Raw genomic sequence first — 56,794 nt, forward strand, 5'->3', positions numbered from 1 at the left:
AGGAGATGTGGGATGCGTGTCGACGCTCAAAGAAACTATGAGCACCTGCTCGATACTGGCCGCGTTGTTGTCGTCGAGCAGGGAGCTGAGGCATCACTGCGCGACGTCGCCCGCCGGGCTGGCGTTGGATTGGGAACGCTTTACAGGCACTTCCCGTCACGCGAGGCCCTGCTTGAAGCCTTGCTGCGTGAAAGCTTTGACAAGCTGGCAGCGCAGGCAGCCGAGCTTGAGGCGGCAAGCGCACCCGCGGACGCGCTCATTGTCTGGCTGCGCGACTTCGTCGCGTTCTCCCACATCTACCGGGGCGTCACGGAGATGATGATGGCCGCCATCGAAAACACGGAGTCCGCGCTCCATGCCTCATGCGTCAGGCTGCGCGGCGCCGGTTCGCAGCTGCTCACCCGCGCCCAGGCCGCCGGCGCCGCCCGTCCCGACATGGATGGCACCGACCTGTTCGCGCTCGTCACCGCACTCGCCTGGCTCGCCGACCAACCCTCAAGCGCCGCACGCGCCGATCATCTCTTTGACATCATCGCAAGCGCAATCCTGGCACCGGGAGCAAGCAGCGATCCGCGATCCGAGTCCGCCTGACCGGGGCACTTGCGCCCTCCGGGAGAAATGGGCCTTCACCACTGAACGTCGGAGAGCGCGCCCGGCCAAAGCCGGACGCGCCCTCCGCGTGCACCGAACCCCATGAAGTGGCTCGCAGAGCCAAATTCAGTCGATGAGCACCGGCTGCTTGGCACCGTCCGGAGATTCGACGACCGGCGCAACTTTGCCGTTCCGGTGATGCAGCCAGTTAGCCATGGCCAGCAGTGCCACCAGTCCGAAGGTGCTCAGGAGCTGGGGCCGGGAGTCCTCGCCGATGAATCCCACCGTGAAGATCGCGACGAGGATGACCAGACCAAACACCGTGAGCCACGGGAAGCCGGGCATCCGCAGGGGAAGCTCTGTTCCTTCACGATCGGCGCGGAGACGCAGCGCGAGCTGGGCGAGGAGCGCGTACGTCCACACCAGCAGGCATGTCGAGCCAACAATGTTGAGCAGGACGGGAAGGACCTTTTCGGGGAAGGCCAGTTCCAGCACCACCGTGACAACGCCGAAGGCGACGCTGGCCAGAACCGCAACAACAGGTACCCGGGCCTTGGACACCGAAGCGAGCAGACGCGGCGCTTCACCCCGCTCGGCCAGGGAGAACGCCATCCGGGAGGCACCGTAGAGGTTGGCGTTGAGGGCGGACAGCAGCGCTGCGACGGCTACCAGGGTGATGGCGGTGGCCGCGCCGGGCATGCCGGCGGCATCCAGCACGGCGGCGAACGGGCTCTTCAGCCCCGCCGAACCCACGGGAACCACTGCAGCGATCACGAAGATCGCACCGATGTAGAACACCAGGATGCGCCACAGCACCGTCCGGACTGCCTTCTTTACGCTGCGGGCCGGCTCGGCCGTCTCAGCTGCGGCCACGGAGACGATCTCGGTGCCGCCGAACGCGAACGCCACCACGAACAGTGCCGTGGCAATCCCGGCAAAACCGCTGGGTGCGAACCCGGCACCGGTGAAGTGGGCCAGGCCCGGCGACTGGACGCCCGGCAGCCAGCCGAAGAGCAGGGCGGCGCCCACCAGCAGGAACCCGACGATGGCCGCCACCTTGAGCAGGGCGAACCAGAACTCGAACTCGCCGAAGTTCTTCACACTGGTCAGGTTCACGGCGGTGAGCACCACGATGAACACGAAAGCCATCAGCCACACCGGCAAGGCCGGGAAGATGGTGGCCAGCAGGCCCGCCGCACCCAGCGCCTCGGCCGCGATGACCACCACCAGCTGCAGCCACCACAGCCAGCCCACCGTGGCACCGGCCACCGGCCCGTACGCCTTGGCGGTGTAGACGGAGAAGGCACCGCTGTCCGGGTTGGCAGCGGCCATCTCGCCGAGGGCCCACATCACCAGGATGATGAGCGTGCCGGCCACGAGGTAGGAGATCAGCACCGCCGGGCCGGCAGCCTGGATGCCCGCGCCGGAGCCGATGAAGAGGCCCGCGCCGATGGCGCTTCCGAGCCCCATCATCGTGAGCTGGCGGGGTTTGAGGGCGGCGCCGAGGGCGCGGGCAGACGTCCTTGTCTGTTGTTCCATGGGGATTCCTCTGGTTGTGGGACGGATTGGTGCGAAAGGTCAGTCGGTGTTCAGGCCGCGTGGGCTGCCAGGAGCCGGAGCACGCGGTCGTTGGAGGCGGGATCGGCAACGGTGATCCGCACGCCGTCCCCCTGGTACGCCCGGACAAGGATACCTGCGTGGTCGAACGCGTCCAGCAGCCTCGCCCGGAGGTGGTCATCGGCGCGGATCCACAGGAAGTTGCCCTGGCTCGGCTGCAGTTTCCAGCCCTGGGCTTTCAGCTGCGCGGCCATCCGTGCGCGCTCCTGCTTCACGGCGGCCACCCGCGCCTCCATCTCCTCCCCGGCGTCCAGCGAAGCGACGGCCGCCTTCAGCGCCATCGCGCTCACGGCGAAGGGAAGGGCTGTCCGGCGCAGTCCCTCAGCGACGGCCGGCGCCGCCACGGCGTATCCGACGCGCAGCCCGGCGAGGCCGTAGGCCTTGGAGAAGGTGCGCAGGATGCAGACGTTCGGGTACCGCCGGTACAGCGCCAGGGAATCGGGGCCGCTACCAGCTTCGGCGTATTCCACGTAGGCCTCGTCGATCACCACGAGGATGTCCGGGCGGACGGATTGGAGGAAGGCCTCGATGCGTTCGTGGCTGATCGGCACTCCGGTGGGATTGTTGGGGGTGCAGAGCAGGATCACCTTGGTGCGGTCGGTAACGGCAGCGGCCATGGCATCGAGGTCGTGGCCCTCAGCGTGATCCAGCGGGATGCGGACAGGCCGGGCGCCCGCCAGCTCAACCAGGATGGGGTACGCCTCGAAGGAGCGCCACGCGAAGACCACCTCATCCCCGGCGTCGCACAGTCCCGTGATGATCTGCTGGAGGACGCCCACGCTGCCGGGCCCCGCCGCGACCTCCGCGGCGCTGACACCCAGGTGCCGGGCAATCCGTTCGCGGAGTTCGACGGCGGCACTGTCCGGGTAACGGTTCATGGTGCCGGCCGCTTCGGCCACCGCAGCGGCGGCAGCGGGCAGCGGCTCGTAGTGGCTTTCATTGCTGGCCAGGGCTGCGATGTCCATGCCGGCGCTGCGCCGGCCCGGCACGTAGGGCGGAAGTCCGGCCACCGCATCACGAAGGGTGGGAAGCGCGGTGTCCGGCAATGCAGTTGCAGAGGCGGTCAGGAGTTGATCACGGGTCATGAGGACCGATCATGGTTGTGACCCGGCCCACAATGCAAGATACCCTCAAGCCATTGGGACTTCTGCTCAACTTCTAGTGACTGTGGTGAAAATATGACCATCCCCAGCCCCCGCACCCTCGATTCCCTCGACGGCAGGATCATCCTGGCCCTGGACAAGGATCCCGAAGCCAGCGCCCTGGCACTCTCCCGGACACTCGGCGTCGCACGCAACACGGTCCATGCCCGGCTGGCACGGCTCGAGCGCAGCGGCGCCCTCCGCTCCTTCAGCCGCAGGCTGGACCCCGCGGCCCTTGGCTACGACCTGATGGCCTTCCTGTCACTGGCCATCAGCCAGACGAGGACAGGTTCCGTGGAAAACGGGCTTGCCGCGATCCCGGAAGTCGTCGAGGTGCACGCCACTACCGGCGACGCGGACCTCATGGCCAAGGTGGTGGCCCGGGGTACGGCCGATCTCTACCGCATCACCAACCAGATCCTGGAAATCGAGGGGATCCAACGGACCAGCACGGCCATTTCCGTGCTGGAACTCATGCCGCCCCGCTATGACGGCCTCCTGAACCGGCTGTCAAAGCAGGAATCACGCCCTTCGGACTAGGAGCGGGTGACCCGCGCCACAGATGGGCAAATTTTCACTCCGTGCCTCTTCATCTGCCAAATATCCCAGCCTGTTTCCGCTCTCTTGCCTATCCGGGAGCCACGCCACAAGATTCCTGCATGACTTCACTTACCGTCTCCGGCCGCGTAGCGCAGGTTCTCAGTAGCTACCTCAGCGACGTCTTCGGCGTCATGGGCAACGGAAACGTCCACTTCCTCGACGCCGCGGAAAAGCTGGGCCTCCGCTTCTCCCCCGTGCGCCATGAAGGCGCCGCCCTCGCCGCGGCCGACGCCTACTACCGTGCGTCAGGACGTCTCGCAGCGGGCACCACAACCTACGGCCCCGGCTACACGAATGCACTGACCGCCCTCGCGGAGGCGGTCCAGGCCCAGATCCCCGTCGTGCTCGTCGCTGGGGACGCTCCGAGCACCGGCGCACGGCCTCAGGACGTGGACCAGGCAGCGATTGCTGCGGGCCTCGGCGCGGCCACCTTCACCGTCACCCGCGATGCCGCGGGCTCCATCACCCGGCAGGCGGTGGAGTACGCGCTCACCAAGCGGACCGCCGTCGTGATTGCCATTCCGTACGACCTCGCGGCGCTCGAGGCTGCGGACGAGGAACTTCCGGCGCCGTTGGCACCTCAGGTGACGGACGACGTCGACGGCGGCCTTGGGCAGGTAGCCCGCCTGCTCGCCGCGGCGAAGCGGCCGCTGATCCTGGCCGGCCGCGGTGCGCATCTCGCCGGAGCCGGCCCGGAGCTCCGGGAGCTCGCCGACGGCCTGGGCGCGCTGACCGCCGGAACGGCCCTGGCGCTCAACCTCCTCCAGGGGGACGGGTACCTGGGCGTCGCGGGCGGCTTCGGCACGGATACTGCGGCAGGGCTCATGGCGGAGGCTGATGTGGTTCTCGTGGCCGGGGCGAGCCTGAGCCCCTTCACCATGCGGTTCGGGCACCTGCTCGGCCCGGACAGCACGGTAATTCAGATCGACATCGCCCTGGAGCCGACGCATCCCAGGGTGGACACGTTCGTCAGCGCGGATGTGAAGGCTGCCGCGGGACGCCTCCTCCAACTGCTGAACGACGGACCTTCCACGGGAGGAGCCTGGCGCGCGGAAGCCCGCAAGCGCCTGGCCGAAGGACCGGGCCACCAGGCAGGCTCCGCGGAGACCCCGGACGGCCGGTTGGACCCGCGTTCCCTTGCCACGTCACTGGATGCCATGCTGCCGGAGCGCCGCACAGTGGTCCAGGATGGAGGGCACTTTATGGGTTGGGCACCCATGTATTGGCGCATCCCGCGGCCCCAGGACCTGGTGATGGTGGGTACGGCCTACCAGACCATCGGGCTGGGCCTTGCCAGCGCAGTCGGGGCGGCCCGTGCCGTGGAGGACGGCCGCACCCTGGTGCTGGCCTCCGGCGACGGCGGTTTCCTCATGGGCCTGTCCGACCTCGAATCGCTCGTCGGCGCGGCAAGGAGCGCCGTCGTCGTGATCTACAACGATGCCGCCTACGGAGCCGAAATCCATCAGTACGGCTCGCAGGGGCTGACCGAAAAGCCCATGCTGATCCCCGAGGTGGACTTCAGCGGCATCGCCCGCGCGCTCGGCGCCGAGTCTGCGATCATCCGCTCGCTGGCGGACCTTGATGAGCTCACGGACTGGATCGACGACGGCGCCAACGGAACTTTCGTGGCCGACTGCCGGATCACGTCGAGTGTCCGGGCCCCGTGGATGAGTGAGTGGATGAAGGCCAAGCAGGAGGGGAAGGCGGCGGTGGCGGGGTAACCAAATTGGCCAATTCGTAGAGCTTGGCAACCGCTTCTTGGGACTGGGCTTCCAGTGCGCGCTACCGGGAGTCAAGTCCCAAGGCATCGGATCCGGAATGGCTATCTAATCCAGTTTGGCCTCTTGCCCTTCAGTTCAAATCAAAGTGACGAGTCCATTGTTCGTGATGAACTCATCCTCGATCGGGCTGCGGCGAATTCCACAAAATTGCATCAAGATCTTTGCAAGATTTCCCTAGTAAAGACCACTTATCGCCACAGCATTAAGACAAGATTCATTGGGTTGGGGAGCTGGCCTGCAGAAACAAGGCCAAAGCTCGCACCGGGTTAGCGATTTTCAACATAAAGGTCATGAGTGCGGAAAGCCAACGATTCTGTCATCATCATCACATGACTACACCAGAGCTTCCGGGGGCAAGCTCTCAGCAGACTGTGCCCCACCAGCAACCGCAATTTCCGCCTATGCCGCCTATGCCGCCGAACTACGGTCCACCCGGCGCTTCCGGCCCGCAAGAGTATGCGAAGGCAAAAAAACAGCGAAATACTATCGGGCTCGTCGCACTTATCTCTGCAATTGTTGGTTTCATCTTCGCGTGCATGCCCGGCGCTCTCATTATCGGTTGGGTCTTGCTGCCCATTGCGTTTATCCTGGCAATTGTTTCCCTATTCTTGAAAGACAAAGCCAAGGGAATGGGCATCACAGCCCTGATCTTGTCGATCGTGGGAACCATCGTCGGCTTTGCTGTTTTCTTCTCCGTTGTCACCTCGTCCGCCAAGGACGCTTTCGGCAGCGGCGACACTAAAGTTTCGGCACCTACTGCTGAAGCAGCTGGTGATGCTCCAGCAGCAGCAAAGCCGGCCGCCAAGGCCGGAACGCGTGAAAATCCTTCCCCAATCGGCTCGGTCGTGGAGTCTAAGGACTGGAAGGTAGTGGTTAACTCGGTCACCCTTGCGGCTTCCGATGCAGTCGTAGCGGCCAACCGGTTCAATGACGCTCCTGCTGCGGGCTCGGAGTACATCCTGGTGAACTACTCGGCAACGTACGTCGGCGACGACGCCAATGGAGAGACACCTTCCTTCGTCTCTGTGGCTTACGTCACCGCCGACGGTAAAACCATAAATGCGTACGACCACAACGTCGTTGCACCTGAAGAGATAGACAGCAACACCCTCTACAAGGGCGGCACTGCAACGGGCAATATCGCCATTCAAGTGCCAACCGCAACAGCTGGCCAAGGTGTCCTCGCCGTCCGGCCGGGCATGATGGCCGACAAGGTCTTCGTCGCCGTCAAATAGTTTCGTCCACAACAAAAGCAAGGCCTCCGGCAGTCGCTGGAGGCCTTGCTTGGTTGTGGTGCATGACTCGTCTTCAGACCATGTTCGACTGGCCTACAGGCCAAAATAGTGGCGCAAACAGCAAGCAGTGACACTCAGCCCGTCGCCGGCGAAATTGTTAGACCCGCTCCCTGAGCAACTCCTCGTTCGCCAGGTCCCGCTCCTCCAAGTCCCCGACGACGGCATCGACGCGCGCAGGAGCATCTCCCCGCGACGGACAAGTTGCCGGCCACACGCTCATTCCCAGTGGCGGCGTTGTGGCGAACGGGCGGCACTCGGTCTAAGGCGTGTAACTCTTTTTGCTACTGCGGAAGCCTCCCGCCGCGGGGCTGTCTGTGTCGAATCACGAACCAGGCCGCAGCAGACGCGGCTAAGAAGCCTACGCCGGTCATTAGTGGCAACGGGGAAGAGCTGTCGGCGCTGGATGCTTGATCCGTAGCCACCTTGGGTGCCATGGATGCTGATGACGAAGTCGCAGCCGATGACGTTGGGCCCACTGAAGCGGTAGCTGCCATAGCCTGGGCGTCCTCCACTGGGGATGCCGGCTCCGGAGGCGACGGCGCAAGGCTGGGTGCCGCTTCCCCCCGTGCATCCGCAGAGGCAACGGGTGGCTCGGCTGCCGGTGCGTGGTACCCACTGCGTTGCGGCGGAGCATAGACAGGTACAGGCACCGGTCTGACGGGAGCCGGAATGGGAGCAGGGCCTTCGTTGACCGGCGCAGTTATGGGATGAACGGGAGCTGGCTCCACTGGAACAGCCGGGGCGGGCGCAGACGCCGCCCCTGGCTGCTCCCCTGGCGGGCCGGGCTCAGGCGGCGTGTACGGAGGTTCCACTATCGGCGCCGGAGTCGGCTCGTCCGGGACCTGCCGGTCGCCGGGGTCGTAGCAATACTTGATCCCGTCGGACATCCAGCAGACATATTCGGCATGCGCCGGGCCTGGCGCCAGCACCAAGGCGGCTGCGGCAAGCACAGGGACCCCGACGGCGCGCCACAACCGATTAATCCCCACGTCAGTTTCCCCCAAAACTCCGGCCGCACGCGGCATTGGTTCGAGCGTACCTGCCGGAAGGGCGAAATGCTCGGGAGTCCGCGGGCCGGGCTCCGGCCGTGTGAAACAAAATGAGGCAGTTGCCCCATGCCCTTGCTGCAGCCCGGTCCTAGGCTCGGGCCATAGAGAAAAGGAGGCGGCAATGACCATCTACCAGCCGCAGTCATCAGCAGAGGCAACACCGAAACTTGCCGACCTTCCCGAAGACGCTGCCGAGCATTTCGCCGGCTACGCCGTCCTGGGGCTACCTTTGACCAGCGGCCACTACCTGGCCTTCCGGGATTTTCCCACGAGCTCCGTTGGCCCCGGCTACCGCGCCGTCTGGCACCGCACGCCCGCCGGCGAATGGACCATCTACGCCAACGCCGCGCCCGAGCTCAGCTGCGCCCGTTACTTCGGGGCGGCCATCCACCATACAGTGGAGACCGACGTCGACATCCGGTGGAGCGGGCCTTTCACCGCCGTGATCACGGTTCCAGGCGTTGTTGACTGGCGCCTGCAGCTGGGGACATCGGCGGCCACCACGATGCTGACTGCCATGGCCGTGCGGATGCCGGAAAGTCTGTGGCGAAACGAGCTGGTACTCCGGGCCATGGGAGCATTCGCCGGCCCGCTGCTGAACGCCGGCAGGATGAAAGTCTCCGGTGTGGTGCCCAACGGCCAGACGTTCCAGGCCCAGCCGCGGCAGTTGTGGCTCGTGACGGATTCCCAGGCCATCATCCGGAATGAGGACGCGGGAGTTCCGGGTGCGTTGGCTGTACAGGATCACCTGGCGGACGTCTGGCTTCCGCAACGTGGACTGTTCGGAGCGCAGCTGAGGATGAGGTACCCGTCCACGGCCCGTTCCGCCGGACCACGTCTTGCCCAGGCACGGACCGGGAAGGACCAGGCCGCATAATGGCCGCCGCGTGATCCCTACTGCCTTGGCTGACGGCTTCCTAGAATGGCAGGTGTGAAGCAGTCATCGGCTGAGCCCCGCCGCAGCGAAGTCCTGGCCGCGCTGTCGCTCGCCATTGACCTGGGTCTTGGCCAGCCGATGGAGCATATGCTGCGTGCGTCCCTGCTGGCGTTGCGGATCGCCGGGGCAGCGGGCGTTGACGTCGCCGGCCAAGGCAGGATCTACTACGCCAACCAGCTGGCCTGGGTCGGCTGCCACGCGGATTCCTTTGAACTCGCCGCGCTGTTCACGGACGATATCGCCTTCCGCGCCGACTACTACAACCGCGACCAGCACGGCCTGCCCATGTATGCCGGCATGTTCAGCCACGCCGGCGCCGGCCTCCCGCCGCTCGCCCGTGTTGCCTACTGGACGCGTTTCGCGGCGACGGGGCAGCGGGGCGGTGCGGACCATGATTGCCTCGCATTGCGTCTCCGCCGGGGTATTGGCCAGCAGTGTAGGGCTCGACGACGGCGTGGCAGGACTGCTCACCCACACCTTCGAGCGGTGGGACGGCAAGGGCCTGCCGGAGGGCACGTCAGGGCCGGACATCCCGCTGGAGATGCGGATCATGCATCTCGCGGACACGGCCGAGGTCTTCCTGCGGAGGGAAGGCGTGGCCGGTGCCGTGGCCATGGTGCGGGCGCGCCGCGGCAGCCAGTTCGATCCAGCACTGGCCGGGCTGTTCATCGACCAGGCCGAGGCACTCACCGAAGGGCTTCTCGACATCGACTGCTGGCAGGCGGCCTTGGATCTGGCTCCCAACGACGCTCCCCTGTCCGGCCCCGAACTGGATGCAGTGCTGCGAGCGATCGGCGACTTCGCGGACCTCAAGTCCCCCTACACGGCAGGACACTCCCGTGCAGTGGCGGCCCTTGCCGCTGCCGCGGGCGAGGAGCACGGGCTACCTGCCGACGACGTCGCGGAGCTCCGTCGCGCAGGCTGGGTTCACGACCTGGGCCGGCTGGGGGTGTCCAACCAGGTGTGGGACAAGAAGGACCCGCTCTCCGGGCTGGAGCTGGAACGTATCCGAATGCATCCGTTCCTGGGAGAGCGGATCCTCAGCCGCGTGCCCGGGCTAAAGGGCGAGGCCGCCCTCACCGGCTCACACCACGAGCGGCTCGATGGGTCCGGCTATCCACGCGGGATCAGCGGAACGGAGCTGGGGATAAAGCAGCGGATCCTGGCGGCTGCGGACTCCTACCACGCCTCCCTTGAGCCGCGCCCGCACCGGCCAGCGCTCACCCAGGCCGATGCGGCTGCCAGGCTCCGGCAGGAGGTTTCAGTCGGCAGGCTCGCCGCGGAAGCTGTGGAGGCCGTGCTCGTGGCCGCCGGCCAGCAGCCCCGCCGTCCGCATGCCCCGGTGGGTGGACTCACACCGCGGGAAATGGAGATCCTCGGCATGCTGTGCCGGGGAATGACACCGGCCGAGATCGCCGGCGCACTGTTTCTTGCCCGGAAGACCGTCCGCAACCATGTGGAGCACATCTACACCAAGATCGGTGCAACCAACCGGGTGGGTGCCACCTTGTTCGCGATCAGGAACGGCCTGACCGAGTACGGGATCGCGGCCAGGTAGCTGCCAGCTGTGGGCGAGGACTATCGGGGAACAAGCCGCCACAGGGACGTGACCTCGGCCGTGCGCGCCTCGAACAGAGGATCGTCACGGTCCGATGCCTTCGGATGCGTTGGCTTGGTGTCCAGCCGTTCAACCACCTTCAGCCCGGCCGCCTCGATGGCGGCCAGCAGATCCTCACGCGTCCGCAGTCCAAGGTGCTCGGCCAGGTCGGAGAGGACAAGCCAGCCCTCACCGCCCGGCTCCAGATGGTCGGAGAGTCCATTCAGGAAGCGGAACAGCATCCTGCTCCCGGGATCGTAGACGGCGTTGTCCAGGCTGGAATGCGGCGTGGCCGGAATCCAGGGCGGGTTGCACACGATAAGCGGCGCCTGTCCGGGCGGGAACATGTCGGTCAGGACGGCCTCAGCGCTGTCCTGGACGCCGAGGTTCCGGAAATTCTCAGCGGCGCAGGCGATGGCACGCGGTTCATTGTCCGTCGCCACCACGCGGTGGACGCCGCGGCGCGCGAGGACGGCAGCGAGCACCCCCGTGCCGGTTCCGACGTCGAACGCCAGCGTGTCAGAGGGCAGCGGAGCGACGGCCACGAGATCCACATACTCACTCCGGGTGGGGAAGAACGTGCCATAGTGCGGATGGATGCGGCCCTGCAGGGCATCCACGTAGACGCCATTCCGCCGCCACTCGTGGGCGCCAATGGCCCCGACAAGCTCATGCAGGGACACAACGGAAGGTTCGCCGATGTCACCGTACGCTTCAGAGGCGGCCTCCCGGATGTCCGGTGCGCGGCGCAGCGGCACCACCGGGCCCGGATCAAGAGGAATCAGCAGCAGGCCGAGAATGCGTGCACGATGCGAGGCGGACTGGCGGTGCCGGTAGAACTTCTCGGCCGGAGTTGCTGCGGTCTCTTTCTTTCCGGTGCCTATCCGCCGGTCCATGGCGTTGAGGATCTGCCGTGCGTTGTGGAAGTCACCGTGCCAGAGCATCGCGATCCCCTGTGACGCCATGCGATTCGCATCGTCGGCCGTGAGGGAGTCGGAGACCACTTCGACGCGCGTCGGCGCCGGTCTGTCGTTCGCCGAACGCCATCGCGCGGTCATGGTCTCACCAGCCTCGACCCAGCTGACGACGGCGGGATCATCCACCGCGGCTGTGCGCGGGGGCTTGTGGGCCGACGTCGGGATTCCGACGGGAGCTGGCGTGTCGCTAGTGATAAAAGTCCATTCCAAGAGTCCGGGGCCGATCGGAGACTGATTATTGCGGCGGTGATCCACGACGTGGAAGGCGACTGCCCAGGATTCCGGACCGTCATCCGGCCACGAACCGAGCTTGGTGGATGGCCGCTGGAACCATTCACCCTTCATTGTCAGGATACAGGTGTGTCGTGGTCGCCACCTGCCGGCCGACCACGATGGGCATCCAGCAGGCGGATCTGTTCGCGCAGCTGGCCCTCCACGGCGTCAACGTTCCTCAGCCGGACCGCTGAGAATGCAAACACAGCAACCCCCAATATTGCGGTGGCCACGGCGCACAATAGGAAAAAGTGGCATCCGGCGGGATCACGGAAGATACCGTAGCCATCGAAGAGGATGACCACCGCTGTGCCGGCCGGCAGAGCCCGGAGGGCCAGCGAGTACGCCCTCCTCTGTTGTGCGAGTTCATCTCGCCAGTCACTGAACAGACTGGCCAGTGGCAGGACTCCGAAGCGGAGCGCATAGTTCAGCTGGTCCTGGTGTTCCTCCGGCAGGGCGGGCAGCACGCGTGCCGGTACTGGTTTCAATACCAGAAGGATTCCCGCAACGAGCAGTCCCACCGCGGAGGACAAGTGATCTAGGTAGGTGGTGCCTGGATAAAGATCCAGGCACAAGACCGTGCTGCTCGGCAGAAGAGTGACGAAACATGCTGCGGGAAGCCACGGCAACCCGCTTGCGGCTCCCCTTGACATGTCACTGGCCTTAGCTGATGACGGGGTTCGCCGGGCTGACGGCGGCCCGGACCCTTGGGTGGTTGCGGGCGAAGCCCCAGCGCAGGCTGATCACAGCCATCCACAGCACGACCAGCAGGAACGGCCAGAGGAAGAAATCCTCGTTGGCGGGAAGTCCGGTTGTGGCGAGCACAACAATGCTCGTGGCGCCGATAGCCATGCCGGCCCAACTCAGCAGCCGTCCGAGCGCGCGGGTAACCAGCGCCGCGGCAGAAGCGAATAGCGCAAACACTCCCAAGGGCAGAAGTTGCACCAGGTGACCGGCTCCATCAAGGTCAATCAGGGCTCGGGCGAGCTCCGGTGAGATGTCGTTCCGAAGGACGAACACAGTCATGACAATCGAGATGGAGACGAGACACACCATGATCGCCGCGATCCCTCCAACGAGCGCAGTGGCCGCAAGCCAGCCGGCGTTCCGCAGCCGCGAGTACAGGTAACCAACGAACATTATGAAGGCCAACTGAGCGAGGACCACCACAGCAAACGCCACGTGAGACCACGGGTTCTCGGCGATTCTCTGCTGCTCATCCAGAATCAGCTGTCCGGGCGATTCCGCACGGTTAGAAGCCTCACCCACCAACGCGCTGCCAACGTTGGCCAGCAGCACGAAGGCTGCTCCGCTGAAGGCTCCGACTCTATCCATGGCGGTTATGGCTCCTCTTGGCGTCGGCTGCCCTGCGCCCCTATCGCCCCCGGATTTTGTTTCGTTTGCTGGTTCTGGACGGGTTTTCATGATGATTCCTTTCCCTTTGGTGGCGGCGCCACTTTGCTGGCTCATCTGTAGGTGAGGCGGCGGAACTTCCAGAGTTCCGGTGAGCCTTGCAACGGCCTGGCAGCATAATTCTGTTGACTTGGGACTTCCCGCCAGTCCGTTGATGTTGGAGGTACTGTGCTTTCCCGTGCGCTCTCGGAGGGCACTGTCCCCATGAGGCCGAGGCTGAGGCTGATGGTCACCCATGCTGTTCGTTGTCTGGATTTCCACGCCATCGGGGGCTCCTTGGGTCTTTCTCGTCCATGGCCTTCTTTTTCATGGAGTTGATAGCCATCAGTGTTGATCACGGAACGTATGCGGCGCGTCGACCCCCGGTAGCCTTTCCGATGTACATCAGGCGGGATGCTGCGCTGCCATCAGCTACATCCCACGGCGTAGCGACGCCCGGTCCCCCGGGTTCATTTTGGCCGTGGCTTTTCAGCGCGGGGATGGATAATGTCCACTCATGGATGGCACACGAAGCGGTGCGCCCGCGTCGGCCGGTGAAGCCGACCGCCGCCTCCGTGTGGTCCTTGTCGATGACGAAGCCCTGATCAGGGCAGGACTGGCGCTGCTGCTGGAGTCCGAGCCCGACATGGTGGTGGTCGGGGAGGCCGGCGACGGCCGCGCCGGCGTTGAAGCGGTCGCGGGGCTGCAGCCCGACGTCGTGGTGATGGATATTCGCATGCCAGTCATGGACGGCGTCGCCGCCACCCGTATCCTCACCTCCGAGGAGTTCAATTCCGGCCGCACTGAAGCCATACCGGTGCTCATCCTGACTACCTTCAACGAAGATGAAGCTGTCCATGCCGCCCTGCGTGCGGGGGCCTCAGGCTTCATCCTCAAGAACTCGGCACCACGCATCCTGGCATCCGCCATCCGCGCCCTTGCCGAGGGAGCGGGCTGGCTTGACCCGAATGTCACCCGCAAACTCCTCGACGAATTCTCCAACAGGCCGGAGCCCTTTCTGCCCACCCCTGCGGAGTTGGATGAGCTGACCCGCCGTGAACGGGAAGTGCTTGCCGCGATAGCCATGGGCATGAACAACACCCAGATAGCAGCGAAGCTCTTCCTGAGCGAGGCCACGGTGAAAACGCACGTGCACCGCATCCTCATGAAACTTGGCGTGGCGGACCGGGCGCAGGCCGTGGCGGTGGCGTACCGGTCAGGCCTCGTCAAGCCGGATGGCCGTTCCTAAGCCTTGGGTCTGGGAAACCCCAGCGACATAGGCGCGGTTGAACCCGCAGATGTACGTCATTGCCATACCGGGGATGGATGAAGTCAACTATGCGCGGGCGCAGACTAGGGATAGAGACGGAGCCGCCTGTCTCTATCCCTCGGTGATGAGGTGGGTAATGGTCCAAGGACATTCACTGGCAAAGACTACAAACCACAGCCCGGCGCGGGCCAATAGGGCATTCGGCTTTACAAGGGCGGATCTCGCAGTCGTTCTGGTGGCATTCGTCATCGAGCTGTCGGCCTTTATTCCGGCCGCTTCCGGTTCACTGTCAGGAGCCATGGCCGTGACAGCTGTTGTTTACGTAGCGTCCGGCTTCATCGCACTCCGCTGGAGGCATCGCGCCCCGATACTGGTTTTCGCCGTTCTTTTGCTGCATCAATCACTCTTCGTGCTCTTTTTCACTCCGAACTATTTCAACTTCTCGGACTTTTTCCATGTTCCGTATATGCCGGTCATGGCGGTGCTGCTGGCGTTGGCAGCAGTGGCATCCGATCGGCCTTTGCGGCATTCCCTGGCAGCCTGCGTTACCGCAATTGCCCTTCCCGTCCTTATTTCGTCACGCGGGACGCCCTTTGAGGACCTATGGTTCATCGGGACAGGGGCCGCGTATATGGGAGGGGCCTGGGCTTTCGGCCGTTTTGTGGCGCGAAACCGTCTCCGCATCAGTGCATTGGAAGAAGAGCGGCGCAAGGCTGAAGCGGCCGTAGCGCAGGAACGCGCCCATATCGCCGCCGAACTGCACGATATCGTCTCGCACGCCGTTACGGTGATGATGCTGCACGCAGCTGGCGGGCGGCGGGTCATAGATACCGATCCCGAACGTGCGGCCCAGGCCCTGGACGTGATCGAGTCCGTCGGCACTGAGGCGACGCAGGAACTTGCCCGCCTTCTGAGACTGCTGAAGCCACACGGTGGGACGGTGGACGAAGAACAGCAAAGCCCGCTGCCGACGCTGAACGACATTCATGGGCTGATAGAGCCTGTCCGTTCAGCGGGAGTGCAAGTGGATGTGAGGGCATCCGGGGAGTCAGGAAAACTTGACCCCAGCGTAGGCCACGCTGCATACCGCGTGGTGCAGGAGTCGCTGACGAACATCTCCAAGCACGCCGGATCAGGAACGAATGCGCTCATCGACCTTCGGTGGGAACCCCGTACGCTGACCCTCAACATTTCCGACGACGGAGGCGGCAGGCCCGAGAACCGTGTTGACGGCACGTCAGGCTATGGGCTCTTGGGGCTCAGGGAGAGAGTGGAAGTCGCCGGGGGAAGCATCGAATGGGGGCCCAGGAACCAGGGGTTCTTCCTGAGTGCCCGCCTCCCATCGTCACCGTAGCGCGCGGTTCCCGGCGCGCCTAGGTGCCGGTTCCGACGTCGAACGCCAGCCTGTCAGAGGGAAGCGCAGCTTCTGTCACAAGCTTGAGGGCTATCCGGTCTTAGTTGGTGACGAGACCGGAGGACAAGCTGCGCCAATGGAATCCAAGATTACATACCAGCGCGCGCCTCAAGGAATCTTCACTTCAGGTACCTCGAGTGAATGGAATGTAGTGATGAAGTCCCAGGAACTGCGCGTGTCAACGTCCGTGCTCGTCATTGGCACCGGAGGCGCCGGACTCCGCGCCGCCATCGAGTTGGCCGAGCTGGGTGTAGATGTGCTCGCTGTCGGCAAGAGGCCCAGGAATGATGCTCACACCTCGCTCGCCGCGGGAGGCATCAACGCTGCTCTGGGCACAATGGATGCCGATGACAGCTGGCAGCAGCACGCCGCAGACACAATCCTCGAAAGCTACCATCTTGCGAACCCTGAGATCGTGGAGATTGTCACCAAAGGGGCCGCACAGGGCATCAGCGACCTGGAACGCTACGGCATGCCGTTCGCCCGCGAGGAAGACGGCCGGATCAGCCAGCGTTTCTTCGGTGCCCATACATTCCGCCGGACCGCTTTCAGCGGCGACTACACCGGGCTTGAAATTCAGCGCACGCTAGTTAATCGCGCCGCCCAGCTCGACATTCCGATATTGGACGATGTTTACATCACGCGCATTCTCGTCACCGACGGCCGGGTCTTCGGTGCCTACGGCTTCCGGCTCTCGGACGGGACGCGCTATCTGATCCATGCGGACGCCGTGGTGCTCGCCGCCGGAGGGCACACCCGCATCTGGCGGCGCACGTCCAGCCGGCGGGACGAGAACACCGGTGATTCCTTCCGCCTGGCAGTGCTCGCAGGCGGCCGCATCCGCGACCCGGAGCTGGTCCAGTTCCATCCCTCAGGCATTCTTGAGCCAGAGAATGCCGCAGGAACGCTCATCTCGGAAGCCGCCCGCGGCGAGGGCGGTATCCTCACCAACGCCCTCGGCGAGCGATTCATGGCCAAATACGATCCCGAGCGGATGGAACTCTCCACCCGCGACCGGGTCGCTTTGGCTTGTTATACAGAGATCCAAGAAGGCCGGGGGACGCCCAATGGTGGCGTGTGGCTGGACGTTTCGCACCTGCCGCGGGAGACGATCATGCGCCGCCTGCCGCGTGTTTACCAGACCATGCTCGAATTGCAGATGCTCGATATCACGACGACGCCGATAGAAATCGCACCGACCGCGCATTACTCCATGGGCGGCGTCTGGGTCCGTCCCGACGATCACAGCACCGACGTCGCCGGTCTCTACGCCATCGGGGAGGCGTCAAGCGGCCTGCATGGCGCCAACCGTTTGGGAGGCAACTCGCTGATCGAGCTCCTGGTCTTCGGCAGGATCGTCGGCAATGCCGCCGCTGAATACTCGGCGTCCCTGACTGCACATGTGCGTTCAGCGGAAGCGGTGGATGAAGCTCGAAACGAGATAGATGACCTGCTCCACGCCAATGGCCGCGAGAACGTCCGCGTACTTCAGCGTGCCATCCGAGACACCATGACCGAGCATGCAGGTGTGGTGCGCAACGAAGAAGGTCTTAAGCAGGGCCTGGCGGAACTCGACGGGATTGAAGCCCGCATCACCGAGGTGGGCGTGCATCCGGACATCGCCGGATATCAGGATCTTGCACACGCTTTCGACTTGAAGGCGGCCGCCCTTGCCGCGCGTGCGACGCTCGAAGCTGCCCGTGAACGCCGTGAAACACGCGGCTGTCATAACCGCAGCGACTATCCGGAACTTGATTCACGCTTGCAGGTGAATCTGGTCTGGTCTCCCACTCGTGGCATCGAGCACGAAGGCATCGCGCCTGTACCGCACGAGATCGCGCAGCATATGCGCCAACCGGTCACAACCGCGGACAAACTCGTCGAGTGAATGAAGTGGCATACCAACTTACCGCCAGATTTGCCCGCCGTCGTATGGCACCCAGGCCCGGAATTCCGTCGTCAGGGTCAAATCCTTGCAGCAGTAATATTGGGGGCATGGATGCCGACACCGGGTCAACGGACGAATTGGAATCGGCATGGACAATTTTCGCTGAGGTCCGTTCTCGGTTGTTCGGGATTGCCTACCGGATGCTCGGCAGTGTCATCGAGGCGGAGGACATTGTCCAGGAGACGTGGGTTCGATGGCAGACATGCGATCGCAGCCTGGTTCGGAATGCGCCGGCGTTCCTGGCGACCACCGCCACCCGTCTTGCCATCAATGTCGGGCAGTCGGCACGTGTCCGTCGTGAGACGTATGTCGGTCCCTGGCTGCCCGAGCCTGTGGACACAAGCGCCGACCCTGAACTGGGCGCCTTGCATGGTGAAGCGCTCGAGTTCGCGGTGTTGCTGATACTGGAAAAGTTGTCGCCGACCGAGCGGGCCGCGTACGTGCTGCGGCAAGCGTTCGACTACCCGTATGAGCAGATCGCGGAGATCATCCAACAGACAGAAGCGAATGCCCGCCAGTTGGTCAGCCGGGCGCGCAAACGCCTTGCTGAGGAGAAACGCGCTGAGGTGAGCGTGAGCGAGCAGCGGCAACTGCTGGAGGCATTCCTGGCTGCCGCGCGAACCGGGAACCTGGCCGCGCTGGAGGCACTGTTCGCCGCCGACGTCGTCAGTTACTCCGACGGCGGCGGTAAGGTTCGGGCTTCCAAGTTCCCTGTTGTCGGACGGGAACGGGTCGCGAAGTATTATCGGGCGTTCGCTTCGCGTTTCTGGGTTGGTGTCGATACCCAGCTTTTCATGGCTAACGGCCGGCCTTCCGCGCGGCTGGCACAGGACGGGGTGGTGTTTGCGGTGGTGACTCTCACGGCGTCTGCCGATGGTATTGATCGGCTGTTGTGGACGATGAATCCGGACAAACTCTCCGGCGTGACGAGGGTTGGCGGCTGACCTGCCAGCCTTACAGCGCAATTTTCCAAAGCCTGTCACAGATTGATCTGATACCCGGTCATAGCTGGTGGACGGAATGTCACTGCATTCCGCCGAGCCACTATCGGAGGAAAGATCATCATGAAGATCGTAGTAATTGGCGGCACTGGCCTGATCGGCAAGCAGGTGGTGCAGATCCTCAGCAGTCAGGGCCATGAGGCGAAAGCGGCGTCCCCTTCCACCGGGGTGAATTCCGTGACCGGCCAGGGATTGGATGAGGCGCTGGCGGGGGCGGACGTCGTTGTCGACTTGACGAACACCGCCGATTTCGATGAGAAGGTAGTCGTTCCCTTCTTCTCCACGTCATCCCGCAATCTTCTCGCTGCCGAGAAAAGGGCCGGCGTGCGGCATCATGTGGCTCTGTCGGTCGTTGGAACCGACCGTATCGTTGACGGCTACTTTGCCGGAAAAAAGGCCCAGGAGAAGGCAGTTAAAGAAGGCGGAGTGCCGTACACCATTCTGCGGGCCACTCAATTCTTCGAGTTCATCCCGATGATCGCCGATGCAGGAACACGCGACGGGTCGGTTTATGTGACAAGTCACCTGATGCAACCGATGGCTGCTGCCGACGTTGCCCGCATTGTGGCGGAGACGGCCGTCTCGCCCTCGATTGACGGCGTCCTTGAAATGGCCGGCCCTGAACGCGCAGGACTGAATGAATTCGTGGGCCGGGTTCTCGCGGCCCGCAATGATTCCCGCCCAGTGGTCATTGATACCCAAGCCGGCTACTTCGGCATACCGATCGAAGAGACCAGCATCGTTCCCGTGGGTGAATCCCGCATCGGGGACATCACCCTCAAGGAGTGGCTGAACTCGACGTCCCAGCACGCCCTGTAGCTCGTTATAAGCGGCTAACTACCGCACCCCTCAACACCAAATATCGGAAGGAAGATCATGAAGATCGTAGTTATCGGCGGTACTGGCCTGATCGGCTCGAAACTGGTCAGCAAGCTCGGCGAACACGGACACGAAGCAGTGGCCGCTTCCCCTGACTCGGGTGTGAACACCCTCACCGGCGAAGGCCTCGCGGACGTGCTGCAGGGAGCCCACACTGTAGTCGATGTGTCGAACTCGCCCTCGTTTGAAGATGCAGCTGTGCTGAACTTCTTCACCACCTCCACCCGCAACCAGCTCGCCGCGGAGAAGGAAGCCGGTGTCGGGCACCACGTCGCCCTGTCCGTCGTGGGCACCGAGCGCCTGGCCGAGAGCGGCTACTTCCGGGCGAAAATCGCCCAGGAGAAGCTCATCAAGGAATCAGGCGTCCCGTATTCGATCGTTCATGCGACGCAGTTTTTCGAGTTCGTCAAGAGCATCGCCCAGGCCGCGACCGAGGGAAACACTGTTCGTCTGTCACCCGCCCGTATCCAGCCCATGGCCGCTGAGGACGTGGCCACCGCTGTTGCACGCACCGCCGTCGGAAGTCCACAAAACGCCACCGTTGAGGTCGCCGGTCCCGAGCAGTTCGGTCTCGACGAGCTGATCCGCAAGGGCCTCAGCTTCCGCGGCGACCCCCGCGAGGTTGTCACCGACCCTACCGCGCGCTACTTCAACGCCATGCTCCAGGATGGCGAACTGCTCCCGGGAAGCGAAGCGACTATTTATAAGACCCGCTTCGAAGACTGGCTGAACCAGCAGTAGCCGGACGGCGCGGGGTGTCCTTCACAGAGGACGTTTAAAGGCACCCCGCGCCCAGCTGTGATCAGCGACCCGGCCAAAACCCCAGGCTGAGCATGTTGTGAATCCGTTTTCGGGGCGAAAATGAGGAGATGTTCGTTCTGATCCCAGGAGCAGGCGGCGCGGCCTGGTACTGGAGCCGGGTCGTCCCCTTGCTTCAAGGGGCTGGCCACGAAGCAGTCGCCGTCGACCTACCAGGTGACGACGAACGCGCCGGTCTGCCCGAATATACGCATCTGGTTCTCGAGGCCATCGGTGAGCGCCATGACGCGGTGCTCGTCGCTCAGTCGTTGGGCGCCTTCACAGCGCCGCTGGTCTGCAACCGAGCGGCCATTCGAGAGCTTATCCTCGTCAATGCAATGATCCCCATGCCGGGCGAGACTCCCGGTGCATGGTGGGACAACACAGGCTGGGCTGAAGCGCAGCAGAGCGCGGCGAAAGCCCACGGGTACAGTACCGAGTTCGACGTCGGCACCTACTTCCTGCACGACCTTCCACCGGAAGTTGCCGCCGAAGGAGAAATGCATCAACGGCCAGAGGCAAATGCAGTTTTCGAGTCAGTGTGCAATTTCGACGAATGGCCCAACATCCCCATCCGAATACTCACCGGAGAGGCAGATCGCTTCTTTCCGATCGACTTCCAGCGACGAGTCGCCCGCGAACGCCTCGGCCTGGAGCCAGACGTCGTGCCCGGTGGCCATCTCCTGGCATTGGCAAATCCGGAGGCCGTGGCCAACTACCTGATGCAAGACACTCGGTGAGCAGATCAATTGCTCTTCGATGTCGTACGGCCAGTGCTATGAGACACCCAGGTGGGTTCGGAGAAGGAGTCGGCGCCCGCGGGCGGGATCGTCTATCGCATCAGCTGGTTACTTGGTGGACTTGAACACGATCGAGTCGAAGACGGCACGTGCCTCTCTCGTCAGCTCCGGATTGATGGGTGCGTGGACGGCCACCCACTCCTCTCTCGTCAGCTCCGGTTGGGCGGGTGCGTGGTATTGGGCCACCCAGAACATAGCGCGCTGGCCGTTCAGGTCGACTACCCGGTAGGTTTCCCGTTCATCCTGAGACGAGTACCAGCGGTTGCATTGGTACGAGTTTCCTGAGTGGATGCAGAACTTGCCGCCGTCGCAGGCTGTGATGTCCACGTCGCCCTCGACGGAGTGGTCGAACTCGAAGCCGGAGTAATCGCCCACCACGACCTTAACGGGAGGGGTGCTCGCCGTGGACGTCTGCGCCGTCAGCGCCTCGACGAAGGCCTCAGCCGACGGATTGACCTCGACGAGTGCGTCCTGCCACGCGCATGCGTCCGTCGGCACATGGTCGGAGGGCCACCAACCCACGTAGACCGCCGCTTTACCCGGCCTATCCGGGTCGTCCTTGCCCAGGCCCCCGTCGCCGCCCGACCAGCCGTCTGGGACGGTGATCTCGAAAGGCTCCGTGAAGCTGGTGACGAGGTATGTGCCGGCGTCGACGTCGCCGCTCTCAGGGAGCGGTGGGATGCCGCTGGCATCCGTAGTCGGAAAACTGGCTTCCGTAGTCGGAATACTGGCGGACGGGAGGGAGACGTCGTCGGATTCATACTCGCACCCGCCGAGACTTGCAATCAGTGCGATAAGCACCAGGGGCAAGAGATGGCGCGACCGCTGATGGGTCATTTCGAGGGGTGTCAAGGAGCTCATCAATCCTCCAAGCCGCTACAGGGTACTGTGAGGCCCCGCACCGGAGTGGCCCCGCGGGCGGCCCGAGATGATAGGCCGTCGCCTCAAGTCTCCTCCGGCACAGTACCCGTGACAATTAGGTCCGCAGGGTAAACGGGCAAGCCGGCGCACGGCATCGCAAGAAAGGCTTGAGGCTGCGGCAGCCTTGTTAGTGCAACGCTAGCCGAGAACCGAGAGCCTCCGCCAGCACAGGCTTCGAGTAAGCGTTGGGACTTGGCTCAGCCGCGAGCTCTCGCTCCCAATGCTCGGCGTCGACCTCAATTGCCGCCCCTGGGACGGGCCGCACGGCGGCGATTGACCCCGCAAGCTCATTGACCGCTGCAACCGCGGCGCCGCGTCTGGTCCCGCCCCAACCTGCTGCCCGCATGGTCAGCTCCCGCCGGCCGATACGCACTAAGTGCGTCGGAGTCAGCCAGAGTTCACCGTGGCCCCAGTGAAGCCAGCCTGTGGTGCACGAATCGGACAACAGAAATACCCTCATGACTTCGCGCCATTTTGAGCAGCAACAAACATGATTCCCCCAATAAAGTCTGATACTTCACACAATGAGCGCCACACTAACATCAGAGACCGCGCGGAACTGACTCGCAGGCTGCCCACCCAACTCGGTGTCTCGAAACATCTGCGCCTCGAAAACCCTAGGCGTACAAAACAGCCTGTTCCTGCCCCACCAACTAGCGGGCCGCCGTCGTAAATTACGACGGCGGCCCCGCGGCCAGATGCCTGGCTTCCCTGCTGTCCCTGCCTACTGTCCCGGCGGGCGGTAGGACGGCGTCTTCTTGACCGCTTCGTCGATGTCTTCCACCGTCAGGAGCGGCTTCAGACGAACGTTGACACTTCCCGTCGAGTTGATGAGCATCGACAGTGCTGCAGCACTTGCATCGTCCGGCGCCTCAATAACGCCAAGAACATCGTAATAACCAAAAGCGAAGTAGAAGCTCTCCAGCGATCCTCCAACCGAGCCGAGGGCCTCCGCAAAAGCGTCACGCCTCTTGGTGCCGCCTTCCTGCATAAGCCCCTTGATGCCCTGGCCCACATATGTTCCTTCAAACAGATACTTCGTCATGATCGTTCCCTTCCCACATTTTCATTCCGTCCGACGCTCATCACCCAAGCGCGTTGACAGCGCCCGGCTGCACGCCGCGCACCATGCCGCTGCCAGCTCAACGGACCCCTGCCAGCTCAACGGCAAGCGGGCAGAAAAGGCCCAGACACCATTCCTTGGAAACGGGTGTCTGACCCCGTTTTAACGCAGAAACTACTCCGTTACGGCAGAAACTATTCCTCCCGCTACGGGCAGTCAATATGCCCTGATACTTATTGACCGGATGCCTCCGCGTCTATGGCCTCCCGTCTGCGGCAGTGCCAGTATGTTGAGGATCAGGCTCACTGCAGGCACCAGTCACGGGGCAGCAAGGATTCGGTCATGACCTTTATCAAAAATTTAGCCGATACCGGACCAGGCGACATTGCCGTGGCCGGCGGCAAGGCCGTCGGGCTCGGCGGCCTGATCCCGGCCGGGCTGCCGGTTCCGCCGGGGTTTGTCCTGATCACCGCCGCCTACTCGCACTTCGTCGAGGAAAACAACCTTGCGACGGCGATCCAGGACCTGGCCGCGCTGCCACCGGAGGCCTCGCCGCAGGACTATGAGGATGCCTCAAAGCGGATCACAGTCCTGTTCAGGAACGCGACGATTCCTGCCGGGATTGACGCCGAGCTGACCGAGGCCTACGGGCGTCTCGGTGCCGGGGATACGGCGGTGGCGGTGCGCTCCTCCGCCACCGCCGAGGACCTCGCGTCCGCCAGTTTCGCCGGGCAACAGGAAACCTACCTGAACGTCCGAGGCGCGGGGGCACTGCGGGCCGCCGTGATCGACTGCTGGGCTTCCCTCTGGACGGCGCGCGCCATGGCCTACCGGGCCCGCGAAGGCGTGGGACCGCAAGAGGTGCGTCTCGCCGTCGTCGTCCAGCAGATGGTGGAGGCCGACGCCGCGGGGGTCATGTTCACCGCCAACCCCGGCAACGGGCGGCGGGACCAGACGGTGATCAGTGCCGCCTGGGGCCTGGGCGAGTCGGTGGTCAGCGGGACAGTCACCACCGATGACCTGGTGGTCGACGTCGGAACCGGCACCGTGGTCTCGCGGCGGACGGCCGACAAGGAAGTGATGACGGTCTATGCGGAGAACGGCACCCAGGAGCAGCCGGTGGCGGCAGCCCGCCGTCGTGAACCTGTGCTTGATGACAGCGCGGCGGCCGAGCTGGCCTCCTTTGGACAGCGGATCGCGGCTCATTTCGGTGCGCCACAGGACATCGAGTGGGCGCGGGCCGGGGGCAAGTTCTTCATCCTGCAGTCCCGGCCCATCACGGCGCTGCCCGACCCGGCGGCCGACATCCCCGAGACGTGGCCCCTGCCGTATCCGAAGGGGCTCTACTTCCGGGCGAGCATCGTGGAGCAGCTGCCCGACCCGCTCTCACCGCTGTTCGCCGACATGATTGACGGCTCCGTGGCGCGGTCGCTGAAGACCCTGATGGCCGAGGCGCTGGGCAAGAACGCGATCCGCGACGGCGACATCGGACTGCCCACCATCAACGGCTACGCCTACTACTATTACCGCAACTCGGCGATGTGGCGGATGATGGGCAAGCTGCCGACGGCGTTGGCGGCACTGGCCCGCGGCAAGGCGCATATGGGGGTGGCCGGCTGGCGGGAGTTTTCGCACCCCCGGTACGAACGGGTGATTAAGGACTGGCAGGCCAAGCCCCCGGCAGAGCTCAGCGGCGAGGAACTGCTGGAGGGCGTGCAGGAGCTCCTGGACGCCGGCACCGTGTACTACACAGCCGTGCAGTCGATCATTCCGCTCGCCGCCACCAGCGAAATCTCCTTCCGCGCGTTCTACGACAAATTCGTCCGGCGCGACGGCGATCCCCCGGCCCAGACGTTCCTCCTGGGCTACGACAGCGAACCCATCCGGGCGGAGAAGTCGCTGTACGACCTGGCCGGCTGGGCCCGCAGCGATCCCGGGCTGACGGCGGCTTTGCTGGAACGGCCGACGGCGGTGCTCGCCGAGTGCCAGCGCACCGGTTCCGTGCCCGAAGGTGTGGATAACGCCCTGTGGCAGGAATGGCGTTTCGCCTTCCAGGAGCATCTGAACCTTTACGGCCACGCGGTCTACAACCTGGATTTCGCCAGTCCGGTGGCGGCCGACGATCCGTCCGCCCTGCTGGAGACGGTGAAGTTCTACCTGCGCGGGCAGGGCACCGATCCGCATGAGCGGCAGCGGCTCTCGACCGAGCGGCGGGAGGAGCTCACCAGCCAGATGGCCGCCCGGCTGGGGCCGCGCCGCCGGGCGGCGTTCCTCCGGCTGCTCCAGTGGGCCCAGGACACCGCACCGATCCGCGAAGACGCACTGGCCGACGTCGGACTTGCCTGGCCGCTGCTGCGCCGGATGCTGCGCGAACTCGGACAGCGGCTGGCGGGCTCCGGCGTGATCGCGTCGCCCGACGATGTGTTCTGGCTGCGGTTCCAGGAGCTGCGGAGCGCCGTCGAGTTCGGCCTCGCCGCGCCCGGTGCCCGGGCCGCCGTCGTCATTAGCGGAGCCGACCGGCCCGTCCGCGCGGCCGCCGTCGAGGAACGCAGGATGCTGTGGCGGGGGCAGGCGAAGGCCGCGGCCCCGCAGATGCTTCCCAAGACCCGCTGGATGGACAAGGCCTTCGGGTCCATGAGGCCGGCGGGCCCGGAGCAAAAGCCCGGAGACGTGATCAAGGGCGTTGGAGCCAGTGCCGGCCGGGTCAGCGCTCCCGCCCGCGTACTGTCCGGGCCACAGGACTTCGGCACCATGCAGCCCGGGGACGTCCTGGTGGCCCGCATCACCACTCCCGCCTGGACATCACTCTTCGCGATGGCCTCGGCCGTCGTCACCGACGTGGGCGGCCCGCTGAGCCACAGCTCCATCGTGGCCCGCGAATACGGCATCCCTGCGGTCCTCGGCACCGGGGTTGCCACGCAGCGGCTTGCCACCGGCCAGCAGATTATGGTGGATGGCGACGCCGGTACCGTCACCATCGAGCGGACGGCCACCTAGGAAAGGCATTCACCCATGCGGATACTCGTCGTCGGAGCCGGAGCCACAGGCGGGGCGTTCGGTACCCTCCTGCAGGAAGCGGGCCGGGATGTCACGTTTCTGGTGCGGCCGCTCAGGCAGGAGGTGCTTCGCCGCGACGGGTTGCGCTTCGTCTCCCCCACGGCTGACAGGACGCACCCGGTGCAGACCACCACGGCCACGGATGGGCCAGAGGCCTTCGATCTGATCCTGGTCACGGTCAAAGCCACCTCGTTCGAGGGCGCACTGGGCGACATGGGCGCTTTTGTCGGGCCTGGAACCACCATCATTCCCATCCTCAACGGCATGGCGCATATGGACCGCCTTGAGCAGCTGTACCCCGGCCAGGTACTCGGCGGGCTGGCCCGGATCGTCGCCACCCTCGACGGCGATGTGGTCCGGCAGCGGACGGCCCTCACTTCCCTGACGGTCGGCGGGCTGAACGGGAACCCTGTCCCGGCCGATGTTTCCGATGCTCTGGCCGTGCCCGGCGTCGACTTCTCGGTTGTGGACGACGTCATGGGCGCGCTGTGGGAGAAGTGGGCATTCATCGCTTCCGCGGGGATCGTCAATTGCCTGTTCCGGGCGCCGGTCGGACGGATCCTCGACGCCGGCGGGGAGTCCAGGATCCTGGAGGCCATCAGTGAAACCGAAGCCGTGGCGGCAGCGGCAGGACATCCCGTTTCCGACGCCGGTCACGCACAGGCCGTCGGTTTGCTCACCGAGCCGGGATCGGGCTTCACCTCCTCCCTCTACCGGGACCTGAGCGCAGGGCTCCCCTCCGAAGCCGAGCACATCCTCGGCGACCTCGCCACCAGAGCCCGCAGTCTCAACGTGCCGACGCCGCTGCTGGACCTCACCCTCATCCAGGTCAGGGCCGGCCTCCCGGTCTGAATACGGAGCTCCCGCTCATCGGCGTCGACCAGGAGCGACCACCCGCCGTCGGGCTTTACCACCACCTATTGAAGACCATTGACCCCCCGGCCTATCCTGCACGGAAAGATCGAAACAATGGGACGCCCTTTGACGCCTGCGACTATAGTGGCGCGGCGCGTTAGCTAGCCTTCTGCGGGTCGGCGGCCCTGTGGAACTGGTAGACCTCAACGTGGTCGTCCTTGAGCACGAATCGGGTGAGACCCTGGGCCTGGAACCACACGATCTCCGCGACGGTCTCGAGGCCTTTGGGGGAACACCCTTCGGCGCCGTTCCTCTCGCGAATCGCCTCGTCGGCCACGAGCAGGCAGACCGTGCCGTAGCGAGACTGTCCGCTCCAGACGCTGAGGCCCCCGAAGTCCTCGTATTCCCGCAATTCATTGGCGCTGAGACCCAGCGCGTCGAGAGTGCCGAGGTTGTCTTGCGGCTCATCGGCGTCCGCACCGACCGACTTCAATGCGAGCACGAAGTCCGGCGCAGGCACGTCGTCTAAACGGTGCTGCGCATCTGGGGCGGGCAGCGCCGTTTCCGTCAACGTGTTGGCCGGGATTGCGGTGGGCTCATCAGCACGCAGCTGCGACAGCCAGGCGACGTGAACCGTGATCAGGGCGAGGGCAGCGGTGGCGCCGCCGAGGATCATTAACCAGCGGCGGCGGCGCCACCACGGTACCGCGGGGACGCTCGGGCCGGGATCGATGACGGGAGTCAGCTGTCGGTGTTGGGAGGCCTCCAGTTCGGAAAGCCGAGCCTGAGCCGCCACATCCCCCGCGATGTCGCCATCCCGTCCGTACGCGCGTCGCCGCAGGCGCTCCAACTCGCCAGCGTCCACGCCCTCTACCGACCGCAGCGGGCCATCCATGCCCTGATTATCCACCCGGGCACCATCCGGGCCTAGAGGCATGAGCCATACTTTCGGGGACCATTCCATACTGGAGTTGGCATCCTCGTTCGAAGCACGTTGCCAGCGGCTGGCCGGATCACACGCCGCTCACGTCGAGGGGCCGCCCGCCGTCGATATACTCCAAACATGCCAATCACTCGCCTCGACCCAGGCATCCACCCCCAGCCGTCCCCCATTAAGCAGCACGGGAGCTATCTGTGAGCGGCGGTCTCGTCGCCCTGCTGGATGACGTCGCAGCCCTGGCGCGCATAGCGGCCGCCTCGGTGGACGACGTCGCTGCCGGAGCGGCCAAGGCCGGGGCCAAGGCCGCCGGCGTGGTGATCGACGACGCCGCCGTGACCCCGCAGTACGTGTCCGGGGCGGACCCGTCCCGCGAACTGCCGATGATCAAGCGGATTTTCTGGGGCTCGCTCCGGAACAAGCTGCTGATCATCCTTCCGGCGCTGCTGCTCGTCAGCGCCTTCGTCCCGTGGGCCATCCCGTTCATCCTCATGCTGGGCGGCACCTACCTCTGCTACGAGGGCGCCGAAAAGGTATGGCACAAGCTCCGCGGCCACCACACCGCGGACGAAGATACACCGGCGGTTGAACGGGGCCCCGAGGCGGAGGCAAAGGTCGTCAAAGGCGCCATCACCACCGACTTCATCCTGTCCTGCGAGATCATGGTCATCGCGATGAATGAGGTGGCCCATGAGTCCTTGTGGGTCCGGGCGCTCATCTTGGTGTTCGTGGCGCTCGTGATCACTGCGCTTGTGTACGGTGCCGTGGCGCTCATCGTCAAGATGGACGACGTCGGCATGCACCTGGCCGCTAAGGATTCCGCGGGCTCCCAGCGCTTCGGCGGGCTGCTCGTCAAGGGGATGCCCTCGGTGCTGGCCGCGATAACGTTCGTCGGGACGATCGCCATGCTTTGGGTTGGCGGTCACATCATGGTGCAGGGGGCGCACGACCTTGGCTGGCACGGGCCGTATGACTTAATCCATCTCCTTGAGGCACCTTTCGCGGGGATCCCCGTGGTGGGAGGCTTCCTGGCCTGGCTCCTGGACACCCTGTGCTCGGCCGTCATCGGGCTCGTTTGGGGCATCGTCGTCATGGCTATCGTGCATCCGCTGCTCAAAGTGCTGCCGTTCGGAAAAAAGAATGGCGGGCACGAGGAGGGCGACATCCGCGCCGAACTTGCCGGCTACCGGCCCACGAAACACGACGGCGATAAGTCCGCTTAGCCCGCATCCTCCCCGCCCAGCTCCCCGAAGGCGCCAACGAGGAACTACTTCATCAGGGCTCCCCCGCCCTCCCCTGAGGTTGCGCGTGCGCCGCCCTCGCCGCCTCATAGCTGCTGTCGAACGGCAGCGAGTCCATCTCCAGAAGAGGGTTGTCGTCCTGCGTCGCCACGAGCTCACGGGCCGCTTCATCCGAGTCCACGCTGGGCATCGACCCGGGCAGGTGCCGCCGGGCGGATTCCGGCAGGAAGTAGATGGTGACTGCAGCGATCGCCGAGGTGGCCACCAGGTAGTACGCGGGCATCATGTCGTTGCCCGTCGCCTGGATGAGCGAGGCGATGATGAACGGGGTGGTGCCACCAAAGATGGCGACGGCAAAGTTGTAAGCGATGCCCATGGCCCCGTAGCGGTGGGCCGTAGGGAACAGCGCCGGCAACGCCGAGGCGAGATTGGCGACGAAAAACGTGACCGGGAAGGCGACAAAGGCCAGGCCCGTGAGAGTGGCCGGAATGGTTCCTATCGAGAGCAGAAGGAACGCCGGGATGGCTAGAACCACCGTGCTGAGTGCACCGATCCAGAGCACGGGGCGTCGCCCGATCTTGTCCGAAAGGTGCCCGGTGAAGGGGATGCACAACGACATGACCACCAGGATGGGGATGGTCAGCAGCGTTCCGTGGATCTCGTCGTATCCCTTGTTGCTCGTCAGGTACGTCGGCATATACGACGTGAGGGCATAGCCCACCGTGTTGGCGGCAGCCACCAGAATCATGGCCAGCACGATCCTGCGCCAGTGGGCCTTGAAGATCCCCACCGGGCCCAGGGGCCCGATCACCTCGCCGGTCTCGGGATGCCGGGCGGCTTCCTCTTCCTGTTCCAGGGTTGCCTGGAACGTTGGTGACTCCTCAATCTTCATCCGGAAGTAGATGGCGACGATGCCGAGCGGACCGGCGACCAGGAACGGGATGCGCCAGCCCCACGCCTCCATCTGGTCCTGGCCCAGCATCAGCTGAAGGACGGAAACCAGTCCGGCGCCAAGCGCGAAGCCCAGGTAGCTGCCCATGTCCAGGAAACTGACGAAGAAGCCCCGGCGCCTGTCCGGTGAATGCTCACAGACGAACGTCGTGGCGCCGGCGTACTCACCGCCGGTGGAAAACCCCTGGATCAGCTTGGTGACCACGAGAAGCACGGCAGCCCAGATGCCCAGCACCGCATAACCCGGGAGGAGGCCGACGACGAACGTCGCCGCCGCCATGAGCATCAAGGTCATCGCCAGGACCTTCTGGCGCCCGATCTTGTCGCCCAGCCAGCCGAAGAAGATGCCGCCCAGGGGACGGGCGATAAACGTGGCCCCGAAAGTTCCCAACAGGAACAGGTTCTGCACGGCTTTGTCCGCTTCGGGCAGGAACACCGGGCCCATGGTGGTGATCAGGTAACCGAACACACCGACGTCGTACCACTCCATCGTGTTGCCGACGATGGTGCCGCCCAGCGCTTTCCTCAGCGTCCGATGGTTAACGACGTTGATGTCCGGCACCTGGAGGCGGCGGATCTTCGGGGGCTGCGCGGTCATAACTTCGGTCCTCCCGCAACAACGTTCAGGTGGTCCCGGCACTGGCTTTGTTGCATTTTGATTCCTCCACTGGAGGTCACGCGCCGTCCCCACACAGCGCCGTCGTCGGCTTCGGGTCAGCGAAACGGCCGAACCCAAGTGCCCGGCAATCGTGCCGGACTGTCCAGAGGAGTCCAATGTCCGCCGCGGAAGGAATTCTGCGTTTAGTCCTGTCCCATGGGCATCGAGACTCTTTGCGGTGCTCCGAACATTTTGGCACCGCTGCCCGGGCACATCAATGACATTACGTTGCCTAGCCTCTGGTCAAAGCCGCTGTTGCGCCGGGCCGGGGGCGCCGACTGACGGCCGCCCCGCAGGTGGGGTGGCCGTCAGTTTCAATGCGCTGTTGGTGTTAGTGCCCGGCTTCTGCTGCAGCTTTCTTCGCGTTTTTCTGGGCGTCCTTCTCAGAGCGGAGAGTCTCCGTCTCGTGCCGTTCCTCGGCTTTTTCCTGGTGGATGAGCTCTGCGAAGAGCTTCTCCATCTCCTTGGCCACGCCCGCTGCTGAAGCCGGGTTCTGGCCCGTCACGAGCCGGTCATCAACCACCACCATTTCCTCGAAGACATCAGAGGAGACGTGGGTAGCACCCTGTTCCTCAAGTCGGTCTGCCAGAAAGAACGGGATGACCTTGTCCTTCCCTGCGGCAACCTCCTCGTCGTTGGTGAAGGCGGCAACTTTCCGCCCCTCAACGAGGCGAAGCCCGTTCTCCAATTCGACGTTCAGCAGGCCGGCCGGTCCGTGGCAGACAGCGCCCACCAAGCCGCCGGCGTTGTAGACGCTTGCCACGAGATTCTGCAATCCTTCGCTCTCCGGGAAGTCCCACATGGTGCCATGGCCGCCCACGAGGAAGACGGCGTCGTACTGGCCGGGATCAACGACGTCGACTCGGGCAGTGTTGTAGAGACCGGCGCGCGTAGTCTCATCCTCCGTAAAGGCGACCTGGATGGGATCTCCTGGGTCCACCTCGTCGCGCGGGGGCTGGCCGCCCTGGATGGACGCAAAGTCGACGAAATGCCCGGAATCCTTGAACACCTTCCAGGGATGTGCCGCCTCGGCCACGTTGTAGCCGGTCTTCTCTCCGGTGTCGCCCATCTCGGAAACGCTGGTCAGTACCATGAGGATTTTCTTCATGAAGTGCTCCTTTCGTCCGGGTCCCACCCTACGCCCAGCCCAATTTGGGCCCTCCGCGTCTTAGACAGGAGTCAGAGAGTGGCAAGGACGCCCCTGGCGCTTTCCACCAGGACATGGGTGCCTGCCTGAACATGTACGACTTCGCCGTCAATCTGGCACGGAACAGCATTCCGCGTCGTGAAGGCATAGCTGCTGACGCTGGGTTGGCGCCCCAGTCCCATAGTGACGGCCCGAAGGGTCATCAGGGCCATCTTCCAACGCCCGGCATGGGGCAACGTCACCACCTCGAACTGTCCATCGTCCGGGTGGTTCGACTCGCTGACCCTCCCATACTTCGCCATCCGCGAGATGTTGGCCAGGATCAGACTGTCGAATTGTGCGGTTGCCCCGTCGGCCCGAACGAGCTCAAACGGCCTCAGGCCAGAGAGCGTCCGGGCAACGGAGAGGAGCTCGAGGACTTTCCCTTTTCCGCCCTTATCGATCCCGATAGCCATCAACGGTGTAAGTCCGAACCCCACATATGAGTGGGCGTACTGAACCTGCTCCCGATGTGCGCCGCGGAACGTTATGCGCAACAAGTCGATGCGACGGACCCGGCTCTCGCGGATGGCCTCCGTAAACGGCCTCACCGGCCTGCTCCTGTGATGATCATTGGCGTTACCTGCAGGGAGCACAGTGCACACCGCCCTGCTGGCGGGAACGTCCATCACGCCGTTGACAACCTCGTTGTACCCGCCATCGCCGCTGACTGAAACTATCAGCGGGGCCCCGGCCGCGGCCGCGGACCGCGCCAGATCGCGGGCGTGCCCCGCAAAGTTCGTCGGCAGCAGCTCGATGGGCAGGCCCGGCAGATCAGTGGCAAGATCACGCTGCAGGTCATCAATCCGCGTGGCCATTCCGGCTTTTCCCGGATTGAAGATCAGGACCACGCGGTCAAATGGGACGGCAGGTGCCCGGTCATCAGCCATGCGCCCGTCCTCCAGTCCCGGTTGCGGTCGAGTCCAGCCTAGCCGTGGATACTCTCCCCCAGGGCCTTGCCGTGGGCTCTCTTACGCGTTCTTCACCCTTCCCCTAATCCTGTACACAGTCCTCCGCTACAGCACCCCTGCCCTACCCCTCCACCTTCCGCCGCACCATCTCCCCAATCCAGGCCGGCGCGAACGGCGAGGTGCAGCCCGGAGGCGTGGGGTAATCCTTGAGCACCTCCAGGCGTTCACCGATGCCGAGGGCACGGGCGCGATGCTCAGGGTGCTCGATCCCGATCTGCGCCAGGCAGGTGTTCATGGCCCACTGCAGGCGGTCGGGGGCGTCCTTCATTTCCGTCTCGATGACGTCGAGCAGGCGCGTGAGGTCCAGGCCCTCAGGCGTCTTCACCACGCGTTCAGCCGTCAGCGCCCAGCCCGCGCTGGCCACCACCGGATCCGGATCGGCGGACCACGCCAGGCGCAGCTCCTCGGCATGCGGGCTCTTCTTCACCACGTAGTTCACCAGCCAGTCGTGCACCTTGGGGGCACGCGCCTGCCGCAGCATCGTGTCCAGCTCGTCGCGCCCGAACGCCTTCGGCCGGCAGATCAGGAGCGCCAGCAGCCTCGCCGCGGTGTCATCCGTCTCCCAGAGCAGGCGGGCGAGTTCATGCTGCGACTTCAGCCGCTTCGCCACCGCGCGCAGTCTGCCGAGGTTCACGCCGTGATCGTCGCCGCGCTTCCCGTTTGCCTCGCGCACTCTCGTGTCCTCGAGCGTGGCCAGCTCGGCCATCACGTCGCCCACCATCGCCTCGTTCAGCGCCGTCCCAGCCACATCGGCCTCCCATCCATCACCCTTAGGAGTCCAGCCTACGACGGCGGCCGCGGCAGTCCTGGAAGCAGGTGAAGGTCAGGCTCCGGCGGGCTAAAGTGGGAGCGCCCGACTTTGAGGAGATCGAGATGGAGAACCAGCCGACGGCGTCCGGCCCCGAGGATCCCGGACCCTTCTATCACGGCACCAAGGCCGACCTGAAGCCGGGAGAGCTGCTGAAACCCGGCTACACCTCGAATTTCGGGACGGGGAAGAAGGCGAACCACATCTACTTCACAGCAACCCTGGACGCGGCCACCTGGGGAGCGGAACTTGGCGTGGGCGAGGGCCGCGGCAGGATCTACCAGGTGGAGCCGACCGGTCCATTCGAGGACGACCCCAACCTGACGGACCAGAGGTTCCCCGGCAACCCCACCAGGTCCTACCGCACCCGGGATCCACTGCGGGTGGTTGACGAGGTCCTCGACTGGCAGCCGCACTCCCCCGAGGTGCTTCAGCACATGCTGAACCACCTTGAAGAACTCAAGCGGCAGGGCATCGAAGCCATCGACTGATTCGGTAGTGTCAGATCATGGATAGCCACACGCTGGTCAACTTCCTGCTGGTCCTTTTCTTCGTGGTGTTGGGAGGGGTTTTCTCCGGCACTGAAATGGCGCTGGTTTCCCTCCGCGAGAGCCAGGTGCGGCAGATGGAAAAGGCAGGAAAACGCGGGGCCAGGATTGCAGCCTTGGCCGGGAACCCTAACCAATTCCTCTCCAGCGCGCAGATCGGCGTGACCCTTTGCGGCTTCTTCTCAGCCGCCTACGGGGCCTCCACCATCGCCCCCGATGTCCAACCCCTCCTTGAAGGTGTGGGCTTTGGCCGGGCGGCCGAATCCGTATCCTTCATCGGCGTCACCCTGCTGGTGGCCTACCTCTCCCTGGTGCTCGGGGAGCTGGTGCCCAAGAGATTGGCCTTGCAGAGCGCCGTCGGCTTCACGAAGATCATGGGTCCGCCCCTGAGCTTTTTCTCGCAAATTATGCGGCCCGCGGTCTGGCTGCTGTCGGTTTCCACCAACGGGATGGTCAGACTGTTCGGCGGTAACCCCCATGCAAAGCGGGAGGGCGTCAGCTCTGAGGAACTGTGGGACATGGTTGCCCAGTCGGACATGCTGGAAGAAGACAGCAGGAGCATCCTGAGCGACGTTTTCGGGGCCGGGAACCGATCGCTACAGGAGGTCATGCGCCCCCGCACCGAGGTCAGCTTCGTCGACGGCGGACTGACTATCGCCGCCGCCCGCGGCGTTCTCCGGGACCGCCCCTATTCGAGGTATCCCGTGATCGACAGGACCCCGGATGAGGTCCTTGGCTTCATCCACTTCCGTGACCTGATACCACGGGATGACAGGAATGACGCGACGTTGGTGCGGGACATCGCCCGTGAGATCCTTCCCCTGCCGGGGACGAACCGCGTGCTGCCTTCACTGTCACGGATGCGCAAACTGGGCCAGCACATAGCCCTCGTAGTGGACGAGTACGGCGGCACCGACGGCATCGTCACATTGGAAGACCTGGTGGAGGAACTGGTCGGTGAAATCTACGACGAGTACGACACCGGCAGCGACGCCGAGGACCGCGTCAGCGTGGGGAACGGATCCGTAGAGGTGGACGGCGGCCTGATACTCCAGGAGTTTGAATCAGCTACCGGGGTAGCGCTGCCAGATGGCCATTACGAGACGGTGGCCGGGTTCATCATGGACCGCCTGGGCCGACTCGCCCAGACCGGGGACAAGGTGGAAATATCAGGCCATGTTCTGACCGTGACCGCGATCGAGCGGCTGCGCATTGCCCGGATCCGGGTGACCCCCGTCGACGGGCGGCCGGAACAAGCCTGAGCCGCCCGTTGAAGGAAGCGGGTGGAGGCAGGCCCCGTTCCTTCGTGCCTCAGAAGAGGCCGAGCGCCCAGGCAACCAGGACGCCGCCGACGGACAGGACACCTGCCGCAATGCCGACTATTAGCGGCGCCTTGACAGACCACGGCATTCGCTCTTTCAATCCAACTTCACGTGCGGCTGCTTTGATCATGCCCCGGCCCTCCTCGGAGCTGAACTTGTAGTCCACGACTTTGGCCGGTTTGCGCTCGCCGTTCAGCGCCCACGTCTTCTGGGCCGAGAACTGGTATTTGCGTCCAACGAACGCCTCCGCGTTCAGCTTCAACCGTGGTACGCCGGCTGACCACGACACTGAGTAGGTGCGGTCGGTGATGGTGTACCGCTTCCCTTCGACCTTCACACGGTGCACGAACACGCGATTGAGGCCCTGGGCGGAATAGATCCCGAACCAACGGGCATTGACAATGTCAAGGCCGACGTCGAATCCGTCATCGCGCGCGGTCACGGTGTACGGCGTGCCCTCAGTGTGGCGCAAAACTGCATCATGGAAGGGCTCTAGTTGATCTATCACGTCGGCGAGTCTATAGGGGGAACGAAACCGCCGCCTAGGTAGCAGGGCAGGTCAGCACCATTTAGCGCCCGACAGCCCCGAAAGTCAGTGGCCGCGTCCGTGGGCGGATGCGGTAGCGGACCTGCCCCGTTCAGTGTGCTGCCTGCGAGTCCCGGCACCGAGGAGGAGGACGACGGAGACTGCTGCGATCCAAAGGAACATGGGCTGGAAGGAAATGATGAACAGCGGGAGCTGGGTAATGAGCACCGGCCGCAGGATGGTCACGATTCCGGCGAAGACGCCGAACCAGGCAAGCCAGCGTGGCAGACCGCCGGCCTGCAGAGCGCTGACGCTGATGGCTACGGTGACCACGCCCAAAGCCACTTGCCCCTGAACGAGGGCTGTGAACCACAGGCCCTGCAGCAGAAGAGCGGAATTAACGTCGAGGTGGTAGTCAGGGGTGGAGCGCAATACTACGGCGATGCCTGTCGATAGGGTCTCCGACAGTAAACCGCCGGCAAGAAAAACAGCCGAGCCGATGGAGACCAGCCCGCTTAGCCAATCTGAGAGCTCTGACCGGTTGCTGACGCGCCGCAGCCCGGCGAAGAATCCGATCGCAAACACGAAGATGAGGTTGGAAAGGGCGAAGAAGACCACCATCTGGTCGAGGTTCGCGCCGTCCGGGAGGTAGTCGGCGAATTTCGCGCCCGCGCCCGCCTCCCAAAAGCTGGGCGTCCTTTGCAGCGCTATCGACAGTGGACCGTTGATGACGATAGCGACCACCATGCCGATTCCGCACCATCCGGTAAGGCGGCGGGCTCTGCCCACGAGTAGAAAGCGTTTGTGGATGACCGCCGGAGCCGTAGGTTCATTCATTTCCGGTGAGGTCGACATGGCCCGCTCCTCGTTGTAGTAATGCTCTAATGAGTTAAGTTATACTCCACTCAATGGGCCGTCGCTATACTGAGTCCATGGTTCCTTCCCCCCGACCTACACACCGGCAGCGCCAGGCCCAGGAAACCAAGGACCGCGTCATCGCCGCTGCCCGGTCACTCATGGCGGCGAAGGGATGGGCGGCCACCACCATCGACGCCATTGCTTCGGGGGCCGGCGTAGCCCCTCAAACGATCTACGCTGCGTTCGGAAATAAACGCGCCCTGCTCGAAGGCATGCGCCACGCCATGCTGCGAGACTCGAAAATACCTGAACTGATGGCCGACGCCGCGGCCGAGCCGAGTGCCTCCCGCCGGCTCGGGCTGTGGGCGCAACTCGTGCGCCAGCAGATGGAGACGAGCTACGACGTCATCTCGATCCACCGCCAGGCCGCGGCGTCAGATCCGAATGTCGCCGCCGCCTACCGCAAAGTGCTGGACAACAGGGCTCGAACCTTGGCGGGCTTTATCCACGGCCTGCGTGCCGATCTCGCCCCCGGCATCGACGAAGCCACCGCAAGCGACCTCCTCTGGTGTTTCTCGAACGAGGAAATTTACCGGGAACTCGTCGAGGAGCGCGGCTGGTCAGCGGACCGCTACCAGCAATGGCTTGCGGCGACCCTGGTCGCGCAGCTGATCACCCCGCCGCCCCGGCAACCGAAGTCCGGACTCTAGAACGACCCCCGGCGGGCCCTCTACTTGGCCTCGAGGACGGCCTTCAGCCTGGCCAGCTGCGCCACCTCGCCCTCCATGGTCTTCTGGATCAGGGGTCCCAGGAGCTTGGCGAGTCCTTTGGGCTGCAGGTCCAGGATGAACCGGACGTTCGTCCCTCCGGGTGCCGGGCTGAGGTGATACTCCCCGGCAGGCCGGGCGGGCCCGGCCACCACCCGGAAGCCGAGGTGCCGTCCGGGCGCCGTGGCGGTGATCTCGTAGTCGCCGTCGATAGGCCGCCCGCCCGGACCCGTGAGGGTCTGGCTGTAGACGGCCCCCAACGCCCCGGGGGCACCACTTTTCAGTGAAATGGCCTGCACTCCTGAACGCCAGGCAGGGTTTTTCAGCCCGTCTGCCAGGAACGCGTAGACATCCTCCGGCGAGCGGCTGATGGTGGTCTGGTTCTCGGCGTGAGCCATGGCTGCCCCTTAGCTGTTCGGTGTCCGTGTTGCCTGTAATAAGTGTCGCTGCTCACGGCCGATCTGGCGGGAAAACACCTCATCAATCGGGTAAAATCGGTGGAGGAATTGTTCGGCCTAAAAGAGCCCGGTTCCACTCCTCCCCCTTGAATGGAACCCTTTCCCATGTCCTCCGCGACTTCCGCGCCGGCAGGCCAGCGCTTCCCGCTGGCCGCCATGATGGTTCTGGCCACCATCGCCTTCACCGCCATCACCACCGAACTGCTCCCCTCCGGCCTGCTCCCCCAGATCAGCACCGGTCTGAACGTGTCCGAACCGGTGGCCGGCTACCTCGCCGCCGCCTATGCCGCCGTCATCGTGGTCACGGTGGTGCCCGCCGCACGGCTGCTGGGCAGGGTCCCGCGCCGGCCCCTGCTCGTGGCGCTCGTCCTGACGTTCGCGCTCAGCAACGCGCTGGTGGGCTTGGCCCCCAACTTCACCGCGGCGATGATAGCCAGGCTGGTGGGCGGCCTAGCCCACGGACTGCTCTGGACCACCATGGCCCCGTACATCACCCGCGTGGTCCCGGCCAACAAAGTAGGCAAGGCCCTGGCCCTGGTCTTCAGCGGCAACAGCCTGGGCCTGGCCATCGGCGCACCCATCGGCACCGCACTGGGCGGCTTCCTCGGCTGGCGGGCATCGTTCCTGTTCCTCGCCGGCTTCGGACTGCTCCTCGGCGTCCTCGCCTTCTGGCTGCTGCCATCCGCCCGGCGCGGCGCCAACGAGGCCCGTCCCTCGCTGCGCAAAGCCATCGCCCAACCCGGCGTAAAATCCGTGGCCATCGCCTGGCCGCTGATGGTCCTGGCGCACTTCGCGCTCTTCACCTTCATCGCCCCGTACATCCGCGACGCCGGCCTTCCGGATTACGCCATTAGCCTCTCCCTCACCGTCCTGGGCGTCTCCGGCCTGTTCGGCATCTGGATCGCCGGGCTCACCGTCGATTCCCACCCGCGCCGTTCACTCTTGATCACGACGTCGGCAATCGCCGTATCGATGCTCCTCTTGCCGTTTGTGGGTGGCAGCCTTCCCTTCGCCCTGGCCCTGATGACCGTCTGGGGCGCCGGCCTGGGTGCCATTGGCATCTACAACCAGTCGGCCATTCTCCGCGCCGGCCGCGAGAACAAGGACGCCGCCAACGGTCTCACGGTCCTGACCATCCAGCTGGGCATCACCATCGGCGCCCTTTACGGCTCGGCCGCCCTGGTAGTGGCGGGCCCGCTGCTGGTGCCGGCCGCCGCGGCCCTCCCGGTCATCGCCGCACTGCTCGTCACCATCGGCGGGCGCAAAGCCGCCTATCCGCCGGGGCCGCGGGAGTCGGTCTGGAAGAGTCCACGTCCGGTGCAGGAACGAGCGGAGAGCCGGTAGTTCAGCAGGCCTGATTGAGCGCTTCGACGGCCATCCGGGACATGTCAATCGACTCCGGATCATCGAAGCCGATCAGGTCCGGCTTGGGAGCGCGGGCAATGGCCATGGCAATCTGCCGGGAGCCGTCCGCGCTGATCAATGCGAGCGCCGCATAGCCCCGCACTACCCCGATGTGGCCGAAGTAGTCATTGTTGGAGCAGGAGTCGTAGCGCCGGACCAGGCCGAGTCCGAACTGTTCGTACTTGGGGTGGTGCATCTCAGCCACGCTGCGGGGTGTCAGCAGGGTTCCCTTCCGCAATGCAGCGAAATAGGCGTTGAGTTCGGGGACGGTGGAAATCATTCCGCTGTCCGGGGAACCGGCGTGGAACGGGGACAGTGCGTTGTCCACCTTGTCGCCGTTCTTCGCCAGGGTGTAGCCGTGGATCAGCTTCTGCGGGCCCGGCTCGTCGCCTGTCATCAGGGTGGCCTGCAGCCCCAAAGGCTCCACGCTGTCAGTGCGGATCACCGCCCCGATGTCCTTGCCCCTCAGCTTCTCAACGAGCATGGCCAGCGCCGAATAGTTGGTGCTGGAGTACCTGAAGAGGCTGCCCGATCCGCCCGTCCAGCGCTGGGTGGCAGCGGCAGCCAGTCGCTCCTGGTGGCTCATCTTGGAGTCCCCCGGATCGCCGGCATTGTTCAGGCTTTCCCAATAGTCCGGAATCCCCGACCGGTGGCTGAGCAGGCTGCGGATGTTGATCGGGCCGGGCGGCTTGATGATGCTCTCAAAGTCCGGCAGGTACTTCTGGATGGGATCATCCAGCTGGATCTTCCCCTCCTCAACGAGCTTCATGACGGACACGGCCACCATGGTAGTGGTGATGTCGCCGATGTGGGCCTGGTCGTTCAACTGCACGGGTTCGTTCGTTTCGATGTTCCGGATACCCTTCGCCGTAGACCATTCCCCCAGCCGGGACTTCAGCTGGATGACGACGGCGGTGGCTCCCCCGCCAAGAAGCCGCTGACTGTACTTCTCCAGGACAGCGGCGAAAGCCGGCGCAGGCCGGGCGGTGGCAGTGGGGGCGAGCGCGGTCGCCGTCGGGGTTTGCTGGTCAGGGGGCTCCGGCGCGCTTGTGCAGCCACCGACGGCGAACAGCACCAGGGCTGCGGCGGCCGCGGTCATACTGCGGAACCGGAAGAACCGTCCTGCCTGCATCTCAAATCCCCTCGAGACGCCGTACCGCAGCTGGACTCCCGGAGACCACCAGTTGCACCGGCACCTTCGATGTTCCTCAACGCGGGAAAGGGTGTCAAGGCTGGCGCCACTCCCCAAAAGGTGGGAAAAGATGCCCAGGCGGAAGGCCGACGTCGGCCGCCGGCCTTCCCTTTTCGGCTCCCCTTTATAGACTGCTGAAGTTCGCCGTACATTGTCGATCTGGACGGCTCCGGAGCGTCGGATAAGTAGGAGCCCGAAACCACGGGCTACGGATGAGGGGATGACGAAAATGTCAAAGTATCTGGTCCTGATCTTCCAGGACGAAGCAGTGACGCCACAGGCCGAAGGCGAGTCCATCAGCGCCTCGTACCAGGAGTTCATGCAACGCCGCAACGGCTCCCTGCTCAATGGTGCCGCCCTGCAGCCGGCTTCTACTGCGACGTCCGTCCGGCGCAACGGAACGGGCGGATTCTCGGTGACGGACGGTCCGTTCGCCGAGTCGAAGGAGACACTGGGCGGCTATTTCCTGATTGAGGCAGGCGATCTGGACGAGGCGCTGGAGATCGCCAAGGAGGTTCCCGCCGGCGTCGGCGTGGAGGTCCGGCCCGTGCGAGTGGTGAGCTGATGCCCCAGGCCGCCAGCTCGGAGGTCGCTGCTGCGGTTGCCGAGGCGCACCGCCGGGAGTGGGCGTTCGTGCTGGCGGCCACGGTGCGCGTTACCGGCGATATCGATGCAGCCGAGGAAGCTGTCCAGGACGCGTACGCCAGCGCACTGTCCACCTGGGGTCCGCGCGGCATCCCGAAGAACCCCGGGGCATGGCTCACCGTGGCGGCGCGGCGACGGGCACTGGATATGCACCGGCGGGCCGCCACGGCGCAGCGCGCTCTCCCGAAGCTTCTTGAGCCGGAGGAGTATCTACCGGACGATGCGGACCTGGAACCGGAGGACATTCCCGATGATCGCTTGCGGCTGATCTTCACCTGCTGCCATCCCGCGCTCGCCCCGGACGCCCAGGTGGCCATGACGCTGCGGCTCCTCTGCGGGCTGTCCACGGCTGATGTGGCGCGGGCTTTCCTCGTCCCGGAGGCGACCATTGCCGCCCGCATCACCCGGGCGAAGAAGAAGATCGCGGCCGCCCGCATCCCTTACCGCGTTCCCGCGGCGGCGGAGCTGCGGGAGCGTCTGGACGGCGTCCTGTCCGTCGTCTACCTCCTGTACACGACCGGTCATACCGCTCCGTCGGGACAGGATCTGATGCGCAGGGATCTCGCCGAACGCGGCCACGAACTCGCGAGGATGCTCCGCGTCCTGCTTCCCGACGACGGTGACGTTGCCGGGCTCCTCGCCCTGGTTCTACTCACCGATGCCCGTAGCGGCGCCAGGGTGGACGAGCAGCGTGAGCTGGTCCTCCTGGAGAACCAGGACCGGTCCAGGTGGGACCGGCGGGCCATTGCTGAAGGACTGGCTCTCCTGCGCGAGGCGTTGAAGCTCCGGCCGCCGGGCCGCTTCGCCCTGATGGCGGCAATCGCCGCGGTCCATGACGAGAGCGCATCCTGGTCCGACACTGACTGGCTCGAGATCCTCGGCCTGTACGACCTGCTGGTGGAGAAGTGGCCGTCCCCGGTCGTCAAGCTCAACAGAGCCATCGCGCTCGGCTTCGCGGTGGGCTATGCCGAGGGCCTGGCGGAACTGGATGCACTAGGCACCGAGCCGCAGCTGGCACGCTACCCGTATCTTGCTGCCGCACGGGCCGACTTCCTGGCCCGGCTGGGCCGTTCCGACGACGCCCGGACCGCCTTCGAAGAGGCGCTGATCCTGACGGAAAACGACACGGAGCGACGCTACCTGCAGACCCGCCTGAGCGAGCTGACGGGCTGATTGCCGGCGCTACTCCGCCGTCGTTCTGATGGAAGCGTCAGCTGATGGGGAAGACGAGCAGGGACCCGCTGGCCGTAGCGACCAGTTTGCCGCTGGCGTCGGTGACCGTGCCCTCTGCGAAAGCGACTCTGCTGCCAGGCTTCGTCACAACGCCCACACACGTCAACGGGCCGCTGCCGGCCCGGACTGGCCGCAGGTAGTTCACCTTGATTTCTATCGACGTGTAGCCCTGCCCCTTCGGGAGGGTGGTTTGCACAGCGCAGCCCAGGGCTGAATCGAGGAGGGAGCACACCAGCCCGCCGTGGACTGCCCCAATGGGGTTGTAATGGGATTCGTCCGGCTCGCAGGTGAATGTGGCCTTTCCCGGGGTTGCCTCAACCAGGGTCATGTTCAGCAGTTCACCCATAGGCGGTGGCGGCAGCTTTTTGCCCATCATGGAGTGCAGGTAGTCAAGGCCGCTCATGCCCGGCATGGCTGCCGCGCCAACGCCGGGGTCATCCCAGCTGACAAGTCGCGTTCGTTCTGTCACTGCTGCTCCTAATTGGTGTGTTGGTCATGGGCACCACGTTATGGCAACTGCACCAAGAGTGCATCGGCAGAAGCCTGATCCGCCACTTTAGTGTTCCTTCTATTATACGAGTTGTTACTGCATAGTAGCTATTAGGATGGAAATCGAGCGAAGGATGGAGAAACCGATGGGTCGAGCTTTGCGGGCGGATGCCGAGCGCAGTGTCCGTGCCATTTTAGAGGCTGCGGAACAGGTGCTGGCTGATGACCCCAGGGCTTCGATGGAGCAGATCGGCGAGATGGCGGGACTGACCAGGACGACGGTCCACCGCAGGTTCGCCAACCGCCAGGCCCTCATGGATGCTCTCGCCATTTCCGCCAAACAGCAGCTTGCCGACGCGATCGAAGCCGGCAACCCCGATTCCGCCCCGCCACTCGTCGCGCTGCATCGGGTGACGGCAAATGTGCTGAGGACAAAAAGCGCGTGGAGATTCACCCTGGGCAGCCCGCTGGCAGACACAAGCGCGGCCGCCGAGATCTGGGACCGGATCAACGGCCGCTGCATGGACCTCCTCACCAGATGCAGGAGTGAAGGGCTGCTCCATCCGGATGCGGACCTGGAATGGACGCGGCAGGTGTACTACGCACTCCTGAGCGAGGCGATGCAGCGATTCCCGGAAAACGAAGAGCCGAACGCGAGCGCCATCGACGGACTCGCCACACTGGTCATCGACACCCTGCTGCACGGAACCGGAAGACGAAACTGACAACCCGGCTGCCGCCGTCGTCTACGTCAGCCGCTTTTTAAAGCACAAGGAAAAGGGAATGGCAGTGGCATAGGGCTCATACACGGGAATGCGGGTGTAGCCCAGCTTCAAGTACAGGGCCACTGCTTCCGGCTGCTGATCCCCGGTCTGGAGAATGACCCGCGAGGCTCCCCCGCGTGCCGCGATCGCCTCGATCTCGCCCATCAGCAAACTGGCAATTCCCCGGCCCCGTTCGCTCTCCAGCACCACCACCCGTTTGACCTCCCACTCCCCACGCAGGGAACGGAGGGCCGCGTGGCCAACCGGACCGCCGTCGTCGGACACTGCCAGGACGGTGGCGAGAACGTCAGCCGGATCGACCGCCAGGGCAGCGAGGGCAGCGTCCCGCCCGGGACCGGGCTGCAGGCGGGACGCATACCTGCCATGAAGGTCCTCCTCCAGGATCCCCTGCAGCTCCGCGGCACGCTCATCAGTCCACAGGACCTGCTCAAACCTCACAGCTGACACGGACACTCCATTTCCACTGGTTCCGTATGGATCAGGCGGGAAGCTTGTTGAGCTTGCGGAGCTGCCGGTCGAACATCCGCACCGGCACGAAACGGCGCATGGCCGACAGCCCGGCGCTGCGTAAGCTGCCGGAGTATCGCACCTTCGGATTCTCGTCGGTGGCGGCAGCGACAATTGCCTTTGCAACGGTGGCAGGGTCGTCGCCGTCCTTGACCGCGCCGTTCATGAACTCCTCGAACACCCTGCGGCGCTCGGCGTACACCGGCAGCGGCCGGTCCGGCCTGATGCTGTTGGCCTCAAAGGAGGTGTTTGTCCAGGCAGGCTGGACCAGGATGACCCGGACGCCGAATTCGCGGAGTTCGTGATCGAGGGACTCCGAGTAACCTTCTAAGGCGTGCTTGGTTGCCGCATACACGGCCATGTACGGCTGCGGCACGACCCCGAGGATTGACGACAGATTCACGATGCGGCCGCTCTTCTGGGCCCGCATGATCGGCAGGACGGCGTTGGTCAGGCGGATCACGCCGAACACATTGACGTCGAAGATCTGCTGGGCCTGCCCGGCGGAACTCTCCTCTGCCGCACCCGAGTATCCGATACCCGCGTTGTTGACCAGGACGTCGATGCGCCCGTGCGCCTCGATGACGCGGGCGATTACTTTTTCGACAGACGCGTCGCTCGCCACGTCCAGGTCAACGAAGTGCACTCCGGCTACCGGCTCGGCTTTCGCCGCGTTGCGGCTGGTTCCGATGACGGTGAAACCTGCCCCCACGAGCCCGACGGCGACCGCCTTGCCGATGCCTACTGACGCCCCCGTCACGAGGGCTACTTTTTGCGTTGCTGCCAATTCCGCCTCCATAAGTCGACGTGTCAGCCACGCCCTTAATACCAGTTACAGCACTGTATCATTTAGACGTTGATGGGATCCAGTGTTGTTTCTGTTAGCTGGTCGCGCCGGAAGCGATGACGCCGGCGCCGAGGGCCGTGATGATGCCGCTGCTGACGCGTTCGACAACGGTGCTCACCTTTGGGCGCTGCAACCAGGCCATCGCCTTGTAGGCGATGAACGCTACGGCTGCCAGGTACAGGAACCCGATTACCGCTTCCACTGAACCGAGAACCATCGAGGCGGCCATGATGTCGCCTCCCTGCGGGATGAACTGCGGAACGATGGCCAGGTAAAAGAGGCCAACCTTGGGGTTGAGCAGAGTAGAGAGCGCCCCCGCGCCGAGACCAGCCATGATGCTGTATTGAACAGACTCGCCTTCATTGCCAGGCTCCAAGCTGCCTTTTGCTGCTTTCCGGGTCTTCAGGAACGAGGAAATGCCGAGGTAAAGCAGGTAGAGACCGCCGGCGATCTTGAGCCAACGGAAGACCTCAGCGGATTGTTCCAGGATCGCTGCGAGCCCGACGCCGACAAGGGCAGCCCATGCAAGGGCGGCGACCGCCGAGCCAGCCGCGGCCGCGATCCCCGCCCCGGGCCGGTTTAAGGCAATGCGCAGCACCAGGAACGTGTCTGGTCCGGGCGTCAGGGACAGAACGAGGCATAGCCCGGCGAAGGCGACGAGGGAAGCAATGGTCACGATGACGATTATCCATGTACGCGCCTTCTTCACGAAGGCATGGTCGCCCTATAGGCTCCCATCAGCATCCACGTCAAGGAGCACAATGAAACGCATTCGGTTAGGGCCAGGCCTAATACCCTGCCTGCTTCTTAGCATGCTGCTGACAGCATGCGGTGACAATATGACGGGGGCGCCGGTCACCACCCAACCCGCGCCCAACTCCACCAGCCCAATCCTTGGTTCTACCACCACCCAGGTTCCAAGCGGTGGCCCTGTAGCGTGCGTTGACTGGGTCCGATTCGAGACCCCTCAAGACCAATACAACAACGCCTCCCTTGTGCTCATCGGAAAATCTGTAGGTCGAGCCGGAGAAACCACCATCTACGGGCACGAGGCCACGACCCACCTTGTGGAAGTCGAGCAGGTACTCAAAGGGGACCCCGGAGGTGGGAACCTCCGCATCTCCTCCATGCCTCCGACCTGCACTGGAGGAGTGTCCTACCCGGAGGGTGATCCACTGGATCCCAATCAGAGAGCCATCATTTTTGCGACCCGGCAGGGCGGTGAGTGGTTCACAGTGACGCCGGCCCAAGGAGTCCTGCCTTTCCAACAGGGCGCAGAGCTTCCCTTTCGCTAGTTGAAGATCCCGGTCTACTCACAGACCTCCCAAGCCGCCAATGCGCTGACGCATCGAATAGCAAGGGCCCAAGTTCGTTGTCGACTACACGGAGCCTGGGTCTCGAAGCGATGAACACGAATTTCTTTCTGAAGCTGAAGCCTGTGACTACTTCCTAGAAACAATGAAACGCTTTTACCCGGGCGGCCCTTCTACGAATAATGCCTAACTATTTCAAGGACGTGGACATAGTTTTGCGCGAGAGTGGGGGCTGCGGTTGCAAGACGTCTAATGGCGACCCGAACGACGTCGACAGCGACGGTCCTCGTGACACGAACCCGGGGATAACCTTCCTCAACCACCTCCCAATGCGCTCCGGGAATGGTGTGCGTTAGGACATCTCCGTAGAACATCCCGATGGGGCGGCCCAGCCTTGCCAGCGATTCTTTGTGGCTGGCGTCGTCGATGGCACTATCAATAGCGGCAAGGCTCTTCGCCTTTCGCGGAAGTGCCCGACCTCTTTCTCGGAAATAATTGAGCAGCTCGTCATATCCGCCGACATTTGTTGGCGCTGGTACTGAGGCATCCGAATCAGATGCCTTGTACTCGGCATATCTCCTCGGCAATCCCGCCGGAAGCTCCTGCAGGGGTTCAGAGGAATCCTCAGGGACGCTCATTTGGTGATTTCCAATCGACAAAACTCATGGCCGCATTGTGTCAGCGAAAGACGAAGATAGTCCCTTGGAGGAACGCGCAGCGGAACCCGGGCAAGAACATCAGCCGGCAGTCAGATCCTCATCATTGGCGACAGCCTCGATCCAATCCACGGCCTGGTCCGAAAGCTGGGGACCATCTGCTGATTCGCCAGCCCACCATCCTGAATCGGTCCTGCCGCCGGTAACCGCCATGATGTCGGCGAAGACATGCGGCGGCAGCGGCTCGCCGTTGTGCTCAATGAGCCAGCTGCGCGTTTCCGCATCGACGAGAGGCCACCACTCAAGAATGTTCATGAACGGAGTGTTGCACCGACGAAGTCCTGTGTACAGATTCCGCCTTCAGCGACCTTCGCACATCATTGATCCTGCCCTCAGCGGGCGCCTACAACCGTTCGTGTCAATCGCGAAGCGGCGACCCGGCAACCTCGAACCGGAATCCTCCGAACGTACCGGACAATAGCGGGCGGGCGCCCGTTATGGATGCCTGGACCTCCGGCAATGCGAGGGAAGACTTATGCGCCTCCTCGCTCTCCCACAGCTCCACCACAAACACGGTGTCCGGGTCGTTGTCGTTCACACCAACCTCGTAAGCAAGGCAGCCGATCTGCCGGAGGGTCTCGCTGCGCCGGGTCAGATAACGCACCAACTCGTCGCGCTTACCTGGGACGGTGCCAAGCGTTCCCACATTCGCAAAGGTCATGGCCATACCCTAGTAGGACAATGCGAGATTCAAAGGGGAAAGACGGGATTGGGTCCGTAATCTCCTTGAAGGCGGCGTCCACGTGGGCTACAAAACAACACGTTGACCTGGACCAGGGGTAAAGACTCCATTTCCTTCGCTACCCGCTGAAGTTTCCGGCGGCTATGCCGTGCCAATTGAGGAACCCTCACCGGACGCATCGCCGTGGGAAGGCCGGAGACGTCGCTGCGGTTCAGGTGGTTATCCAGTACCGCAATTTGGGCTTTGTCACGGTCTCCTGGCTGTTGAGAACTTCCGGAACGCCATCGTGGCTTTCGATCAGTCGCCGTGACGCAAGGTTGTCGGCGTCGCAGGTGAGCAGCGCCTCGCAGATCCCAAGGTTCCGGGCTTCGATCAGTGCCAGATCCAGAATTTGCCCTGCAAAACCGTTCCGCCGGAAGCCTGGGCGCACCGAATATCCAATATGACCCCCGACCAATCGCAGCGCAGGATTGAGGTGATGGCGTATCGAGACTCGACCCACCAGCTGGCCTCCTATTTCCGCCACCAGAAACGTTTCCGGAACCTGAGTCTCGGACAGAGCGATGCCATGACGAAGGCGTTCTGTTCTGTCCAGAAAATTCGCCCACTCCATGCCGGGCTCATAGCCCAAGAGGAATTCCAAACCCTCACCGGCAAGTTCTTCATGAGCTCGGGCTGCCTCATGCACATCGTGAGGTAAGAGGTGGCGACTGCGCGCTTCCGCCAGCTACATGGTGTGAGGAACAAAAAACAAGACACCACTGCACCTGCGCGCAAGTCTCTCGCTAGTCGGGCGCATGGGCGACGTCGACGGGCTGGAAGACCTCGGCAGGCTCGGTCACATGGCTGGCTGCAGACACCGATCGGGGTTTGCGCTGGTCTGCCCTCACTGCTACTTTGTGGTCATCTTGTCGCAAAGGAGGAACGAGCCGTGAAGCTCACGATCAGCCTGCAGATCACCCTTGATGGTGTCGCCCAGGCCAACGGCGGCAACAACGAGGAAATGGACCCCGGGTTCACTCGTGGCGGCTGGGCACTTCCGCTCAACGACGGCGACGCCGTTCAGTACATCCTCGACACCTGGAGACGACCCGACGCATTCCTTCTCGGACGGAAGACCTACGGGCTGTTCGAGACCTACTGGGGTGCACGCAGCGACGATGGCGGCTTCGGCGAGGCAATCAGCTCGAAGCCGAAGCACGTCGTCTCAACCACCCTGACTGACCCGAACTGGGAACAGACGACGGTGATTACCGACGCCCTTCCCACCCGTGTACAGGAACTCAAGGCGCAGCCCGGCGGCGAGCTTCTCGTCGTTGGCAGCGTCTCACTCGCACGGTGGCTGCTCGAGAACGAACTGGTCGACGAACTGAATCTGATCCAGTTTCCCGTCATCATCGGCGAAGGCGAACGCGTATTCCCCCACCACGGGCTCGATTTCGCCCTCCAGCTCACGGACTCTCGCGTCTTCGGGACCGGAATCGTGGGCCTCACCTACCGAGTGGGCGGACGCCCCGAGTACGCCTAACACGTGCACCCGTCGCCGCGCGAGCAAGGTGCTGATTCAGCCCTAACACCACTCCGGCCCAGCCATAACAACTGCACTGCCCGCCATAACTGGAAATGCACCGAAAAACACACGGGTGGCCATTGAGTACGACCCCGAACCTCCTTTCGACCACGGGTCACCCGCAAAGGCAGACCCTCGATATGTCCAGGAAATGATCAGCACTGGTCACTGACTTTCGTGCCCCGTAGCCGATCACTCTAAGGCTACGAGCCCTCCTACGCAGTGTCCCGGTGAGAGATCCCTCACCGGGATGGCTGCAGCCGGAAGGAACTGTTCCGGACGGCGGAAGCCCACTGATTCTATTGGAGGCCACCGGGTCTGTGAGTCTTGACAGCAGAGGGCCATCAGGCATCATCGGTGGTGTGTCACTGAACGGAATGGGGGCCGCGCTGATGACGGAAAGAGGAGCTAAGCAATGGGGACGATGATCGGCGCAGTGCACTCTATGGGGGGCGAGCCGCCTCGGCTCGAACGGGTGCTACTGCCCGGGCGGCATGAGTTCGAGGTGACGGTGCCGGACGGCTCGGTGGTCCGAGGCTATGTGACCAGCTACGAGGTCTGGGACTCGTTTGTGCGGGTGAACGTGACTTTCATCGAGCGGCCGCTGCGGAGCGGGCACGACGACGCGCTCGTTCTACGACTCGCTGACGGCACCTTCGCGAAGATGGTTCACGGGAATGGCGGCGGGAGCGATCGCTTCAGCGTCATGGCAAGCGCGTTCGCCCGCCCGCCCATAGCCCAGACTGCAACCCTGGGGCTCGGACGGGACCGGCGGAAACCCCCCACGCCTAGCATTGTCCAGAACCCAGGCGGCGCGATATTGCCTGCACGCGACCCGAACGAGGAGATGGTCTTCACACAGATCATGGACCTCGCGCTCCCGTAGCGGATCCCCTGGCAGGCCCCTGCCGCAGAGGGTTCGGCTTTACGGGCACCAGTGGCGACATTCAGGGTCGCGAAAATCCCGCCACTTATCGCTGCGGTTCACACACGATGCGCCGGTTTCCGCGGCCGACCTATTCCCGTAAGACCCGCCTGAGATAAAGCCCGGTGCCAGCGGTCGTACAGGGTCAGTATATATAGACATGTGACCATTTAGTCACCTATCCTTAAAGCGTGGACGCGGTATTCAAGGCCCTCGCTGATCCGACCCGCAGGGATCTGCTTGACGAACTCTTCAAGGAAGACGGGCAGACTCTGCACGCGCTCGAGGCCCGCTTCGACATGACCCGCTACGGCGTCATGAAGCACCTCAAGCAGCTGGAAGATGCAGGCCTGGTGGTGACCCGCCGTCGGGGTCGGGAAAAACTCCACTTCCTGAATCCGGTCCCCATCCGCCTGGTCCACGACCGCTGGGTCAGCAAATATGCAGAACCATGGGCCGCTGCCCTCAGCGACCTCAAAACCAGATTGGAAAGTCCCATGGAAAAAATCTTCGAGATCTACATCAAGACCACTCCGGAGCGGCTCTGGGAAGCCATCACGGACAGCGACATCCGCGGCAAGTACCAGTTCGGGAACACCATCAGCTCGGACTGGTCCCCCGGCGGCCGCTTCGAAATGGGCAACCCGAAGGCCGGCGGCCTCCTGGGCGAGGGCGAGAACGTCGAGCTGGACCCGCCGAGGAAACTTGTCCAGACCATGCGCGCTCTCTGGGGCGAGGACGTCAAGGCCGAGGGGACCTCCCGCATCACGTGGGAGATTGAACCCGTGGGCGATTCCTGCCACCTCACCGTCACGCACGACCAGCTCCGGGAAGGCGCCAACGAACAGCTCTATGGCGGCTGGCCGATGATCCTCTCCGGCCTGAAAACCTGGCTGGAAACCGGCGAACTCCTCACCACCCCCGGCTCCCTCATGTACACCTAAGGCAACCGTCGCCCCCAAAGCCAGGTACCGGCGTCGTACTCCCCTCCCCCGGCGGTAGCTGCATTGTTTTCCTCCTGGCCAGGCCCTACCGTGAAGGAACGGTCAGCCGAAAACGCAGGTGCGGCATGGGACAGATTTCCTGGTCATCGCGTTGTTTTCTGCTGTGTTTCCTGGCCGCCTTGGGCAGCGTCAGCCTGGCGACGGCGGCCCACGCCGACAACGCGCAAACCCAGGGCGCGCATCCCGATCAGGCCTATGACACGCTGGACAACTTCCTCCAGGACCAGCTGGATGACCTCGACATTCCGGGTGCCGCCGTCGTCGTTGTCCAGCACGGCCTGCAGGTGCACTCGGCCGCGTTGGGGCGTGCAGATGATTCAGGACGGCAGATGACCGCTCAGACCCCTGTACTGCTGGCATCGACCAGCAAGTCGCTCACCGCCATCGCCGTGATGCAGCAGGTCGAGGCCGGCCGCCTCAAGCTGGACGAGCCGGTACGTACGTACCTTCCCTGGTTCACGCTGAGTGACAGCCGCGCGTCCGCCATTACGGTCGGGCAGCTCCTCTCGCAGACCAGCGGCATGGCCTCAGGTGACACCGCCTTCGAAGCTTCGGATGCGCAGGATCCGGAGGCCATCGAAGCCGGGGTGCGTGCCCTGCAGGACTCCCCGCTGGCCGGCGCTCCCGGCGAGGCGTTCCGCTACGCCAGCGCCAACTTCAACATCCTGGGCCTCCTCGTGCAGACCGTGTCCGGCCAGCCGTTCGGCGACTACCTCAAGGAGCAAGTTTTCGGACCGCTGGACATGACTCACAGCTATCCGACCCTGACCGCCGCGCGGGCGGACAACATGGCTGCCGGGTATTCACTGTGGTTCGGTTCCTTCTGGCTCCCGACTGCTGTTCCCGCACCCACCACCGGGATGCCGTCCACCACCATGTACGCCTCGGCCGAAGATCTGGGTCACGAGCTGATGGCGCTGCTCGACGGCGGACGGTACGGCGACGTTCGCATCCTTCAGCCGGAAAGCGTGGCGGCCATGTTCGAGACCCGCGTGCAGGTGGACGGGTCCAGGGGATACGGCATGGGGTGGTTCACCCGCCCGCTCGTGGAGTCCGTGGGCCCTTCAGAGGCGAATGCCGACGGCGATTTGCCGCTGCTGCTGGAGCATCAGGGCGAATGGGGCAACACGCACACCTATCTGGCCATGGTTCCGGACTCCCGACTGGGCGTCGCCCTGGTCATCAACGGAAACGACACCTCCGCCCCGTCACGACTCAAAGCCATCGACTCCAACATCCTACGGATTCTGCACGGGCAGCCTCCGACGCCGGCCGTGGTGCAGGAAGACTGGCTGCAGCAGTACAGCTGGGCGGTCTCCCTGGGGCTGCTCCTGGCGGAGCTGCTGAGCGTGTGGCTGGCGCTGCGCCTGCTCCTCCGGCACCGTGGCGTTCCGAGGACACGGCGGGTGCCTTTGGCTCTGGCCGCCGGGGCCCTCGCGCTCGACGGGTTCGCGCTGTGGCTATCCCTCGCCTACGCCCCTGCCCGCTTCGACACGGATCTGGCCGTGATCATCCGCCAGTTTCCCGACGCCGGCATCTCGCTGGTGCCGGTGCTTGCACTGGCTATTGTGGTGCCGCTCCCCCGGACGGTTTTGCTGCTGTTTCAGCGGGCACGACTATCCCCGCACCACCATCCACGGTGACGCGCTGCCCTGTGCGCAGTCGGCGGGTTGCGTCTCCCGTTCCGACGACGGCGGGAATTCCGAATTCGCGGGCTATCAGGGATGCATGGGCGGCCAGGGTTCCGCCGTCTGTGACGATGGCCGCGGCGCGGCTGAAGAGGGGTGTCCAGCCGGGCGCCGTCGCCCTGGCCACGATTATTTCGCCTTCTTGGAAATTATCGAACTCTTCCGGTCCGCTCATGACACGGACGATTCCTGTCGCCCGTCCCGTGCTCGCCGGATGGCCGACGACGGCGCCCTCGGGCAGGTTGTGGGATGTTCTTGCCGCTTCAACAGCCCGTGCAACCGGATCGCCGATAATCCTCGGGGACGCGCCCAGTGTCAGTGGGGCGGCCAGGCTCCTCTGCTGCTGCCAGGTCTGGCGCCGGCTGTTGACCACCGAACGGTAGTTCATCACCGGGGCGGTGGCCTCATCCCGCATCAGGAAGTGAATGTCTGCGGCCTGGTCGATGGCCTGCGCGGCGACCAACCGTTCGCCGAGCCGCCGGGCGCAGCTGCGCAGGACCGGCCATCCCAGCGTCAGATTGAGGGCCTGTTCCTCACGCAGTACCGCATAGTGCTGGGCTACGCCAAGGAGGACATTGAATTGTGCCAGCCTTCCTGGATGGTCCTTAAGGGCATTGCGTGCCGCCGCCTCGGCCATGGCGCGCTGGGTGCCGGCTGCCGCGGACATTGTGGTTGCCGGCCGCGGTTCCTGCCGGTTACTGCCTGACACCGCCTCACCCGCAGTGGGGTGGTACCAATCGAGGGAATAGACGGCGTGCGGAACATGGGCAGTCGCGATTTCACCCAGACCGCTCAGAAGAACCTGATGACCGGACTCCCCGGCTGCCGTCCCATGCAGCGGTCCGGCCAGGTGCTTCTGCCAGAATCGCGCGAGCGCTGATTCCATTTTCCAGGCCGATCCGCCAACGATGCTCAGTGACCAGAGGTAGATTCCCGCCTGGTTGCAGAGGGAGTCAACGAGCTCAACAACCCGGGCGGGTGTTGCGGAATCAACTTCCTGCTCGCTGTTCCGCACCAGCTCGCGGTACTCAGGAAGCAGCTCATTCCGCCACTTGAGTTCCAGGTCATGGAGTACAGCGCGGTGGGCAGCCGCTGGATTATGCGAGACACGGAAAAGTGCGTTGAACAGCAACCAGGGAGCCCGCCCCCTGCTCTTCAGGATCACTCCTGCCAAAACCCTCGGAGATGGTACCGGCGGCGCGTTGAAGTACCAGCCGTTGACGGAGGCGTAACGGAAGGGCACCTGCACGCCTGCGTCCGCCTTCATACCGTCAAGGTAGCCAGCTTCAATCCGCGGCAGCAGCCAGTCCTCGAACAAGGGGGTCATAGGGTCCGGAAGCCATTCGCCGAGGCGGAAGTTCCGTGCCCACAGGCCCTTGCCCGGAGCCACCCAGTCAACAGGCTCCGGGAGGGCCGTCATGGGCCTGGCCTGCAGAAGGAACAGGACACCGTCCGTGCCGATGGCCCATTCAATGTCCTGTGGCACTCCCGCCCGATCCGCCACCCTGCGGGCCAGTCCGGCAACCTCAAGTGCCTGGGCGGCATTAAGCGTGCCCGTCCTTCGATTACAGATTGCGGTCCGCGCCCGGACGGTCCATTCTTCCCCGATGGCAGAGCCTGCAACGAGGGCTTCGCCTAGTCCTTGAACGGCGGTGATGATGGTTTCGCCCCTGCTGCCGGTCAATGGATTGGCAGTGAAGGCCACCCCGGCAGCAAGCGGCTGGACCATCTGCTGGACGAGTACTGCCATGCCCGGTTTGGCTGACGGCGTCGACTGCCCGGGTCCCTCCAGGGCCGTCTGGTATGCCGCCACCCGGCCATGGGCAGCGGAGGCCAGGCACCGCGTGATGCCATCGACCAGATCGTCCCTTTTCACGTTGAGGAAGGTCTCGTAAAGCCCCGCATAGGACGCCCCGGCCAGATCCTCCGCAGCAGCAGAGGACCTGATGGCAAACGGTCCGGGACCGGTCCGGTCAGCAGCGGCAGCCAGCTCATCTGCGAGCCGGGGACCGAGCCGTTCCAAGGCATCGGCAGTGACGACAAAACCCGCTGGTACGCGGAATCCATTGGCTGCAAGCTCATTGAGGGTCGCGGCCTTACTGCCCAGCAATGCAGGTTCTGCGGCAATCTCTCCAAGCGGCGGAAATGCATTAAGGACGCCCATAATCACCCTTCCCAATGAGTAGCAACGCTATATGCAGTGATGCTACGCATCAGGGCCGGTCACCTGCCTCGGGCACAACCAGGACTGGTCGCCCATGTTGGTGGATCAGGGACGCGGACACAGATCCTTTCAGGAACCGCCCTGCGGCAAAGGCCCAGGGCAGGAAGGGCTATCGCCTGGTGAGCTCTGTGTAGAGCGCCTCGACCCGGGCTTTGATGTCATCCCGGACAAGGCGCATTCGCTCCATGCCCTCGATTCCGCGCTCCGACGGCTCGTCCGTTTCCCAGACCTCAAAGCGGGTCCCTTCGCGCGGTTCAAGCTTCGCTTCGGTTCCCAGGACGACGACGGCATCGACGGTGTCGAGGATGTCGTCAGTGACCGGTTTGGGATACTCGCCGGTGACGTCCACGCCAAGTTCGGTCAGGGACTCCACTGCCTGGGGGTTCAGCGCATTGCCCGGTTTAGTGCCTGCGGAATAGACAGCAATGGCGTCCCCCGCCAGATCACGCATCAGTCCGGCGGCCAGTTGGGATTTGCCGCCGTTCTTGCTGCAGACGAACAGTATGGAAGGAGTCTTTTGGTGGGTCATGAGTGGGTTGTTTCCTTTGCTAGGGAGTTAGTTGTTTATCCCGGAGCGGCCGTGGACCAGACCGGTCGGGAAGCCGATCAGCACCAGTTCCGGCGCCGCGCAGCAACCGGAATCCGTAGAGGTGGAGTCCTCCGCGCCCGATGCCGTGACGGGGACATCGCAGCTGGTGCCGGCGTCGGTGGAGCAGACCCCTGTTTCGGGGAGCTCGAGGTGGACGGTGTCAGCTGATTCCTGGTCGCCTGCGAGTGCTGCGGCTACGGAGCGGACCTGCTCGTAACCGATGGCCAGCAGGAAAGTGGGGGCACGCCCGTAGGACTTCATGCCCACAATGTAGAAGTCCTTGTCCGGGTGGGCGAGGAGCTTGGCGCCGTGCGGCGGGACGGTGCCGCAGGAGTGGAATTCGGGGTCGATCAGAGGGCCCAGTTCCGTCGGCGCTTCGACGGCGGGGTCCAGGTTGAGCCGAAGCTCGCGCAGGATGCCCAGATCGGGCCGGAATCCCGTGCAGGGCACCACGATGTCAGCCTCGAGGATGCGGCCGTCCACAGCTCCCACA

The 56,794-nt window shown here is 64.2% G+C and carries 55 protein-coding genes (1 of these 55 running past the window's edge); 27 read left to right on the forward strand and 28 right to left on the reverse strand.

From position 1 onward, the window contains the following. Positions 1–12: 12 nt before the first annotated feature. Positions 13–591 carry a TetR/AcrR family transcriptional regulator gene (locus tag QFZ40_RS14920; RefSeq protein ID WP_306905361.1) on the forward strand — a complete coding sequence of 193 codons (579 nt, stop codon included), beginning with the start codon at positions 13–15 and terminating at the stop codon, positions 589–591. Positions 592–717: 126 nt separating this feature from the next. Here QFZ40_RS14920 and QFZ40_RS14925 read toward each other — a convergent pair whose 3' ends face one another. Together QFZ40_RS14925 and hisC are read right to left on the reverse strand one after the other, a co-directional pair. Further along, entirely contained in the window at positions 718–2,130 is a 1,413-nt protein-coding gene (locus QFZ40_RS14925) for an amino acid permease (protein ID WP_306905362.1), read from the reverse strand. A 50-nt stretch (positions 2,131–2,180) separates the two neighbouring features. Then, a complete protein-coding gene (gene hisC / locus QFZ40_RS14930) occupies positions 2,181–3,293 on the reverse strand; it encodes a histidinol-phosphate transaminase (RefSeq protein WP_306905363.1) in 1,113 nt (370 codons plus the stop codon). A gap of 93 nt (positions 3,294–3,386) precedes the next feature. Between hisC and QFZ40_RS14935 the strand changes: the two genes are divergently transcribed. From QFZ40_RS14935 to QFZ40_RS14950, 4 genes are all read left to right on the forward strand, one after another. Then, positions 3,387–3,890: an Lrp/AsnC family transcriptional regulator gene (locus QFZ40_RS14935; protein ID WP_306905364.1), complete on the forward strand. Its 504-nt coding sequence runs from the start codon at positions 3,387–3,389 to the stop codon at positions 3,888–3,890. Between the two features lie 119 nt (positions 3,891–4,009). Beyond that, entirely contained in the window at positions 4,010–5,671 is a 1,662-nt protein-coding gene (locus QFZ40_RS14940) for a thiamine pyrophosphate-binding protein (protein WP_306905366.1), read from the forward strand. Between the two features lie 389 nt (positions 5,672–6,060). Then, positions 6,061–6,966 (forward strand): hypothetical protein, encoded by a 906-nt coding sequence (locus QFZ40_RS14945; RefSeq protein ID WP_306905367.1) that lies wholly within the window; start codon positions 6,061–6,063, stop codon positions 6,964–6,966. Positions 6,967–8,196: 1,230 nt separating this feature from the next. Then, positions 8,197–8,952, forward strand: a complete 756-nt coding sequence (locus QFZ40_RS14950) for a hypothetical protein (protein ID WP_306905368.1) — start codon at positions 8,197–8,199, stop codon at positions 8,950–8,952. Positions 8,953–9,015: 63 nt separating this feature from the next. Here QFZ40_RS14950 and QFZ40_RS14955 read toward each other — a convergent pair whose 3' ends face one another. Beyond that, positions 9,016–9,405, reverse strand: a complete 390-nt coding sequence (locus tag QFZ40_RS14955; protein WP_306905370.1) for a hypothetical protein — start codon at positions 9,403–9,405, stop codon at positions 9,016–9,018. Between QFZ40_RS14955 and QFZ40_RS14960 the strand changes: the two genes are divergently transcribed. Then, the gene (locus QFZ40_RS14960) at positions 9,404–10,570 is read left to right on the forward strand and encodes an HD domain-containing phosphohydrolase (RefSeq protein ID WP_306905372.1); all 1,167 of its coding nucleotides are present in this window, start codon (positions 9,404–9,406) and stop codon (positions 10,568–10,570) included. The genes QFZ40_RS14955 and QFZ40_RS14960 overlap by 2 nt on opposite strands. A 20-nt stretch (positions 10,571–10,590) precedes the next feature. On the opposite strand, the gene QFZ40_RS14965 is transcribed toward QFZ40_RS14960, so the two are convergent. The 3 genes from QFZ40_RS14965 to QFZ40_RS14975 all read right to left on the reverse strand — a co-directional run bounded on the left by QFZ40_RS14965 (position 10,591) and on the right by QFZ40_RS14975 (position 13,194). Next, positions 10,591–11,667 carry a methyltransferase gene (locus QFZ40_RS14965; protein WP_373427477.1) on the reverse strand — a complete coding sequence of 359 codons (1,077 nt, stop codon included), beginning with the start codon at positions 11,665–11,667 and terminating at the stop codon, positions 10,591–10,593. A 266-nt stretch (positions 11,668–11,933) separates the two neighbouring features. Next, complete coding sequence (locus QFZ40_RS14970; RefSeq protein ID WP_306905374.1) at positions 11,934–12,512, reverse strand: hypothetical protein; 579 nt, start codon at positions 12,510–12,512, stop codon at positions 11,934–11,936. 10 nt (positions 12,513–12,522) lie between these two features. Then, complete coding sequence (locus QFZ40_RS14975) at positions 12,523–13,194, reverse strand: hypothetical protein (RefSeq protein ID WP_306905375.1); 672 nt, start codon at positions 13,192–13,194, stop codon at positions 12,523–12,525. A gap of 574 nt (positions 13,195–13,768) precedes the next feature. Here QFZ40_RS14975 and QFZ40_RS14980 point away from each other — a divergent pair. From QFZ40_RS14980 to QFZ40_RS15010, 7 genes are all read left to right on the forward strand, one after another. Beyond that, positions 13,769–14,500: a response regulator transcription factor gene (locus QFZ40_RS14980; RefSeq protein WP_306905376.1), complete on the forward strand. Its 732-nt coding sequence runs from the start codon at positions 13,769–13,771 to the stop codon at positions 14,498–14,500. 157 nt (positions 14,501–14,657) lie between these two features. Next, positions 14,658–15,875: a sensor histidine kinase gene (locus tag QFZ40_RS14985; protein ID WP_306905377.1), complete on the forward strand. Its 1,218-nt coding sequence runs from the start codon at positions 14,658–14,660 to the stop codon at positions 15,873–15,875. Between the two features lie 214 nt (positions 15,876–16,089). Next, entirely contained in the window at positions 16,090–17,823 is a 1,734-nt protein-coding gene (locus tag QFZ40_RS14990) for an L-aspartate oxidase (protein ID WP_306906937.1), read from the forward strand. Positions 17,824–17,930: 107 nt separating this feature from the next. Beyond that, on the forward strand, positions 17,931–18,827 hold the full coding sequence (locus tag QFZ40_RS14995; protein ID WP_306905378.1) for an RNA polymerase sigma-70 factor: 897 nt from the start codon (positions 17,931–17,933) through the stop codon (positions 18,825–18,827). Positions 18,828–18,947: 120 nt separating this feature from the next. Further along, complete coding sequence (locus tag QFZ40_RS15000; protein WP_306905379.1) at positions 18,948–19,703, forward strand: SDR family oxidoreductase; 756 nt, start codon at positions 18,948–18,950, stop codon at positions 19,701–19,703. 57 nt (positions 19,704–19,760) lie between these two features. Beyond that, on the forward strand, positions 19,761–20,504 hold the full coding sequence (locus QFZ40_RS15005) for an SDR family oxidoreductase (RefSeq protein WP_306905380.1): 744 nt from the start codon (positions 19,761–19,763) through the stop codon (positions 20,502–20,504). A gap of 128 nt (positions 20,505–20,632) precedes the next feature. Beyond that, positions 20,633–21,301 carry an alpha/beta fold hydrolase gene (locus QFZ40_RS15010; protein WP_306905381.1) on the forward strand — a complete coding sequence of 223 codons (669 nt, stop codon included), beginning with the start codon at positions 20,633–20,635 and terminating at the stop codon, positions 21,299–21,301. 108 nt (positions 21,302–21,409) lie between these two features. Here QFZ40_RS15010 and QFZ40_RS15015 read toward each other — a convergent pair whose 3' ends face one another. Together QFZ40_RS15015 and QFZ40_RS15020 are read right to left on the reverse strand one after the other, a co-directional pair. Beyond that, complete coding sequence (locus tag QFZ40_RS15015) at positions 21,410–22,222, reverse strand: hypothetical protein (protein WP_306905382.1); 813 nt, start codon at positions 22,220–22,222, stop codon at positions 21,410–21,412. A gap of 784 nt (positions 22,223–23,006) precedes the next feature. Continuing rightward, positions 23,007–23,327, reverse strand: a complete 321-nt coding sequence (locus tag QFZ40_RS15020; RefSeq protein WP_306905383.1) for a GYD domain-containing protein — start codon at positions 23,325–23,327, stop codon at positions 23,007–23,009. A 360-nt stretch (positions 23,328–23,687) separates the two neighbouring features. On the opposite strand from QFZ40_RS15020, the gene QFZ40_RS15025 reads away from it, so the two are divergent. Next, complete coding sequence (locus tag QFZ40_RS15025; protein WP_306905384.1) at positions 23,688–26,342, forward strand: PEP/pyruvate-binding domain-containing protein; 2,655 nt, start codon at positions 23,688–23,690, stop codon at positions 26,340–26,342. Positions 26,343–26,357: 15 nt separating this feature from the next. After that, a complete protein-coding gene (locus QFZ40_RS15030) occupies positions 26,358–27,254 on the forward strand; it encodes a ketopantoate reductase family protein (RefSeq protein WP_306905385.1) in 897 nt (298 codons plus the stop codon). A gap of 160 nt (positions 27,255–27,414) precedes the next feature. Here the strand turns inward: QFZ40_RS15030 and QFZ40_RS15035 are convergent, their stop codons facing one another. Further along, complete coding sequence (locus QFZ40_RS15035) at positions 27,415–28,152, reverse strand: hypothetical protein (RefSeq protein WP_306905386.1); 738 nt, start codon at positions 28,150–28,152, stop codon at positions 27,415–27,417. 239 nt (positions 28,153–28,391) lie between these two features. On the opposite strand from QFZ40_RS15035, the gene QFZ40_RS15040 reads away from it, so the two are divergent. Further along, a complete protein-coding gene (locus QFZ40_RS15040; RefSeq protein ID WP_306905387.1) occupies positions 28,392–29,417 on the forward strand; it encodes a DUF808 domain-containing protein in 1,026 nt (341 codons plus the stop codon). A 52-nt stretch (positions 29,418–29,469) separates the two neighbouring features. Here QFZ40_RS15040 and QFZ40_RS15045 read toward each other — a convergent pair whose 3' ends face one another. From QFZ40_RS15045 to QFZ40_RS15060, 4 genes are all read right to left on the reverse strand, one after another. After that, on the reverse strand, positions 29,470–30,984 hold the full coding sequence (locus tag QFZ40_RS15045) for an MFS transporter (RefSeq protein WP_306905388.1): 1,515 nt from the start codon (positions 30,982–30,984) through the stop codon (positions 29,470–29,472). A 391-nt stretch (positions 30,985–31,375) separates the two neighbouring features. After that, positions 31,376–32,152 carry a type 1 glutamine amidotransferase domain-containing protein gene (locus QFZ40_RS15050; protein ID WP_306905389.1) on the reverse strand — a complete coding sequence of 259 codons (777 nt, stop codon included), beginning with the start codon at positions 32,150–32,152 and terminating at the stop codon, positions 31,376–31,378. Between the two features lie 71 nt (positions 32,153–32,223). Next, entirely contained in the window at positions 32,224–33,120 is an 897-nt protein-coding gene (locus tag QFZ40_RS15055) for a diacylglycerol/lipid kinase family protein (protein ID WP_306905390.1), read from the reverse strand. A gap of 142 nt (positions 33,121–33,262) precedes the next feature. Beyond that, positions 33,263–33,922, reverse strand: a complete 660-nt coding sequence (locus QFZ40_RS15060; RefSeq protein ID WP_306906938.1) for a DNA alkylation repair protein — start codon at positions 33,920–33,922, stop codon at positions 33,263–33,265. A gap of 152 nt (positions 33,923–34,074) precedes the next feature. On the opposite strand from QFZ40_RS15060, the gene arr reads away from it, so the two are divergent. Together arr and QFZ40_RS15070 are read left to right on the forward strand one after the other, a co-directional pair. Continuing rightward, a complete protein-coding gene (gene arr, locus QFZ40_RS15065; protein ID WP_306905391.1) occupies positions 34,075–34,500 on the forward strand; it encodes an NAD(+)--rifampin ADP-ribosyltransferase in 426 nt (141 codons plus the stop codon). 17 nt (positions 34,501–34,517) lie between these two features. Continuing rightward, positions 34,518–35,819, forward strand: coding sequence for a hemolysin family protein (locus QFZ40_RS15070; RefSeq protein WP_306905392.1), 1,302 nt, complete (start codon positions 34,518–34,520; stop codon positions 35,817–35,819). Between the two features lie 49 nt (positions 35,820–35,868). On the opposite strand, the gene QFZ40_RS15075 is transcribed toward QFZ40_RS15070, so the two are convergent. Together QFZ40_RS15075 and QFZ40_RS15080 are read right to left on the reverse strand one after the other, a co-directional pair. Then, entirely contained in the window at positions 35,869–36,387 is a 519-nt protein-coding gene (locus QFZ40_RS15075) for a hypothetical protein (RefSeq protein WP_306905393.1), read from the reverse strand. An 84-nt stretch (positions 36,388–36,471) separates the two neighbouring features. Continuing rightward, positions 36,472–37,260 (reverse strand): hypothetical protein, encoded by a 789-nt coding sequence (locus tag QFZ40_RS15080; RefSeq protein WP_306905394.1) that lies wholly within the window; start codon positions 37,258–37,260, stop codon positions 36,472–36,474. Positions 37,261–37,337: 77 nt separating this feature from the next. Between QFZ40_RS15080 and QFZ40_RS15085 the strand changes: the two genes are divergently transcribed. Further along, entirely contained in the window at positions 37,338–37,973 is a 636-nt protein-coding gene (locus QFZ40_RS15085; RefSeq protein WP_306905395.1) for a TetR/AcrR family transcriptional regulator, read from the forward strand. 20 nt (positions 37,974–37,993) lie between these two features. On the opposite strand, the gene QFZ40_RS15090 is transcribed toward QFZ40_RS15085, so the two are convergent. Continuing rightward, entirely contained in the window at positions 37,994–38,428 is a 435-nt protein-coding gene (locus tag QFZ40_RS15090; protein WP_306905396.1) for an SRPBCC family protein, read from the reverse strand. A 165-nt stretch (positions 38,429–38,593) separates the two neighbouring features. On the opposite strand from QFZ40_RS15090, the gene QFZ40_RS15095 reads away from it, so the two are divergent. Continuing rightward, positions 38,594–39,832, forward strand: coding sequence for an MFS transporter (locus QFZ40_RS15095; RefSeq protein WP_306905397.1), 1,239 nt, complete (start codon positions 38,594–38,596; stop codon positions 39,830–39,832). Between the two features lies 1 nt (position 39,833). Here the strand turns inward: QFZ40_RS15095 and QFZ40_RS15100 are convergent, their stop codons facing one another. Beyond that, on the reverse strand, positions 39,834–41,024 hold the full coding sequence (locus QFZ40_RS15100) for a serine hydrolase domain-containing protein (protein WP_306905398.1): 1,191 nt from the start codon (positions 41,022–41,024) through the stop codon (positions 39,834–39,836). Positions 41,025–41,304: 280 nt separating this feature from the next. On the opposite strand from QFZ40_RS15100, the gene QFZ40_RS15105 reads away from it, so the two are divergent. Next, positions 41,305–41,649 (forward strand): YciI family protein, encoded by a 345-nt coding sequence (locus QFZ40_RS15105; protein WP_306905399.1) that lies wholly within the window; start codon positions 41,305–41,307, stop codon positions 41,647–41,649. Next, complete coding sequence (locus QFZ40_RS15110; protein WP_306905400.1) at positions 41,649–42,902, forward strand: RNA polymerase sigma factor; 1,254 nt, start codon at positions 41,649–41,651, stop codon at positions 42,900–42,902. Before QFZ40_RS15105 ends, QFZ40_RS15110 begins: the two co-directional genes overlap by 1 nt. A gap of 37 nt (positions 42,903–42,939) precedes the next feature. Here QFZ40_RS15110 and QFZ40_RS15115 read toward each other — a convergent pair whose 3' ends face one another. Next, on the reverse strand, positions 42,940–43,431 hold the full coding sequence (locus QFZ40_RS15115; protein ID WP_306905401.1) for a PaaI family thioesterase: 492 nt from the start codon (positions 43,429–43,431) through the stop codon (positions 42,940–42,942). 166 nt (positions 43,432–43,597) lie between these two features. On the opposite strand from QFZ40_RS15115, the gene QFZ40_RS15120 reads away from it, so the two are divergent. Beyond that, on the forward strand, positions 43,598–44,176 hold the full coding sequence (locus QFZ40_RS15120; protein ID WP_306905402.1) for a TetR/AcrR family transcriptional regulator: 579 nt from the start codon (positions 43,598–43,600) through the stop codon (positions 44,174–44,176). A gap of 21 nt (positions 44,177–44,197) precedes the next feature. Here QFZ40_RS15120 and QFZ40_RS15125 read toward each other — a convergent pair whose 3' ends face one another. The 7 genes from QFZ40_RS15125 to QFZ40_RS15155 form a co-directional block, all read right to left on the reverse strand. After that, positions 44,198–44,683 carry a GNAT family N-acetyltransferase gene (locus tag QFZ40_RS15125; protein ID WP_306905403.1) on the reverse strand — a complete coding sequence of 162 codons (486 nt, stop codon included), beginning with the start codon at positions 44,681–44,683 and terminating at the stop codon, positions 44,198–44,200. Positions 44,684–44,714: 31 nt separating this feature from the next. Then, positions 44,715–45,530: an oxidoreductase gene (locus tag QFZ40_RS15130; RefSeq protein WP_306905404.1), complete on the reverse strand. Its 816-nt coding sequence runs from the start codon at positions 45,528–45,530 to the stop codon at positions 44,715–44,717. Between the two features lie 94 nt (positions 45,531–45,624). Continuing rightward, positions 45,625–46,266, reverse strand: coding sequence for a LysE family translocator (locus QFZ40_RS15135; protein WP_306905405.1), 642 nt, complete (start codon positions 46,264–46,266; stop codon positions 45,625–45,627). Positions 46,267–47,076: 810 nt separating this feature from the next. Continuing rightward, complete coding sequence (locus QFZ40_RS15140; protein WP_306905406.1) at positions 47,077–47,541, reverse strand: DUF6278 family protein; 465 nt, start codon at positions 47,539–47,541, stop codon at positions 47,077–47,079. Between the two features lie 99 nt (positions 47,542–47,640). Then, on the reverse strand, positions 47,641–47,874 hold the full coding sequence (locus tag QFZ40_RS15145) for a hypothetical protein (RefSeq protein ID WP_306905407.1): 234 nt from the start codon (positions 47,872–47,874) through the stop codon (positions 47,641–47,643). A gap of 103 nt (positions 47,875–47,977) precedes the next feature. Continuing rightward, positions 47,978–48,280, reverse strand: a complete 303-nt coding sequence (locus tag QFZ40_RS15150) for a putative quinol monooxygenase (RefSeq protein ID WP_306905408.1) — start codon at positions 48,278–48,280, stop codon at positions 47,978–47,980. Positions 48,281–48,512: 232 nt separating this feature from the next. Then, positions 48,513–48,989 (reverse strand): GNAT family N-acetyltransferase, encoded by a 477-nt coding sequence (locus QFZ40_RS15155; RefSeq protein ID WP_306905409.1) that lies wholly within the window; start codon positions 48,987–48,989, stop codon positions 48,513–48,515. A 243-nt stretch (positions 48,990–49,232) separates the two neighbouring features. Here QFZ40_RS15155 and QFZ40_RS15160 point away from each other — a divergent pair, with 243 nt between their 5' ends. The 4 genes from QFZ40_RS15160 to QFZ40_RS15175 all read left to right on the forward strand — a co-directional run bounded on the left by QFZ40_RS15160 (position 49,233) and on the right by QFZ40_RS15175 (position 53,443). After that, a complete protein-coding gene (locus QFZ40_RS15160) occupies positions 49,233–49,829 on the forward strand; it encodes a dihydrofolate reductase family protein (protein WP_306905410.1) in 597 nt (198 codons plus the stop codon). A 457-nt stretch (positions 49,830–50,286) separates the two neighbouring features. Next, entirely contained in the window at positions 50,287–50,757 is a 471-nt protein-coding gene (locus tag QFZ40_RS15165) for a hypothetical protein (RefSeq protein WP_306905411.1), read from the forward strand. 230 nt (positions 50,758–50,987) lie between these two features. Continuing rightward, entirely contained in the window at positions 50,988–51,740 is a 753-nt protein-coding gene (locus QFZ40_RS15170; RefSeq protein ID WP_306905412.1) for an ArsR/SmtB family transcription factor, read from the forward strand. A gap of 125 nt (positions 51,741–51,865) precedes the next feature. After that, a complete protein-coding gene (locus tag QFZ40_RS15175; protein ID WP_306905413.1) occupies positions 51,866–53,443 on the forward strand; it encodes a serine hydrolase domain-containing protein in 1,578 nt (525 codons plus the stop codon). Here QFZ40_RS15175 and QFZ40_RS15180 read toward each other — a convergent pair. From QFZ40_RS15180 to QFZ40_RS15190, 3 genes are all read right to left on the reverse strand, one after another. Then, positions 53,364–55,652, reverse strand: a complete 2,289-nt coding sequence (locus QFZ40_RS15180; protein WP_306905414.1) for a PEP/pyruvate-binding domain-containing protein — start codon at positions 55,650–55,652, stop codon at positions 53,364–53,366. The genes QFZ40_RS15175 and QFZ40_RS15180 overlap by 80 nt on opposite strands. Before the next feature lie 169 nt (positions 55,653–55,821). Continuing rightward, positions 55,822–56,241 carry an arsenate-mycothiol transferase ArsC gene (locus tag QFZ40_RS15185; protein ID WP_306905415.1) on the reverse strand — a complete coding sequence of 140 codons (420 nt, stop codon included), beginning with the start codon at positions 56,239–56,241 and terminating at the stop codon, positions 55,822–55,824. A 27-nt stretch (positions 56,242–56,268) separates the two neighbouring features. Then, a protein-coding gene (locus QFZ40_RS15190; protein ID WP_306905416.1) for an FAD-dependent oxidoreductase crosses the window boundary here: on the reverse strand, positions 56,269–56,794 show its end. It continues 866 nt past the right edge of the window; only the last 526 of its 1,392 coding nucleotides appear in the window; its start codon lies off the right edge, out of view — the gene reads right to left on this strand; its stop codon occupies positions 56,269–56,271.

Source organism: Arthrobacter pascens (assembly GCF_030816475.1).
GTDB lineage: Bacteria > Actinomycetota > Actinomycetes > Actinomycetales > Micrococcaceae > Arthrobacter > Arthrobacter pascens_B.

Coding starts and splice junctions, on each gene's coding strand:
- arr (WP_306905391.1), top strand. CDS start 34,075: ATGGAGAACCAGCCGACGGCGTCCGGCCCCGAGGATCCCGGACCCTTC.
- QFZ40_RS14955 (WP_306905370.1), bottom strand. CDS start 9,405: ATGGTCCGCACCGCCCCGCTGCCCCGTCGCCGCGAAACGCGTCCAGTA.
- QFZ40_RS14940 (WP_306905366.1), top strand. CDS start 4,010: ATGACTTCACTTACCGTCTCCGGCCGCGTAGCGCAGGTTCTCAGTAGC.
- QFZ40_RS15110 (WP_306905400.1), top strand. CDS start 41,649: ATGCCCCAGGCCGCCAGCTCGGAGGTCGCTGCTGCGGTTGCCGAGGCG.
- QFZ40_RS15150 (WP_306905408.1), bottom strand. CDS start 48,280: ATGACCTTTGCGAATGTGGGAACGCTTGGCACCGTCCCAGGTAAGCGC.
- QFZ40_RS15100 (WP_306905398.1), bottom strand. CDS start 41,024: ATGCAGGCAGGACGGTTCTTCCGGTTCCGCAGTATGACCGCGGCCGCC.
- QFZ40_RS15025 (WP_306905384.1), top strand. CDS start 23,688: ATGACCTTTATCAAAAATTTAGCCGATACCGGACCAGGCGACATTGCC.
- QFZ40_RS14950 (WP_306905368.1), top strand. CDS start 8,197: ATGACCATCTACCAGCCGCAGTCATCAGCAGAGGCAACACCGAAACTT.
- QFZ40_RS15005 (WP_306905380.1), top strand. CDS start 19,761: ATGAAGATCGTAGTTATCGGCGGTACTGGCCTGATCGGCTCGAAACTG.
- QFZ40_RS14980 (WP_306905376.1), top strand. CDS start 13,769: ATGGATGGCACACGAAGCGGTGCGCCCGCGTCGGCCGGTGAAGCCGAC.
- QFZ40_RS14945 (WP_306905367.1), top strand. CDS start 6,061: ATGACTACACCAGAGCTTCCGGGGGCAAGCTCTCAGCAGACTGTGCCC.
- QFZ40_RS14985 (WP_306905377.1), top strand. CDS start 14,658: ATGGTCCAAGGACATTCACTGGCAAAGACTACAAACCACAGCCCGGCG.
- QFZ40_RS14925 (WP_306905362.1), bottom strand. CDS start 2,130: ATGGAACAACAGACAAGGACGTCTGCCCGCGCCCTCGGCGCCGCCCTC.
- QFZ40_RS15015 (WP_306905382.1), bottom strand. CDS start 22,222: ATGAGCTCCTTGACACCCCTCGAAATGACCCATCAGCGGTCGCGCCAT.
- QFZ40_RS15010 (WP_306905381.1), top strand. CDS start 20,633: ATGTTCGTTCTGATCCCAGGAGCAGGCGGCGCGGCCTGGTACTGGAGC.
- QFZ40_RS15030 (WP_306905385.1), top strand. CDS start 26,358: ATGCGGATACTCGTCGTCGGAGCCGGAGCCACAGGCGGGGCGTTCGGT.
- QFZ40_RS15020 (WP_306905383.1), bottom strand. CDS start 23,327: ATGACGAAGTATCTGTTTGAAGGAACATATGTGGGCCAGGGCATCAAG.
- QFZ40_RS15090 (WP_306905396.1), bottom strand. CDS start 38,428: ATGGCTCACGCCGAGAACCAGACCACCATCAGCCGCTCGCCGGAGGAT.
- QFZ40_RS14975 (WP_306905375.1), bottom strand. CDS start 13,194: ATGGATAGAGTCGGAGCCTTCAGCGGAGCAGCCTTCGTGCTGCTGGCC.
- hisC (WP_306905363.1), bottom strand. CDS start 3,293: ATGACCCGTGATCAACTCCTGACCGCCTCTGCAACTGCATTGCCGGAC.
- QFZ40_RS15060 (WP_306906938.1), bottom strand. CDS start 33,922: ATGGTGGGCGACGTGATGGCCGAGCTGGCCACGCTCGAGGACACGAGA.
- QFZ40_RS15185 (WP_306905415.1), bottom strand. CDS start 56,241: ATGACCCACCAAAAGACTCCTTCCATACTGTTCGTCTGCAGCAAGAAC.
- QFZ40_RS15055 (WP_306905390.1), bottom strand. CDS start 33,120: ATGGCTGATGACCGGGCACCTGCCGTCCCATTTGACCGCGTGGTCCTG.
- QFZ40_RS15105 (WP_306905399.1), top strand. CDS start 41,305: ATGACGAAAATGTCAAAGTATCTGGTCCTGATCTTCCAGGACGAAGCA.
- QFZ40_RS15085 (WP_306905395.1), top strand. CDS start 37,338: ATGGTTCCTTCCCCCCGACCTACACACCGGCAGCGCCAGGCCCAGGAA.
- QFZ40_RS15145 (WP_306905407.1), bottom strand. CDS start 47,874: ATGAACATTCTTGAGTGGTGGCCTCTCGTCGATGCGGAAACGCGCAGC.
- QFZ40_RS14960 (WP_306905372.1), top strand. CDS start 9,404: ATGATTGCCTCGCATTGCGTCTCCGCCGGGGTATTGGCCAGCAGTGTA.
- QFZ40_RS15095 (WP_306905397.1), top strand. CDS start 38,594: ATGTCCTCCGCGACTTCCGCGCCGGCAGGCCAGCGCTTCCCGCTGGCC.
- QFZ40_RS14990 (WP_306906937.1), top strand. CDS start 16,090: ATGAAGTCCCAGGAACTGCGCGTGTCAACGTCCGTGCTCGTCATTGGC.
- QFZ40_RS14920 (WP_306905361.1), top strand. CDS start 13: ATGCGTGTCGACGCTCAAAGAAACTATGAGCACCTGCTCGATACTGGC.
- QFZ40_RS14965 (WP_373427477.1), bottom strand. CDS start 11,667: ATGACCGCGCGATGGCGTTCGGCGAACGACAGACCGGCGCCGACGCGC.
- QFZ40_RS15140 (WP_306905406.1), bottom strand. CDS start 47,541: ATGAGCGTCCCTGAGGATTCCTCTGAACCCCTGCAGGAGCTTCCGGCG.
- QFZ40_RS15120 (WP_306905402.1), top strand. CDS start 43,598: ATGGGTCGAGCTTTGCGGGCGGATGCCGAGCGCAGTGTCCGTGCCATT.
- QFZ40_RS15035 (WP_306905386.1), bottom strand. CDS start 28,152: ATGGATGGCCCGCTGCGGTCGGTAGAGGGCGTGGACGCTGGCGAGTTG.
- QFZ40_RS15080 (WP_306905394.1), bottom strand. CDS start 37,260: ATGTCGACCTCACCGGAAATGAATGAACCTACGGCTCCGGCGGTCATC.
- QFZ40_RS15045 (WP_306905388.1), bottom strand. CDS start 30,984: ATGACCGCGCAGCCCCCGAAGATCCGCCGCCTCCAGGTGCCGGACATC.
- QFZ40_RS14970 (WP_306905374.1), bottom strand. CDS start 12,512: ATGTCAAGGGGAGCCGCAAGCGGGTTGCCGTGGCTTCCCGCAGCATGT.
- QFZ40_RS15050 (WP_306905389.1), bottom strand. CDS start 32,152: ATGAAGAAAATCCTCATGGTACTGACCAGCGTTTCCGAGATGGGCGAC.
- QFZ40_RS15000 (WP_306905379.1), top strand. CDS start 18,948: ATGAAGATCGTAGTAATTGGCGGCACTGGCCTGATCGGCAAGCAGGTG.
- QFZ40_RS15180 (WP_306905414.1), bottom strand. CDS start 55,652: ATGGGCGTCCTTAATGCATTTCCGCCGCTTGGAGAGATTGCCGCAGAA.
- QFZ40_RS14995 (WP_306905378.1), top strand. CDS start 17,931: ATGGATGCCGACACCGGGTCAACGGACGAATTGGAATCGGCATGGACA.
- QFZ40_RS15175 (WP_306905413.1), top strand. CDS start 51,866: ATGGGACAGATTTCCTGGTCATCGCGTTGTTTTCTGCTGTGTTTCCTG.
- QFZ40_RS14935 (WP_306905364.1), top strand. CDS start 3,387: ATGACCATCCCCAGCCCCCGCACCCTCGATTCCCTCGACGGCAGGATC.
- QFZ40_RS15165 (WP_306905411.1), top strand. CDS start 50,287: ATGGGGACGATGATCGGCGCAGTGCACTCTATGGGGGGCGAGCCGCCT.
- QFZ40_RS15070 (WP_306905392.1), top strand. CDS start 34,518: ATGGATAGCCACACGCTGGTCAACTTCCTGCTGGTCCTTTTCTTCGTG.